The sequence below is a fragment of the Mycobacterium persicum genome (assembly GCF_002086915.1).
GTDB lineage: Bacteria > Actinomycetota > Actinomycetes > Mycobacteriales > Mycobacteriaceae > Mycobacterium > Mycobacterium persicum.
This window is the reverse complement of record NZ_MWQA01000001.1, coordinates 6,142,930-6,200,600: the sequence shown is the minus strand read 5'-3', so window position 1 is coordinate 6,200,600 and position 57,671 is coordinate 6,142,930. Positions and strand designations below refer to the sequence as shown.

The 57,671-nt window shown below is 65.8% G+C and carries 52 protein-coding genes, 1 tRNA gene and 1 pseudogene; 13 read left to right on the top strand and 41 right to left on the bottom strand.

Annotated elements, in window-relative coordinates; translation table 11 throughout:
- Window positions 1-372 precede the first annotated feature (372 nt).
- The 11 genes from B4U45_RS28025 to B4U45_RS27975 form a co-directional block, all read right to left on the bottom strand.
- Window positions 373-1,188 carry a sensor domain-containing protein gene (locus B4U45_RS28025; protein ID WP_075549503.1) on the bottom strand — a complete coding sequence of 272 codons (816 nt, stop codon included), beginning with the start codon at window positions 1,186-1,188 and terminating at the stop codon, window positions 373-375.
- Between the two features lie 344 nt (window positions 1,189-1,532).
- The gene (locus B4U45_RS28020; protein WP_075549505.1) at window positions 1,533-2,696 is read right to left on the bottom strand and encodes a hypothetical protein; all 1,164 of its coding nucleotides are present in this window, start codon (window positions 2,694-2,696) and stop codon (window positions 1,533-1,535) included.
- Window positions 2,693-3,619, bottom strand: a complete 927-nt coding sequence (locus B4U45_RS28015) for a hypothetical protein (protein WP_075549575.1) — start codon at window positions 3,617-3,619, stop codon at window positions 2,693-2,695. Before B4U45_RS28015 ends, B4U45_RS28020 begins: the two co-directional genes overlap by 4 nt.
- Entirely contained in the window at window positions 3,619-6,075 is a 2,457-nt protein-coding gene (locus tag B4U45_RS28010; RefSeq protein WP_075549506.1) for a GAP1-N2 domain-containing protein, read from the bottom strand. The genes B4U45_RS28015 and B4U45_RS28010 overlap by 1 nt, the downstream gene beginning before the upstream one ends.
- Window positions 6,072-8,099, bottom strand: a complete 2,028-nt coding sequence (locus B4U45_RS28005; RefSeq protein ID WP_075549507.1) for a SaeA-related protein — start codon at window positions 8,097-8,099, stop codon at window positions 6,072-6,074. The genes B4U45_RS28010 and B4U45_RS28005 overlap by 4 nt, the downstream gene beginning before the upstream one ends.
- A 2-nt stretch (window positions 8,100-8,101) precedes the next feature.
- Entirely contained in the window at window positions 8,102-10,720 is a 2,619-nt protein-coding gene (locus B4U45_RS28000; RefSeq protein WP_075549508.1) for a hypothetical protein, read from the bottom strand.
- 2 nt (window positions 10,721-10,722) lie between these two features.
- Window positions 10,723-14,265: a tubulin-like doman-containing protein gene (locus tag B4U45_RS27995; RefSeq protein WP_075549509.1), complete on the bottom strand. Its 3,543-nt coding sequence runs from the start codon at window positions 14,263-14,265 to the stop codon at window positions 10,723-10,725.
- Window positions 14,250-17,012 (bottom strand): vWA domain-containing protein, encoded by a 2,763-nt coding sequence (locus B4U45_RS27990; protein WP_241780350.1) that lies wholly within the window; start codon window positions 17,010-17,012, stop codon window positions 14,250-14,252. The genes B4U45_RS27995 and B4U45_RS27990 overlap by 16 nt, the downstream gene beginning before the upstream one ends.
- An 8-nt stretch (window positions 17,013-17,020) precedes the next feature.
- A complete protein-coding gene (locus B4U45_RS27985; protein ID WP_075549510.1) occupies window positions 17,021-17,548 on the bottom strand; it encodes a hypothetical protein in 528 nt (175 codons plus the stop codon).
- 94 nt (window positions 17,549-17,642) lie between these two features.
- A complete protein-coding gene (locus B4U45_RS27980) occupies window positions 17,643-18,326 on the bottom strand; it encodes a DUF4190 domain-containing protein (RefSeq protein WP_075549511.1) in 684 nt (227 codons plus the stop codon).
- Window positions 18,327-18,438: 112 nt separating this feature from the next.
- Window positions 18,439-19,119, bottom strand: a complete 681-nt coding sequence (locus B4U45_RS27975) for a DUF4190 domain-containing protein (RefSeq protein WP_082275662.1) — start codon at window positions 19,117-19,119, stop codon at window positions 18,439-18,441.
- Between the two features lie 350 nt (window positions 19,120-19,469).
- Between B4U45_RS27975 and B4U45_RS27970 the strand changes: the two genes are divergently transcribed.
- On the top strand, window positions 19,470-20,240 hold the full coding sequence (locus B4U45_RS27970) for an Rv2253/PknI dimerization domain-containing protein (RefSeq protein WP_075549512.1): 771 nt from the start codon (window positions 19,470-19,472) through the stop codon (window positions 20,238-20,240).
- Window positions 20,241-20,625: 385 nt separating this feature from the next.
- Here the strand turns inward: B4U45_RS27970 and B4U45_RS27965 are convergent, their stop codons facing one another.
- The 3 genes from B4U45_RS27965 to B4U45_RS27955 all read right to left on the bottom strand — a co-directional run bounded on the left by B4U45_RS27965 (window position 20,626) and on the right by B4U45_RS27955 (window position 26,916).
- Window positions 20,626-21,750 (bottom strand): RDD family protein, encoded by a 1,125-nt coding sequence (locus B4U45_RS27965; RefSeq protein ID WP_082275663.1) that lies wholly within the window; start codon window positions 21,748-21,750, stop codon window positions 20,626-20,628.
- Between the two features lie 214 nt (window positions 21,751-21,964).
- Window positions 21,965-24,592, bottom strand: a complete 2,628-nt coding sequence (locus tag B4U45_RS27960) for a WD40 repeat domain-containing protein (protein WP_075549513.1) — start codon at window positions 24,590-24,592, stop codon at window positions 21,965-21,967.
- 5 nt (window positions 24,593-24,597) lie between these two features.
- Window positions 24,598-26,916: a WD40 repeat domain-containing protein gene (locus B4U45_RS27955; protein ID WP_075549514.1), complete on the bottom strand. Its 2,319-nt coding sequence runs from the start codon at window positions 26,914-26,916 to the stop codon at window positions 24,598-24,600.
- Window positions 26,917-27,990: 1,074 nt separating this feature from the next.
- On the opposite strand from B4U45_RS27955, the gene B4U45_RS27950 reads away from it, so the two are divergent.
- Window positions 27,991-28,191 carry a hypothetical protein gene (locus B4U45_RS27950; RefSeq protein WP_240316645.1) on the top strand — a complete coding sequence of 67 codons (201 nt, stop codon included), beginning with the start codon at window positions 27,991-27,993 and terminating at the stop codon, window positions 28,189-28,191.
- A gap of 75 nt (window positions 28,192-28,266) precedes the next feature.
- Here B4U45_RS27950 and B4U45_RS30000 read toward each other — a convergent pair whose 3' ends face one another.
- Both B4U45_RS30000 and B4U45_RS29680 read right to left on the bottom strand, forming a co-directional pair.
- On the bottom strand, window positions 28,267-28,389 hold the full coding sequence (locus tag B4U45_RS30000; RefSeq protein WP_255246028.1) for a hypothetical protein: 123 nt from the start codon (window positions 28,387-28,389) through the stop codon (window positions 28,267-28,269).
- Window positions 28,390-28,464: 75 nt separating this feature from the next.
- Complete coding sequence (locus tag B4U45_RS29680) at window positions 28,465-28,845, bottom strand: hypothetical protein (RefSeq protein ID WP_075549516.1); 381 nt, start codon at window positions 28,843-28,845, stop codon at window positions 28,465-28,467.
- On the opposite strand from B4U45_RS29680, the gene B4U45_RS29675 reads away from it, so the two are divergent.
- On the top strand, window positions 28,726-28,980 hold the full coding sequence (locus B4U45_RS29675) for a plasmid pRiA4b ORF-3 family protein (protein ID WP_244899427.1): 255 nt from the start codon (window positions 28,726-28,728) through the stop codon (window positions 28,978-28,980). The genes B4U45_RS29680 and B4U45_RS29675 overlap by 120 nt on opposite strands.
- A 232-nt stretch (window positions 28,981-29,212) precedes the next feature.
- On the opposite strand, the gene B4U45_RS27940 is transcribed toward B4U45_RS29675, so the two are convergent.
- Together B4U45_RS27940 and B4U45_RS27935 are read right to left on the bottom strand one after the other, a co-directional pair.
- Window positions 29,213-29,623: a PIN domain-containing protein gene (locus B4U45_RS27940; RefSeq protein ID WP_075549517.1), complete on the bottom strand. Its 411-nt coding sequence runs from the start codon at window positions 29,621-29,623 to the stop codon at window positions 29,213-29,215.
- Between the two features lies 1 nt (window position 29,624).
- Window positions 29,625-29,873 carry an AbrB/MazE/SpoVT family DNA-binding domain-containing protein gene (locus B4U45_RS27935; protein ID WP_075549518.1) on the bottom strand — a complete coding sequence of 83 codons (249 nt, stop codon included), beginning with the start codon at window positions 29,871-29,873 and terminating at the stop codon, window positions 29,625-29,627.
- Window positions 29,874-30,057: 184 nt separating this feature from the next.
- On the opposite strand from B4U45_RS27935, the gene B4U45_RS30635 reads away from it, so the two are divergent.
- Complete coding sequence (locus B4U45_RS30635; RefSeq protein WP_131808369.1) at window positions 30,058-30,522, top strand: hypothetical protein; 465 nt, start codon at window positions 30,058-30,060, stop codon at window positions 30,520-30,522.
- Here B4U45_RS30635 and B4U45_RS27925 read toward each other — a convergent pair.
- Entirely contained in the window at window positions 30,480-31,214 is a 735-nt protein-coding gene (locus B4U45_RS27925; protein ID WP_082275666.1) for a site-specific integrase, read from the bottom strand. The two genes, B4U45_RS30635 and B4U45_RS27925, sit on opposite strands and share 43 nt — an antisense overlap.
- Before the next feature lie 8 nt (window positions 31,215-31,222).
- Between B4U45_RS27925 and B4U45_RS27920 the strand changes: the two are divergent.
- From B4U45_RS27920 to B4U45_RS27905, 4 genes and pseudogenes are all read left to right on the top strand, one after another.
- Window positions 31,223-31,882, top strand: a pseudogene (locus B4U45_RS27920) (transposase); the annotation flags it as partial.
- A gap of 323 nt (window positions 31,883-32,205) precedes the next feature.
- Window positions 32,206-32,391 carry a type II toxin-antitoxin system TacA family antitoxin gene (locus tag B4U45_RS30630; protein ID WP_198929556.1) on the top strand — a complete coding sequence of 62 codons (186 nt, stop codon included), beginning with the start codon at window positions 32,206-32,208 and terminating at the stop codon, window positions 32,389-32,391.
- Between the two features lies 1 nt (window position 32,392).
- Window positions 32,393-32,908: a GNAT family N-acetyltransferase gene (locus B4U45_RS27910; protein ID WP_075549521.1), complete on the top strand. Its 516-nt coding sequence runs from the start codon at window positions 32,393-32,395 to the stop codon at window positions 32,906-32,908.
- 10 nt (window positions 32,909-32,918) lie between these two features.
- Window positions 32,919-33,803, top strand: coding sequence for an HNH endonuclease (locus B4U45_RS27905; protein WP_075549522.1), 885 nt, complete (start codon window positions 32,919-32,921; stop codon window positions 33,801-33,803).
- A 1,228-nt stretch (window positions 33,804-35,031) separates the two neighbouring features.
- On the opposite strand, the gene B4U45_RS27900 is transcribed toward B4U45_RS27905, so the two are convergent.
- The 8 genes from B4U45_RS27900 to B4U45_RS27865 all read right to left on the bottom strand — a co-directional run bounded on the left by B4U45_RS27900 (window position 35,032) and on the right by B4U45_RS27865 (window position 40,993).
- On the bottom strand, window positions 35,032-36,498 hold the full coding sequence (locus B4U45_RS27900) for a phage major capsid protein (RefSeq protein WP_075549524.1): 1,467 nt from the start codon (window positions 36,496-36,498) through the stop codon (window positions 35,032-35,034).
- 4 nt (window positions 36,499-36,502) lie between these two features.
- Entirely contained in the window at window positions 36,503-37,033 is a 531-nt protein-coding gene (locus B4U45_RS27895; RefSeq protein ID WP_075549525.1) for an HK97 family phage prohead protease, read from the bottom strand.
- 462 nt (window positions 37,034-37,495) lie between these two features.
- On the bottom strand, window positions 37,496-37,714 hold the full coding sequence (locus tag B4U45_RS27890; protein WP_131808370.1) for a hypothetical protein: 219 nt from the start codon (window positions 37,712-37,714) through the stop codon (window positions 37,496-37,498).
- Window positions 37,714-38,004 (bottom strand): hypothetical protein, encoded by a 291-nt coding sequence (locus B4U45_RS27885; RefSeq protein WP_075549527.1) that lies wholly within the window; start codon window positions 38,002-38,004, stop codon window positions 37,714-37,716. The genes B4U45_RS27890 and B4U45_RS27885 overlap by 1 nt, the downstream gene beginning before the upstream one ends.
- Window positions 38,005-38,230: 226 nt before the next feature.
- Complete coding sequence (locus B4U45_RS27880; RefSeq protein WP_075549528.1) at window positions 38,231-38,632, bottom strand: hypothetical protein; 402 nt, start codon at window positions 38,630-38,632, stop codon at window positions 38,231-38,233.
- The gene (locus B4U45_RS27875; RefSeq protein ID WP_089025265.1) at window positions 38,629-40,383 is read right to left on the bottom strand and encodes a DUF3631 domain-containing protein; all 1,755 of its coding nucleotides are present in this window, start codon (window positions 40,381-40,383) and stop codon (window positions 38,629-38,631) included. Before B4U45_RS27875 ends, B4U45_RS27880 begins: the two co-directional genes overlap by 4 nt.
- The gene (locus B4U45_RS27870; RefSeq protein WP_075549529.1) at window positions 40,383-40,802 is read right to left on the bottom strand and encodes a DUF2742 domain-containing protein; all 420 of its coding nucleotides are present in this window, start codon (window positions 40,800-40,802) and stop codon (window positions 40,383-40,385) included. The genes B4U45_RS27875 and B4U45_RS27870 overlap by 1 nt, the downstream gene beginning before the upstream one ends.
- Window positions 40,799-40,993, bottom strand: a complete 195-nt coding sequence (locus B4U45_RS27865) for a helix-turn-helix transcriptional regulator (RefSeq protein WP_075549530.1) — start codon at window positions 40,991-40,993, stop codon at window positions 40,799-40,801. The genes B4U45_RS27870 and B4U45_RS27865 overlap by 4 nt, the downstream gene beginning before the upstream one ends.
- Window positions 40,994-41,122: 129 nt before the next feature.
- Here B4U45_RS27865 and B4U45_RS27860 point away from each other — a divergent pair, with 129 nt between their 5' ends.
- A complete protein-coding gene (locus tag B4U45_RS27860; protein ID WP_131808371.1) occupies window positions 41,123-41,710 on the top strand; it encodes a DUF6214 family protein in 588 nt (195 codons plus the stop codon).
- A gap of 2 nt (window positions 41,711-41,712) precedes the next feature.
- A complete protein-coding gene (locus B4U45_RS27855) occupies window positions 41,713-42,906 on the top strand; it encodes a tyrosine-type recombinase/integrase (RefSeq protein ID WP_075549532.1) in 1,194 nt (397 codons plus the stop codon).
- A 119-nt stretch (window positions 42,907-43,025) separates the two neighbouring features.
- Here the strand turns inward: B4U45_RS27855 and B4U45_RS27850 are convergent.
- The 14 genes from B4U45_RS27850 to B4U45_RS27785 all read right to left on the bottom strand — a co-directional run bounded on the left by B4U45_RS27850 (window position 43,026) and on the right by B4U45_RS27785 (window position 53,746).
- Window positions 43,026-43,099 (bottom strand) — tRNA-Pro (locus B4U45_RS27850).
- A gap of 69 nt (window positions 43,100-43,168) precedes the next feature.
- Entirely contained in the window at window positions 43,169-43,636 is a 468-nt protein-coding gene (locus B4U45_RS27845) for a lipocalin-like domain-containing protein (protein ID WP_075549579.1), read from the bottom strand.
- 51 nt (window positions 43,637-43,687) lie between these two features.
- On the bottom strand, window positions 43,688-44,461 hold the full coding sequence (locus tag B4U45_RS27840; protein WP_075549533.1) for an IclR family transcriptional regulator: 774 nt from the start codon (window positions 44,459-44,461) through the stop codon (window positions 43,688-43,690).
- A complete protein-coding gene (locus tag B4U45_RS27835) occupies window positions 44,458-45,279 on the bottom strand; it encodes a beta-keto acid cleavage family enzyme (protein WP_075549534.1) in 822 nt (273 codons plus the stop codon). Before B4U45_RS27835 ends, B4U45_RS27840 begins: the two co-directional genes overlap by 4 nt.
- A complete protein-coding gene (locus B4U45_RS27830) occupies window positions 45,276-45,626 on the bottom strand; it encodes a beta-D-galactosidase (RefSeq protein WP_075549535.1) in 351 nt (116 codons plus the stop codon). Before B4U45_RS27830 ends, B4U45_RS27835 begins: the two co-directional genes overlap by 4 nt.
- On the bottom strand, window positions 45,626-46,450 hold the full coding sequence (locus B4U45_RS27825; RefSeq protein ID WP_075549536.1) for a cyclase family protein: 825 nt from the start codon (window positions 46,448-46,450) through the stop codon (window positions 45,626-45,628). Before B4U45_RS27825 ends, B4U45_RS27830 begins: the two co-directional genes overlap by 1 nt.
- 2 nt (window positions 46,451-46,452) lie before the next feature.
- A complete protein-coding gene (locus B4U45_RS27820; protein ID WP_075549537.1) occupies window positions 46,453-47,370 on the bottom strand; it encodes a 3-hydroxyacyl-CoA dehydrogenase family protein in 918 nt (305 codons plus the stop codon).
- Window positions 47,364-48,170, bottom strand: a complete 807-nt coding sequence (locus tag B4U45_RS27815) for an SDR family NAD(P)-dependent oxidoreductase (RefSeq protein ID WP_089025160.1) — start codon at window positions 48,168-48,170, stop codon at window positions 47,364-47,366. The genes B4U45_RS27820 and B4U45_RS27815 overlap by 7 nt, the downstream gene beginning before the upstream one ends.
- Before the next feature lie 248 nt (window positions 48,171-48,418).
- Complete coding sequence (gene der, locus B4U45_RS27810) at window positions 48,419-49,819, bottom strand: ribosome biogenesis GTPase Der (protein ID WP_083154607.1); 1,401 nt, start codon at window positions 49,817-49,819, stop codon at window positions 48,419-48,421.
- Entirely contained in the window at window positions 49,816-50,499 is a 684-nt protein-coding gene (cmk, locus tag B4U45_RS27805; RefSeq protein ID WP_075549539.1) for a (d)CMP kinase, read from the bottom strand. The genes der and cmk overlap by 4 nt, the downstream gene beginning before the upstream one ends.
- Window positions 50,500-50,528: 29 nt before the next feature.
- Window positions 50,529-51,284: a pseudouridine synthase gene (locus B4U45_RS27800; RefSeq protein ID WP_089025161.1), complete on the bottom strand. Its 756-nt coding sequence runs from the start codon at window positions 51,282-51,284 to the stop codon at window positions 50,529-50,531.
- Entirely contained in the window at window positions 51,281-51,949 is a 669-nt protein-coding gene (scpB, locus tag B4U45_RS27795; protein ID WP_089025162.1) for an SMC-Scp complex subunit ScpB, read from the bottom strand. Before scpB ends, B4U45_RS27800 begins: the two co-directional genes overlap by 4 nt.
- Window positions 51,950-52,043: 94 nt before the next feature.
- On the bottom strand, window positions 52,044-52,886 hold the full coding sequence (locus tag B4U45_RS27790; protein WP_075549542.1) for a segregation/condensation protein A: 843 nt from the start codon (window positions 52,884-52,886) through the stop codon (window positions 52,044-52,046).
- Window positions 52,883-53,746: a ParA family protein gene (locus tag B4U45_RS27785; RefSeq protein ID WP_075549543.1), complete on the bottom strand. Its 864-nt coding sequence runs from the start codon at window positions 53,744-53,746 to the stop codon at window positions 52,883-52,885. Before B4U45_RS27785 ends, B4U45_RS27790 begins: the two co-directional genes overlap by 4 nt.
- 179 nt (window positions 53,747-53,925) lie before the next feature.
- On the opposite strand from B4U45_RS27785, the gene B4U45_RS27780 reads away from it, so the two are divergent.
- The 3 genes from B4U45_RS27780 to B4U45_RS29665 form a co-directional block, all read left to right on the top strand.
- Window positions 53,926-55,485 (top strand): DHA2 family efflux MFS transporter permease subunit, encoded by a 1,560-nt coding sequence (locus B4U45_RS27780; protein ID WP_075549544.1) that lies wholly within the window; start codon window positions 53,926-53,928, stop codon window positions 55,483-55,485.
- Between the two features lie 29 nt (window positions 55,486-55,514).
- The gene (locus B4U45_RS27775) at window positions 55,515-56,531 is read left to right on the top strand and encodes a hypothetical protein (RefSeq protein WP_075549545.1); all 1,017 of its coding nucleotides are present in this window, start codon (window positions 55,515-55,517) and stop codon (window positions 56,529-56,531) included.
- Between the two features lie 475 nt (window positions 56,532-57,006).
- A partial coding sequence (locus B4U45_RS29665) for a PPE family protein (RefSeq protein WP_244899426.1) occupies window positions 57,007-57,671 on the top strand: 665 nt, incomplete at its 3' end.

Here is a 57,671-nt window from a genome sequence, read left to right as displayed (position 1 = left end):
GCGCGGTGGGAGCCGAACAACCTTGCGGGCCAAACGATCTCGGTATCCGAGTACGCGCTGATCCCGGTGGGCTATGACGCCTTCTGATGCCAGATGGGCTATCGCCGAGCGATGGAGCGCCGGGGCCTACCTTCAGCCAGCGGTTGCGGAGTCGAACGCAGGTCAGGTCGAGCATGACCGCCAATTCCGTGCGCCGGCATTCGGTCGCCCGGGCCGAAGCTGAGGGGCCACCGGCGCGCCGCAGCGAATTCTCAATTCTGCTCACGTGCATTGAGCAATCAACGCCTCTGACGCCGACACTAGCGGCGGCGGCACCGCACCCTGCACATTGCCCGGTGCCCGCCGGCCGCCGGCCGCCGACGGCCTATCGTGCTATTGCCCCTTAACTTTGGCGGCCATTTTGTCGGCTATCTGGCCGCCTTCATTAGTGATGAACCATTTGCAGGCGTCGACGTCGATAACCACATTGGACACCGCGCTCAGCGCATGCTGGCAGCCCCTGTTGTTACTTGCCCCCACCTGGACGCGGTTCAGCGTGATCGTCGGTGGCTTGCCGTTGAGGCTCGCAAAAGTCCACTTGGAGGGCTGACCGCTGACGAATGTTTCGGTGACCGTCTGGTTGGCGCAGTTCTTCCACTTGTCGGCCGAATTCTGCACGAACCGGCTGGCCTCGGCGACGGACGGAAAGGTCACCGCGGCCTGGTTGACATGGTAACTGAGACCATTACGGTCGTCGCCGGACACGAATTGACTTCGCACTGCGGTCTGGCCGCTTCCCGCATACAGCTCGTTCAGCACGACAAAAAACGCCCCAAGGCAGTCCGGGTGCGATAGCGTTACGCCTCCTGAGAGTTGCAGCTCCTTCAATATCCAGTTCGTTTCGTCGTGCATGGTTGAATCGCCCATCACGGCGCTGATGTCAGCCACGCTGAGCAGAATGCCGTCCAGTTGCTCGGGCGTCGTTAAGGTCGGCGGCGTTACCGGTGGCGCGGCCGGTGCGCCAGGATTCGGCGCGCGCCGGTGCGTGAGTAGCACGGTGATCACCGCCACCACCAGGATCACGGCAATGCCGGCCACGCCAATGCCCACTCCGACCGGCCATCGGATCACCCGCGAGCCGACAACCGTCGTGCCGACCTTCCGCGGCGGCTGCTGCCCACCCCGAGAGCCAGGAAACGCTTCGATCACTGGGGGCAGGGACGGGCCGTTCGCCGCCGAAAAGTCTTCCGGCAGGGGCTCTGCGGGTTGTGGGCCTATGGCGGCGTCGCCGAAGCTCCCGGACCCGGCGGACCTTACATTCTCGAAAGGATTAGGCTGCGGCCCCGGCGATTGCGGATCCCCATCTCCTCCCACGCAGCGCACAGCCGGATCATATCGACGCGAACCCGGCCGGCATGGGGAAACCCACTAATGCCGACACGAACCGCCAAGGCCGACATGTCGGGCTTGACCGAAACTACGGGGACGGTTTGTGCGCCCCCGTCGATAGCCACTGGATAAGGCGAGTCATTGCAGCAAGACCGCCGGGACCGTTACAACACCCCAAAGCTGGAGGTGACCCAGCGCAGCGGATCCGTGCAGCGGAACGGGGCAATGCCGCGCACGTTCAGGCGGTTGCCGTCCGGGGGTTGGCCCAGCGCCGATACCGCGAAGTAGCGATGCGGCAACGGCTCTCCGGTGGCAGGGTGTTCGACCGCGGTGACAACCGAGCCGCCTTGCAGCCGCAGCAATAGGCTGCGGACTTCCTCGTGGAGAAGTTGTCCGTCGGCATCGTCGTACTGTCTGTTTGCGGAGCTGTCACGCAGGTACGACGCGCCGGAGTTGGACATGACGTAGCTCCAGTCCGAGCCCTCGACGTCGCGTAGCGCCCGCAACGCGTCGAACTTCGACACGATGACCGCCAGTTTGGGCCGTCCCGCGCCGACCGCCAGCATCACGTTGCTCAGTACGGACCGCGGATCTCCGCCGGTCGACGACGGCGCCGGCAGCAAATCCTGCAGTTGATCACGAACTCCCTTGACTCGCAACGGGTCGAACATGAAAAACACGGCGTCCGCGTCGGCGAAGAATCGGAAATGCGGAGCGTAGGTATTGCCGGCCTCCAGGTCCTCGCCGGCCACGTCCCGCAACACCACGAAGCTCGGCACCCCAAGCCACGCCCCGACGCTGAAAATGAGTGGTTCGCGTTGAGGCGAAGCCTGTGTTCGCACTGTGGGGGTTGGTGGGATGAGCCCTCGCTGAACATACAGCGGCTGCTCGTAATTGACGGCGTACGCCTGGGCCGAGGCCTGGGTGGTGGGGCTCATCGACACGCTCAAGGTTTCGCAGAGCAGCTCCATCTGCTTGATCAAGACGGCGATATAGATGCTCTTACCCGTTGCCCGGGCCCCGGCCATCGCAATGCACACCGCCTGACCCTGACGCCATCCCCCGGGAAGTTCGAAGTGGCAGACAGGGCAGATCTCGACGACGGGCAGTCCGTTCATCGCGGCGCTGGCGTCTGCCGCCGTGTGCAGCCGACCCCGGTAGCCCGGCGGTCGCTTGGCGTCGTACACCGGCGGCGACGTGACGGCCGCGCCGTAGTAGGCCGATGCGGCCGCATCCGCATAACGGGGGACCCCGGCGACACGCGGGTCCACTATCCACGCGTAATGGTCATCGCCCAGGACCGAGAAGCAGCGCGGGCACTTCGTCACATCAGGCCCCGCACCAGTGAGATCGCGATGCGTTCCAGCACCGCCGGCTGGCTGAGCACCTCAGCGGCGGCGTCGGCACCCGGGCGGGGCGGACGCAGCACCGCGCAGTCGGTTTCCAGCCGCGGATCGTTCGAAATGGCAATGACCGGAAACCGTTGCCGCAGTGTCTGTGTCGGAAAGTCGGTGCACACCACGGTGCGCGCGCCGTTGCCGGCGATTGTCGACCATCGGGCACCGGCGGACCATCGGGGCTCCACGTTGCGAAGGGAATCCGCCAAGGTGCCGGCCGGTTCGGTCGGGACCGGTACGGGTTTCTCCGCGACCAACACGGCTGACACGTCGGTGATGCCGACCGCGTCGGCAACGCCAACCACGATGTCAGCCGCGGCCGAGACGCTTCCGTTGCTGAATGCCGAGCGCATTGAGGCAGAAGCATCCACCGCGATGACGACCGCGTGGCTCGACAGCTCGGATCGCCGCCCGACGACCTTCCGGGCGGCCGCGCGGGCGGCGGTCCCGAGCGGGTTAAGCGGCCGGTCGGCCACCGCGCTGACCGCGATCTCGATGCGGGTCCCGGTCGGTGTCAGCGTGGCTAGTTCGACGTCGCTGTCTCCGGAGACGTCGACCGGTTCGAAGACCACCTGAACGGGATCCACGCCGTCGGCGGTATCGGGTCCGATTGCCAGCTGGACCACGGTGTCCGGCCCGAAAAAGTCGCCCCGGGCCGGTCGCACGCTGACAACAAGCGGGCCGATGACGATCGGCAGGACCGAACGCTGCGACGAGGACCGCACCACGGGTTGATCGGCCGCGGCGTGGACATTCAACACCGCCTCGGCTACCGATCCGGTGATCGACAGGGCCAGTGCCTGACTGGGGATCGTCACGCTTCGGGTGCGTTCACTCATCAGATAGATGGGCATCAGTGCCTCCACTGCGCGGATGCCGCCATGGGATCCAGGTCGCTGGACTGACCGTGGAGCGCGTCGAGCACCATCTCGCGAAAACGTCGCAGCGACGCGGCGTCCGTGGCTGCGCTGATCTGGCCCATCACGTGCACGACGTCGTTGACCTCGTCGGCGTCCCAGGGGAACGTTGCCGCGATGCGGGCGGCCAACCGCCGCAACAGCGGCGCTATCGGATCGGTCCCGGCCGGATGCAGCAGGCTGACCGCGAGAGCCGCGTTGGCGGAGATCACGCGGGTCTCCGCCAAGGCGAATACCTGCTCGGTCACCTCGGTTTGCAGGCTCGGATCGGTCAGCAGGGCGGCGCACACCCGGGGACACGGCGTGCCGACAATGGCACCGACGACCGCCAGCACAAGCAGCCGGCGCGCGAAGTCGTGGTGAACGCGCTCCGGTCCGACCGCGTCAACCGCTTCGTCCCACCTGGGGGTATAGGCGCGCTGATATGTCATGACGTAGCCGCGCGCGACCCAGTCTTGCGGTTCATAAAGCCGTACCACCGCGCATGCGACACCTAGTTCATCTTTGTTGTCGGCAACGACCCGGGAGGCGAGCTCAAACATTTCCGGTGAGTCGGCCGCCCCAACCAGGCCGAGAATGAGTTCCCGAGTCGGCAGGCGCTCCACGACCCGGTCTTCGATCCGATCGAGTTGCGCCGACGGCAAACCGTGGACACGCCGCCACCACGCGTCCGCCTGCCGATCCTGTTCGGTTTCGGGGCCCAGTCGGTGCGCCCGGGCGGCGCGCAGCACAGCCCGGGTCCAATCCTGACTTCCCGGCCGGACCTCGGTCAGCTGCTCCGGCGACGGCGCCGTCACCCCGTCACTGAGCCACTCCAGCACCGAATCGTCGAGTTGCCCCCCGGGCTGATCCGGCGGCTCGCCCTGCCGCATCATCACCGACGCCACAGCCAAGCGACAATCAACGCCGATCCGCCCGCCGAGTTCGAGAATCAGGCGCCGAACCTGCCGTGGGTCCCGCAGCGCCGGCAGGACGTGTTCTTCGAACACCCTGGACAGGTCGTAGTCGATTCCCAACCGGACGAGGATGTCGACGACGAGGAGCACTCGGCCCGGACCCCGATCACCTGCCGCCCGCAGCGCTGCCGGAATCGTCCCCAACAGTTCGGCGGGAACCGCCCGGCCGTGATAGCGAGTCCGGCCCAGCGGGATCGGGCCTGGCCGATCTAGCCACCGGTCGTCGCAGATGGCGCGCGACAGGTACACGGCGTCGGCGACCTGCGCCGTCAGGCCGTCGGGCATCCGCCGTGCCGCTTCCAGCGCATCGGCGGTGCCCGTCCCGGCCGCGGAACGCACTACGTCGCTGATCGTTTGCACGATGGCCGGATCGATGACCGGGCCGGGCGGCGAATGTTGCGTGATCACCGACCGAGCCTCGTCTGCCGCGTCGACGAATCGCTCCCGGGTAGCGATGGACATCGCCATCGGCCACGCCGGGTGCAGGCCGCAATCGTTCACCCCGGCGGAGAACATGTCAATGTCGTTGAGCACCAGCCGCATTGAGTCGGGGTCCAACATGGCTACCTGCGCCATGGCCGACCAAGCGGTGACCTCGATCGGCTGTGCGGCCGCGGTCCGGTGCGGTTGGCCGCCGAATTCTCCCAGCGAAAGTGTGTCGGTCTCGTCGATTGTCACCGCCGCCGCCGGGGCCATCGGGAGGTCATCGCGCGGGATCGCGGTGAGATGTTGACCGATCCGCACGGCGTGCTCGAGCTGATCGGCGCGATCAAAGGTGGAGAAGTTCAGCGACCGCGCAGTTCCCGGCGACATCAGGAAGCTGATCAAACCGATCCATTGTGCGGCGGTTTCGTCCGACTCCGCACCCAGCACGACTGGCGGGCCGCCCTCGATCGCGGCTGCGACGGCATCCATCAGCCCGAACAATGTTGTGAGTCGCCAGGTGGTGGTGTCGTAAGCGAAATTGACCACGCTGCGGCGTGTCACAGTGTCGCCGGGCCCCGGTGGTTGTGCGGGCAGCGCTGCCCCAGCCACGGCCGCACCACCGTAGGGACAAAGCCAGCGCTGCGAACGCCACAGCTCGATAGGCCGATAAGAGTCCTGCGCTGTGCCGGCTTGCCGGTCCAGCATCGCGTGCACGAACACGTTGCCGGGCCGGCCGGTGTGGTCGCTTCCTGCCGGCACCGTGTGCCAATAGCAGGCAGTGTTTCGATTGATGCGGCGATACGCCAGCCGGTGCGGAATACGTTGCAGCTGCGCGGCTGCGGGGAAGGCCGGTATCGGATCGACCGGATTCAGCACAGTCCGGACGCCGGACACCAGCAGCGCTTCTTCTGCGTCGTCGAGGTCGCCGCTGGTTTGCTTCACCCGCCAGCCGCCGGCCGATCCGATGGCGTCGAACGACGTGTAGCTCAGTTGTCCATACCGGGCCGTCATGACGATGTCCGGGTGAGACGAAGCGCATCGACCGGCGGATCCAGCAGCGCCAGCCGCTGCAACCGCTTCGGGTCGCCCACGTCGGCGAAGAGCCGTATCCAGCCCTGCCGCCCTCTGACGTCGCCAACAAATACCTGGGAGGCGCCGTCGCTTCGCAGCGCCGGCCATTTGAATTGCTTTGCGGGCCGCGCGGCCACCGCACCCTGGTCGCCCAGCGGCGCCACGTCGAGCGGGTCACCGTCGGTGATGCTCAACGGGATTCGTTGAGCATTGTTAACCAGGACGAACGGCGGCGAACCGATGACGTCGTCGGTCTCGGCGCGAATCATGAGCGCGGCCGTGAGTGGGTTGCCGGCGCGGTCACGCGAGATCTTCACCAAGTACCACAGCCGTAACAGACCGACGTATTGCACGCTGGTGATCGGGCCCTGGATGCGGCGACCAGCCGAGAATGCCACCGGCGCCAGGTGCAGTGAACAGCCACCCGGGGGTAGCTCGTTCTTGGGAAACTGGTGTCCCCCGAATTTGTGGTAATCCTCGAACGAGACCTCGTAGTGCCGCCCACTGAGTCCCAATTGCGGGTCGTAGTCCTTGGGGGCGAGGTGGACCGACACCGCTGCCGCACCGGCCGGCCAGGCGAAGGTCAGCACCTGCTTGCTGCAGTACTCGGTGAGCTGGACGTCGGTGATCGACCCGGTGCGGACCGTTGAAATGGTCTTGCCCAACCGCGCCCTGCCGTCGAGGACGGTCACCGGGGTGAAGTAGGCACGACTCCACTCGCTGGGCCAGGGCACGCCGGCCATCACCGACCGCGGGCGGCCGTCGCTGTCACGGCGCTCGGATATCGGATAGTTCAGCCGCGATGCCAGGTGCAGCCCGGCGAGCTCGAGTGCGCTTTCAGGCAGCTCGGCTGATTCGGCTGCCTCGGGCAGGTCCTGGGTCCGGAAGATCAAGACCCGGCCTGCCGGCGGCGGGGTCCAGCTGAGGTCGAGCACCGCGCCGTCGTCGTGGGGGCTGAGCGACACGTCGTCTACCGGCGCCGGCATCGCGGAGACCTGCACCTCCGCCTGCACGGGGTCTGAGAGGCGCTCCACACCGTCGACGCTCACCTTGCAGCGCGCCCGGTATATATACCGCCGCCCGGGTTGCGCGTCGGTATCGACAAACCCGTCGAGGTTGTCGCTGTCGGCGAGGATCTGGTACGGCATCTCGTCGGCCGCGCTTTCCTCCGCCGGGATCCGGTAAAGGTGCACGGCGCTCACCCGCGGAAACACCGTCCACTGGCCGATCACACGGCCGGAATCCTGGCTTAGAACGACATTGTCGACCGGGCTGGGCCGTGCGCCTGCGGCATACAAAACCGGTTGAGCGGCAAGCGCTTCCGCGCGTGATGCACCGGTGTTCACCCACACCTGGAAGCGGCGCACGGCGCTGGTCGGCGGTCGGCTGTCACGTGTCGACGTGGTCGTGGTCACCGCGACCAGTTCCGCCCGATCCGGAGAATACGGCTCGTTCTCCTCGCTACTGACCACCCGGTACACCGTGCAGGAGTCCGATTCCGCGTTGCCGGATTGATAGGGCGGCCACGTTATTTCGAGGATCTGCTGACCGCTGGCAGGGTCGGAGACGGGGCGGACCACTATCTCGTGCGGCTCGACAGTCTGCTTGCGAAAGATGAACGGCGCGAAGCTATCTGGCGTGGTTTCGCGGGACAGCGCTGAATCGTCTTCTGGCACCGGCTGACTCGTCGCAACCCGGCCGGTATCGGCGGCGTGCGCCGGCCCGGTCGTCTCGGCGGCCAGTTCGTCGAGCACGCGTGCCATGTCCTCGGCATACTCGGCCACCGAGCCGGGCAACATCGCGCGGATTTCGTCGACGTCGCGGCGCCCGGACCGCAGCACCATCCGCACATGCGCTTCCTTGAAGCTGTGCGGGGACACCGCGCCCGAGGAGATGAGCTGCTGGCGCCACCGCAACAGAGCCGGTAGGCGCGGATCGCTGTCGAGTGCGTTCGGATTAGGCATCGTCAGAAGACCAGTTTTCCAGAACCGGGCGGTTCATCGTGGTCGGTCGTCGCGTCGGGGCTGGTGGCCATGCTGGTTCGCGGCGCGAAGACCGCGAAATCGTAGGGCAGCAGGCCGTCGCTGGCTTGCACCACGACAGCGCGGTAGCCCAATCCACGGCGCGTCATGACGGATTCGTCCAGCACCGCTGCGGAACGGCCGGCGGTGATGGCGGCGTCCGTGAACAGCGATCCGGCGAAAGGTGCGGCGCGCTCCGGGCGGTGGTCGGTGACTCCGGTGCTGAACTCAGCCTCGGGAACGGTCCGCCCGGACACCGGGACAAACACGGCACGGGTAATAGTGTCACCGACAGGGCCCGGCGATTCGGTGAGCATGTGCTTCACCCGCTGCCACAGCGCATCGGCACCCTTGGCCCGTATCTGGCCGGAGGCGACCGCGGCGGACCACTTGTCCAGCGCCGATCCCGTCCCGACGCCGGGCATGACGAACAGGGCCGCGGGAGCTTCGCGCAGCTGTTTTCCCGCGTCGGCCAGCATGTCCTCCCACGGCCGGGTGAGCCAGCCCACCGAGTACAAACCGTGCTCGATCCAGTCGATAGCAGTCTGCATATCGTCGGAACTCGGCATCGCGATGCCCAGGTGGGTCGACGTGGGCAGCCCGTCGACCAGCTGCCCGGACGGAGGGCTCGGCGCGGCAGCGGAACCGAACGGTGCCCGCAGCACCGCTCCCAACACCCGGCTCCAGGCCAGCAGTTGCCCATATGCGCCCGACAGCCGGCTGAGATCCTGCACCGCTGAGCGCAGATTGGAATGCATCGCGTTCAACCGAGCGGCTTGCGACTGGCGCAGATTCATCTCGGCAAACAGGTCCCGCTGGGTGAGCAGGAACAACGCCAGCGTGATCACCAGGTACAACGCCAGCAGTACCCCGCCGGTGACAAGCGCGAACTTCCACCCGCCCCAGCCCAGCGCGGCCGCCCCGGCCAGCAATGCCAGCACACCGAAAACGCTCCAGCCAAAAGTCTTGAGGATCATTCCGGTGGTGTGCTGGCGCTGGCTCAGCCGCTGCTCTACGGCGTCCCGGTTGCCCGTCGAGCGGATCTGTTGCACCAGGCCGGCCACCTCGCTGCGGGCCCGCTGCAAATAGTCGACCAGGATCGAGCCGACTTGCCAGGCATAGCTTTTCGACACCGTCTGCTGCCAGCCGTCCAGGGCCGCGGCGGCGCGGCGGGCTTCGACTCCGGCGGCCGGGTCACCGTAGGTGCGCTGCAACCGGTCTCGCAGCGCGGCCACCCCCAGCAAATCGGTTGCCTCCACCGCGCTAACCCCGGTGACAGCGGCCAATGACCCGGGGATGGCGGCGAACCGGTCGTCGGCGCTCGGTACGACATCTGAGCAGTTACGGACCACTCCGACGGCGGCACCCACCCGCACCGGTTCCAGGCTTTCCGATCGGCGGCCGCCGTCGGCCAGGCTCAGGGCGACATTGACGAAATCAGTCCACAGCCGGCTGAGGTCCTGCTGCGCGAGGTGTTGGCCACCCGAAGGTTCGGCCAGCGCATTGCCGAGGGTGTCGGCGCTACGGCCAAGATCTTGCCAGCTGGCCGGTTCTGCACCGGCGACCACGTCGTAGGCCGATCCGGAGCGGCCGAACACCGCAGTCTGCACCGTGGTGGCCACCACCGATGACACCGAGCCCAGCGCCGAGGACATCCACGCCGACGGCGCCCGCCACAGTGCCGAGGCGAGGAATGACAGAAACATCTTGAGAGCAGTTCCCATCGAAATCCGTTGGGCCCCTTCGCCGCCGAGGGACATTCGCGGACCGCGCAGCACGTCGCGGTGCTTGGTCCACAGCGCCCGCGCCATCGACTGTGTCGCGGTCGGCACGTCATCGATGAAGACGACCGGGACACGGTCGGCGCGGGGCAACGGCAGGCGACCGGTTGGATCGAACAGCTGCGCCCGCAGGCGCGCCTCAACGTCTGCGGTGTCGAGCTCACGGTAGAAGGCGCGCACCGTCCGGATGGTGAGCCCCGGCAGGACCGCAAGCGCGTCGAAAGGCGTCTTGTCGATGTCCACCCATAGGCCGGTGACACCGGCGACGACCGGTGCGACATAGCGTGCAACGTCGAGCGGATCGGTAAGCCGGTCCAGCGCGACGGCAGCCAATTCCGGACCCGACGGGTCCTCGGGCGCGATGAACAGGTTGTGCCACCCTTCCAGCACGAGTGCGGCGTCGGCCGTCAAGGCCGCGGCTGCGCCGGGGGTATAGAGCAGTCGCAGCAGGGTGATCGGCGCACCTATCGCGCTGGACCGCACCACCTGTTCCATGAACTGCTCCACGGCTAGCGGGATCCGGGATTGCAGGGGTGCTTCCACCGCCACCAGAACCGCGAGCCGAACCCGGTCGTATTTCCTTGCAGTCAGGACTTGTTGCAGCACAACCGGACTCATCTGGCCATCGGTCACCATGGTGGCGGGCAGCGCGGTCGCCGTGCCGGCGGCCGCATCCACCCAGGCGAAGCTGCGCAGCAATCCGACCGCGGAGTAGTCCGCGAGCACCGCGAGGATGTCTTCGGACTGCGCGTGCGGAGCCAGCACCACGGTAAGTGCGGTCATCGCTAAAAGGTTCCGCCGTCCGGTATCACAATCTGCTCGCCCTCGTCGCGAGTCATTGCCGCACTTGCGGATCGGCCGTCGACGGCCGTCGCCTTGATCTGGCCGACCAACTTGATCAGCATCTCGGCGGCCCAGAAGACGTCAGGCGCCAGGTCGCGGAAAATCGGCGTCTTCGAGGCCTTCGACCGGGTCGCGATCCTGGCGAAGGCGCCGGCACTCCCGGCCCTGGGCACACCCGGCGGTAGATACTCGGCGCTGGTGTCCCGGACGGTCGACAGCCACTCCTGCGCGGCCACGGCCCGATCGGTTGGTGTCTGGGCGGCCGCGACGCCCTCGATCCGCGACACTACGTCCGGGTTCGACCACCCGTTGAGGATGAAATCGCGTAGCAGGCCGACCCCGGAAAGCTGCACGATCCCGCCGGCCGGGTCTTGCGAATTGGCGTCATAGAGCGCACGCAGCACCTGATACGGGCGCAGGGAACGCATCACCGGCGGGTCTTGCGATTGCGCGATCGCCAGCAGTACCCCCTCCAGCACCGCTGGTAGCCAGTCGTAGGAGGCAGTGAAATTCGACGGCGGGGTCAACAGCGGACTGGGGAAACTCAGCCACTGCTCGGCGTCGCCGTCATAAATTCGGACCGGCTCGATGTAGGGGGATTCGGGTATCTGGATCCGCCCGATGATCTGGCCGAGCAGCCAGCCGGCGGTCATGGTGCGCCGTTCGGCGTCACCCATCGGCAGCGACGCCGACAACGGCCGCGAACGGCGATACCGCCAGAACTGGGTGCGGGCCGGGCCGGCGATCTCGGCCCACTGCTGGGCGGGGGGCCGCAGCACCGAGTCGAAGGCCAGCGGTGAGTAGTTCGGGTAGGAGCCGAAGATGTCGATGTGGGTGACGCCGTCATCGTCGGTGAGCGCTCGCGCGAAGTTGTCCTTGGTGGCCTGGTCGATGCGCGGGTTCGAGCGCAACGTGTCGGCCAGCGCCAGCCCCACCGGCTGGCCGGCGAATGGTATCTCGGAAAACTTGTAGCGGTATTCGACCTGCTGGCCAGGATGCACCCGGGTGAGTGCCTGGTCGTTCACGCTGGCCAACGGCCGCGCCAGCGACAAGGCCTCGGCGAACTTGGTGGCGATGTCGTGGCGGCGTGCGGTCAGTTCGGATTCCGGGGCTCCGGCCCCCTGGACATAGTCGCGCAGCGAAACACTGCAGAACTCGTCGAACGCCTCCCCGGGCCGCTCCACGTACAGCCGGGCCCGCGCGAGCAGCTCGGCGGGGCGGGTGTGAATATCGAATTGGGCGACCGACGGCACCCGTGAGCGACCGGTGTCCGGATCGGTACCCAGCGCCCGGGTGACCCAATTCGCGCTGCGTTCCACCAGACCGCCAGGCGCAACCATGCCACCGGTGGTTTGCCACACACCGAGGATCACCCGGGTGGTGGCCTCCCCGATCGCGGCCCGAAACGGCACCAGTGTCCGGCCGGCCGCGACCACCTTGACCAGATCGCCCTCGTAGCGCTGCTTGAAGGCCGACGAACTGATCAGCAGGACCTCGTTGTTGGCCTCGGCGAACCGGGCCGGGACGAACTCGTCGGCGTCGGCCGGCCACGCGGCGTACTGGTCGGTGGCCAGGCGGGCCAAACCGACATCGGACGGCGGCTCGGCCTGCGCATTCTCCAGCAGGATCAGCGCTTCGGAGAGCGCGTCGCGCAGCGGGACGAGCAGCTCGCCGCCGATTACGGCGAACAGATCCGCCAGCCGCGCCGCGGCGGTGGCATAGACCTGACGGCGCACGGCGCCGCGGAACCCGTCCAATGTCGTGGCCAGCACCTGGTCGGCGTTGCTGATCACGCCGCGCAGCGAGGTGAGCGCCGTGTCCACGTTGGGCGGCAGCGCGACAACGTCGGGTGGCCCCATCGAACCGAGCTGGCCCATCGGCGCGGTGAGCACGTCGTCAATGTGACGGCGAAGCTGGTCGACCAGTGCCCGGGCATACGGCAGTCCGAAGTCGGCGATCGCATTGCCGACGACGTCGTCGAGCCGGTCGGCGAAGGCCCGCTGCCACCCGAAGGCCAGCCGGTAGCCGGCGTCCGAACAAGCCTGTGTCAGCGCGTCACGACGGTTGGCGATCGCCTGCCGGAAGACCGGCACCCACTGGGCGGCGGTCATTCCTTCCGGGCTGGGCAGGTGGCTGCGGAGTTGCCGATCGATGATGGCGTTGACGGTGGGAGCCACCACGTGGGGTGGAAACGCGGCGTTGGCCACCCAGTTTCCGAGTGCGTTGATGTCCTCGCCACCGGCGGCGGCCAGCAATCCGAGCTCGCTGCAGATGGCTGCCCATTGGCTGGTCAACAACGACTCCAGCTGTTCGTTGCTGGACGCCGGATTGCCCGGCTGCATGTGACCGGAAACCAGCTTGTCGGCGCAGCTGCGAGCCAACCGCTGCGCGGCGTATTCGGCGTAGCGGTCTCGACCCATTCTGAGGCTGGAAAATCCGTATGTCCCCCACGGCAGCGGATCCCACACCGAGTTGCCCCATCCCAACAGGTCCCGGTCGCCGGCCGGGGAGGCGGTGTTGCCCAGATCGTAGGAGACGAACTGGTCGCTGGCCGTGCCGCTCATCACCAAACCGGCCAGGCCGCGGGCCAGTCCCCGGTATACCGCAAACGGCGAGCCGTCCCCGAAGAGGGTGCGGTCGGCGCCGACATAGCGTCCGACCGGGAAGACCCGGGCGAACGGGATCGGCTCACCCTCGCCGTGTTGCTGTCCAAGCGCCCGCAAAATCCGTACGTCGTGCTCCCTTGCGGCACCAGACTGGCTGGCGACGATCTCGCCGAGCATGGCCAGCGAGTTGGCCCGAACACCGGTCCGCGCGCTCTCCGGCAGCGAATCGAAAATGTCTGGCGTGACCAGGAATAGGCCCATCAATCTCGGGTCCAGCCCGGAGACCAGCGTCAACAACCGGCACACATCCAGGGCCATCGACGCGCCGGCCCCGCCGGCCATCGACGACACCACCAGCACCAGCGGCGGCTGATGCGGGTCGAACGGGCCGATGCCCGGCACCCGCGCCGTCGACATCGCGGAGATGGTCTCCACCCGAAACAGCTGATCCCAGGCGGCTTGGAGCTTCGACCGGATCTCGCCGGCCTTGCTCAGGATGATCATCCGCCCGATCGCGCGGTACTGTCCGGCGCCGGTCGAGATCGGGTTGGTCACTTCCTCCGGGTGGCGCGGTGCCCAGGTGGCGATGGTATCCAGCGCGGCATTGGCGGCCAGCCGCTGCGAAAGCGCCGCGTCCAGGATCGCGTAGCTGCTGCCCTGCGGCCCGCAGCCGATGTAGGTGCCGCCCTGCGCTGGAACGTTGCTCAGCCCTTCCGGTCCGTCCTCGGCTCCGCTGGGCACATCGATGAGGACGAATTGCCATCCGGGCAGCAGCCTTTCGATACCGGCCGCATGCAGTTCCGAGCGGAGTTGGTCCATCATGTAGGCCAACGTCGCGCCGCCCGAGCCGCCGCAACCAACAATCAGGAATCGTCGCATGAGGCTCCTTCGTCGAATGGGTCGAAAGGCCGGGAATCGAAACCGCCCGGCCGCGCGGTGTGTTCTGCCGTGGTGAATGGGTCCGACGCGGGTGTGGTCGCCTCAGGCTGGCCGTAGGGTGATTCGGGCTCGGATTCGGTGGGCCCCGCCAATCCCGCGTTGGCCGCCCGGTTCCGCAGTGCAGCCAGCAACTCGGGCAGCCGTCGACCGATGTCCTCGTAGATCCGCTGACGCGCCGCGTTGTCGGTTCGGCCCCCCGCGAGCAACAGCACGTCGGCCTTATTCGGTGGACCGCCGGGATCGTGCAACACCACCCACTTGTTGTGCACGGCAAGGGGAAGCACCGCCTTCAGACCGGTGCGATCCGTGCCGGGAAGTGCCGAGCCCACGCTGACCCTGCCGTCGACGTCGACGACGACGTGGCCGGTGCCGAAGGGGCTTCGTCCAACAGTCGCGGTCAAGGTAACCCCCAGCACAACCAGGCTTCGGGCGCCGCCGGCCAGGCCCGGCACCAACCTGAGCAGGTCGGTGTCGGCCATCGCGAACGGCGAGCCGTTACGGATCACGGTGTCGGAGTCGGGGTCCACCTCGAGGGGTATCCGCTCGGCAAGCATCGGCTCGCCGGGAATCTTGGCCGCATACCACTTGCCGGCATACAACAGCGCCAGCGGAATGCCCGGACCCAGCAGCAACGCGGCCAGGAACACCAGCACGAAGTTGGTCTTGCTGAGCGGTTTGGTCAACGACGCGGCGAACGGGACGTCGATGACCTGAGCGTCGCTCGGATTGGCCAATGGCGAAAGATGAACCGGCACAGTGCCACTCAGGCCGCCGCGGCCGTCGCGGTCGGTGCGCAACGTGACCGGCAGACCGGCGGTCTGACCCGCCGGCACCTTCAGGCAGGTTTCCGGCCCACTGGCCGGCGATGTGATGCGGGTGTTTCCGATGCCGTCAGGGGCGGCGATGACGTTGTCCTTGTCGTCTGCGGCGATCCACACGCATCCCGGCCCAGTGATGGCGAGTGAGCCGTTCGCGCCTTTGGCCGCCTGCACGGTGCCGAAGTCGATGCGGCTTGCCGGGGTGGGCAGTCCCAATTTGGGCAGAATCTGGATCGACATCTCGACGTCTTGGGGCGACAGCGTGGTTCCCGGGGCAATCTGGGCGCCGTTGCGATCGGTCGCCGGAGCGGTGGTGATGGTCAACGACATCCGCAGGATCGCATGTCCGGGCTTGACGGCGGTCAGGTCGGCGTCAACGGGTTTGCCGATGGCGGTTTTGGGCACCGACACGAGCAACGGAATCTTCGGAGCGCCATCGGGTTCCAGCGTCGCCGACATGGTCGCGCTGCCCGCCAGCTCGGCAGGCTTGACCGGATGGCCCTGCCCGTCGGCCAGACCGAAGATCAGACCCTTGAGCGCTTGTCCGCTATGCCAGGCGAGATTCGCGGCGTCGATGAGGACCGGAAATATGTCGGTGATGATGTGAATGCTGACCCGCGACACCGCATCGGGGTGCTGCCCGGTGGTGTCGACGTAGACGATCGCCCACTTGCCCGCCCAGTCGGTGCTGCCGCTGTTGCGGATCGTGATGGTTTGCGAGGAGTCCGAAAGCCACTCGTATTGGACTGGTGTGCCGGTGATTTCGGTGCTGATCTGGCCCGGCCTGTTCGGCAGTTCGACCTTCTGCCCGGACGGCGAGATCAGGTACGGGACGATGCCGGGCGTGCCACCGGAGCCCAGGATCTTGACCGACTTGATCGAGCGGTCCAGCACGAAGTCGTGGCGCGCCTCCGGGCAAACCTGCAACTCGCAAACCGGGCCTTTGCGCTGCGGCACACCGGGGTCGGGATACAGCGAATCGAAGGCGAACAGCATGTCGTCGATAGTGGTCACCCGGTAGAAATCGCCGGGGGTGGGTTCGGTGATATTGCCGCAGGGCATTCCGTTGAGTCCACGCCCGGTGCTGATCGCCGACATGACATCGAACTGGGACGCGCTGGCGGCATCACCCAGGCCCACCCCCAACATCACGATGCCGCGGGCGCGTAGTTGGTCGGCAAGCCCACCCGGCCGGCAGATCGATTCGGTGGCCTGCCGAACCGTTTCGGCCACGCCGTTCGGACTATCCAGGCGGACCCCATCGGCATACGGCTTGGTCAGCGGCCGCGCGGTGAAATCGATCTTGCCGTCGGAGAACCACGCGATCGCCTGGCAGCGGTCGGCGCCGCCGACACCGCTTCCGCGCGAGGCCAGCGCCTGGCGGGCGCCGTCGAGAGCGAGCCAGTAATCGGTGTCGATGCCAGCGTTTTTCGACGCCAGGGTCGACAGCTGATCGCCCACATGCTGGGAGGTGGCATCGGTCAGCGGTGTCCAGTTGTGTTCGGAGACATAGTTTTCGGCAAACCCGGCGATGGCGACGTCGAGCTTGGCCTGGATGCGGTCGGCATACCGACCCAAGGTGTGCACCAGGTACTTTGCCGCCTGCACCCGCGCCGCTTTGCTGTCGGTGTTCTGCAGGCTGCTTGACTCGTCAACCAGGATGAGTAAGTCTCCCTGTTTCTGCGCGGCCAGGCACGCGCCGTAGCGTGCTACCCCATTGTCGGGCTGGGCCTGGCTTGTCGGCATGGAATACCCCCACAACATCAGGGCACCGACCAGCGCCGCAACCGCTGTGATACGGCCTGAGATACCGACCAGCGCGCTTCTCGGGGCTTTGGGGTGTCGGCCTAGCTGGTAGCGGAACATCATCGGTGGTCCTACAGCCCGCCCGCCCAGATCGCGATGTGCCAGGCGCCGACGGCGATACCGAGCAGACACACGCCCAGGACCGCCCAGTACAGGATTGTGACCCAGCGTGGCGCCGAATACACCGCGTTGGCCCGGCGTTGGGTGTCCACCCGGGTGAACTCGGCGAGCACCCCGATCGCCACCGGACCAGCCAGCAGCCACCCGGCGAACGCGGCCGGCAACGAAGGCCCCCACAGCACTCCGATCACCACCCCCGCCACCGCCAGCCCGAGCGCGAGCGCGAAAAGCGCCACGGGAGGACGGGCGACCACCAGCGCGCCTCCGCCAAGCCCAGGATCAGACACGCCGAAGGCGTCGCCGGCGACTGGACGGGCCTGGTCGAAGGCCTGGTCGGCGAATGGATCAAAACCGGTGTCGAATGGACGGTTGGTTTCCCGCCCTGCGGATCGACTCGCCGCGGGAGCGCCAGGCTGCTGCGGCTGGCGGGCCGAGGGGGCGCCGAAATCGCTGAAATCGAACGGATCCGACGGCGCCATGTCAGCCAGAACCCCCAGGTGCGGATACGGTGCCCATAGCTTGCCTGCCGTCGGTCTCCATCGTCTCCATCCCCTCTCGGTCCGCGAACACCGCTCAGTACAGGTTCAAGCACACGGCGAACCCTCGATCCGGAGGCGCGGCGATGTATGTCGACTTGCACTCGTACTGGTTGCTTACCCGAGCGGTGACCACGTACACGCCTTCGCGGTGCTCGCAGTCAACCTTGAACAGATCAAGCTCATCCGCCTCGGTTCCTCGGCGCTGAATTTCCACGCAGGTGCCCACCGCGGCCTGGCTGAGATCGAGCTTCACGCGTGGCCGGATGGACGGCGGCACCGTCACTATCGACGTCGACGTTGACGTCGACGCCGGAAGCGACGGTGCGCTCGTGGTCGGCGTGGCCGCGTTCCGACTCGACGGTGAGTGAGCCGTCGATGCCACCCAGATTGCCCCGGCCACCAGCACCGCACACATCAGGTAACCGATTACCAGCCCCACGATGGCCGCTAATCGGCCGCGCTCACCCGTGCGGCGGATTCGGGGCAACGCCAGATGCCCCAGCACAACGGCCGCCGGGGGCATCGGGACGGCCAGGATCGATGACAGCACCGCATACGTGTCTAAGCTCGCCTTTTGGGCGGGCGGCGTGGGGAATGCACTTCCACCCACCTGCCATGGATCGCCGCCCGGCTGCGGGTAACTGAACGTGGGCGGCCCGGTGGTCGTACCGAACTGATCGGCACGATCCTGCTGAAACGGATCCCCAGCCTGCGTCACCGATGCAGTCTACCGTTCTGGTGTCACCCGTCGGCCCCGGTGAACAGATTCCGTCAACGACGTTGAGCAGCGACACCATTCGAGCTTCTCTTAGCCAGATGCTCTCGTCGGGTTATCCACGGAATTCGGAGACGCATGCGACGAGGGTCTCATCGGCGTTGACCAGTGCGTAGCCGGGGCACTGGTTCCGTTGGGTGGCGATCTTATCGACCCTAAACACCCCATCGCGGGCCTCGCATGGCACGGAGTAGAACAGGCTTATTTGGGTTTGATCGGGGTTCGTCGGGTCGGGGTATAGGTGTTGTATCTCCACGCAATCGCCAACCCGCATATCCTCAACCGGGAACGTTGGCCGCGTCGTAGACGGCGCAGTGACGACGCTGGTGACGATGCTCGTCGACGGGGTGGCTGTGGTCGGCGGTGTGGTCGAGGTGGTTGTCCCTCCTGGCGAAGGGCCCCTGCCAGCGCCCATGACCAGCCACACCACCAGGGCGACCACCGCGAAGAGGATGAACACATACGACAGCGTCAGGCCGATCAGCGCGCGGTCGCGACCCCGTTCTCCGGTACGGGAGATCCGTGCCAAGGCAACATGGCCCAGCACAACGCCGGCCGGGGCGAAGAAAAACGCGAACACCAGCGACAGGGTGGCCAGCGTATTGATCTCGCCCTGGGGGCGACTGGGCGGTTCGGGCGCCCCGGGGACCGAGCCGTCACCACCGAATGGGCCGGCGTCAAAGGAGCCGGCGCCGAACGGGTCTCCCGAGCCCCCGCCGTATCCGCCCGAGGTCATTTGCACCGTCCCGGTCCGACCGTAAGCACCGCTCTAGATTGCACCATCTTGCGGCTCCGAATCACCAATACTGCTTACCACCGGTCGGTGCGAGGCTGCATCGAACGGCGACACGACCAGAGACCTCTTGTCAGGTCGTGACCGTGGTCGTCAACAGCTGCCTCGGATGAGGGCCTTGTCAAGCCTCGGGTCTCGTTGGGCCCCATGGCTTCTCATGAGGACCGGCGAATCCCGGGTTTTTCTCTGCCGACCACGTTCGCACCACTACGATCCGAGATAGCGGCATGTGAAAGGAAAGGCAAGTGTCCAACGATGTCGATCCGCACAGGCCGGGAGACCAGCCTCAGCCGGTGAACGAGGTGATATCCGGCGGGGCGCCGATGCACCGTCAGGGTACAACCGGCGTCGATGCCGGCGACGCAGCCGCAGCAACGGGGAGTTTCGACGAAGTCGACTCCCGTTCACCACAAGCAGAGCCCCCGGTGTGGCAGGCTCCGCTGGTGGCGGTGCGGACAGGTGAGCTACCGCCCACCGTTACTGTGGCCGATCCGGTGACCATTACCGCCGCGCCGCTGACCAGCAGCCCGGTTCCACCGGTTGCGGGTGTGACTCCGCTACTCGACGGCACCTTCAGCGTGGAGTACGACTGGTCGAAGCAGACGGTGAACGGCAAGCGGACGGTTGGTGATATGTCGTCCAGCGTCGACTGGTGGGCCTTACGTTCGTTGTGCACATCGGCTGGATGCGTCGGCACGGGTGCCCAACTGGCCCAGGAAAACCACCAAGCGCCGGTAGGCGGCGGTATGGTGCTCCGCTTTGTCGATGGTCACTGGGCGCAGACACCTCACCTTGGGCCCGGACAGGGCTGCCCCGGAGGAACGAACCCGCAAATCGCCACCAGTGAGACCTTCGTGTGGTCATTAGAGCCGCAGCCTGACGGCACACTTCGAGGCATCCAGACCGACACCGCTATGAGCGACGAATGCGGCAATCGCGGATATGTGTATCGAACCCCGCTGTTGGTGACACGCAAAGGCGATGTGCCCACGGCAGTGGTCCTCGCCGATCCATCACTGTTCGAGCTGCCATCCGAGCCACCCAGCACCAGCCCCCACCCGTAGAAAATTGATCGGACCAACCCGATCGAGTCGATCATCGCGACGCCGGCGGGTCACCAAAGGCCCGGGCTCCCCCGCGGCCGGGATGGCGTTCAAACTCATCGGGTCCGCCTCACGCCGATATGTGTTGGCGCCGAAGACCATTCGTTGCTTCTCGTCGTAGGTAGCGGTCATGAGGCGCTCCTCGTGTGCGGTTGAAGGCGTGTCGGGGATACAGATTGGAACCCATGGCGAGACTGATCGCCCTTGTGCTTCCGGAGTCCGGCCGCCCGCTTCGACCCGGCGGGCGGAAATGAGAGCGTGTCACGCCGATCCGCAGATCTTGCCTATTGCGCACGGCAGAAGTGACGCATCAGATTTCGCCGACGCCGGTCACCGGTCACCGGGGTCAATACTTGACCACGTGGGTTCCGCCGGCGAACTCGTCATGTTTGCCTTGTTTGGTGGGACTCGACTGGATGGTCGCCGCGATCACGATGCCGCAGACGAGCACGAGCACTTCGCCCATGAAGGGGATGATCGCGAGCAGTGTGAAGAGGTTACGGACGGCGGACTGCCGCACGGTCGGTTTCTCGGCGCCGGCCGGTCCGCGCACCCGCATACCCAGCAGCTTCTTGCCCAGGGTCCAGCCCTGACTCACCTCGAACGCCACGAAGTAGCTGAAGGCAAGCAACCCGGAAAACAAGCCGGGGAATAAGCCGGTAGCCCCGATGTGAGTTTCCGCCAGCACGGCCAGCGGCACCGCGACAATGACGACCAGCAGGCCGTCGATCAGCCGGGCGAGAAACCGCAAACCCAACGGACCGGGCTGCACACCGGACGGCAGCGGCCCGGGTGACGGCTGAGCACCAGAACGGCGTCGGTCGACGACCGCAATTACGGACAGCAACGTCGTGATTCCACCGGCGAGTGCGAACAGAGCGCCAGTACCGAGAAAGGTGAGCGGGGTCGCCATATCGGTTCCGTTACCGACAGACAAGACCCCAAGTACGCAGCCGGCTAACCCGACGATGATTACCGCTGCCGCTTCGATAACGCTGAACATCGGGTGACTTGCGGGTCTTGTCAGCGAAAGGATGCCCAGCACCAACGCCCCGACACAGAGCGTCAGGATTGCCAGAAAGTAAGTGCGCCAGATGGTGTCGGCCCCCGCGGTGGCATATTCGTTCCAATGTGTAGGGCCTTCGGGTAAGGACGCCGAAGCAATGGACCCGAATAAGAGCGCCAGCAAGATCAGCGAGATTCCCCTGGTGACCGTCAGGCCGGAAGCTTCTCCACCTCGAGGGGTTCGATCGGATCTATCGGGTGGACGGTTTTCCACGACCATCATCGCGGCCATCGCGGCCTGATCCCGGGACGCAGGGGTGTATGGCGATGCGTCCCACACCGCGCCGTCCCAGTACCGGCGCCGGCTGGTGTCTACCGGATCCGGGTACCAACCCGGCGGCAACGGCGGCCCGGGGGGCGATCCGCCGAGTTCCGGGTACCACCAGGGTGATTGCGGTTTTTTCATCAGCGCCTTCTCCTGCGGGTCGAGGCATCAACTGTCGAGCCTGGGTGCGCGACGCGTCACCGATTTGTTCGGTAGGCAAAAGCTCACAGGTGCAGCGGTGCGTAAGTTGGCCGCTGCGTTCGGAATTGGGCGCGCCACCGCGTATCACTACCTCTCGGGGGAAGCTCTCTCCGATTTCTGCCGCAAATGTTGAGGCCGGTCGGCTCCTTGGGCGCTAGGGGACGGGCAGGTTCGGGCAGAGCCTGATGTAGGCGATGTCGGCGGACACCCAGTCGTGCCACTGTTTGTGGCTCATATTCGCGACGAGCTTGTCGCACAACAGATCAGGCCAGGCCGCGGGCCCCGGCCATAACCGCAGTGTCTTGTCGAGGCCGCCGGAGACGATGCGCCGCCCGTCGGAGCTGAACGCCACACTGAACACCGTGCCGGTGTGGCCGCTCAGTGCTGGTCCGATCTGCTCGCCGGTGCCCGCGTCCCACAACCGCACCGTGCCGTCGGCGATGCTGCCGCCGGAGACGATGCGCCGCCCATCGGGGCTGAACGCCACACTGGTCACCGAGTCGGTGTGGCCGGTCAGCGGGTCACCGATCGGCGCACCGGTGGCGGCGTCCCACAACCGCAGTGTGGTGTCGGTGCTGCCGGAGACGATGCGCTGCCCGTCGGGGCTGAACGCCACACTGGTCACCGGGTCGGTGTGACCGGTCAGCGGGGCGCCGATCGGCGCACCGGTGGCAGCGTCCCATAACCGCAGGGTCTTGTCGTAGCTGCCGGAGACGATGCGCTGCCCGTCGGGGCTAAACGCCACACTGGACACCGAGGCGGTGTGGCCGGTCAATGGGGCGCCGATCGGTTGGCCGGTGCCGGCGTCCCACAACCGCAGCGTGTCGTCGGCGCTGCCGGAGACGATGCGCCGCCCGTCGGGACTGAACGCCACACTGGACACCCACAGCGTGTGTCCGGTCAGCGGGGCGCCGATAGGTTGGCCGGTGCCGGCGTCCCACAACCGCACCGTGTCGGCGCTGGCGGAGACGACGCGCCGCCCGTCGGGACTGAACGCCACGCTGGCCACCGAGGCGGTGTTGCCGGTCAGCGGGGCACCGATGGGCTGAGCGGTGGCGGCGTCCCACAGCCGCAGTGTCTTATCGTCGCTGCCGGAGACGATGCGCCGCCCGTCGGGGCTAAACGCCACACTGGCCACCGCGCCGGTGTGGCCGGTCAGCGGGGCGCCGATCTGCTGGCCGGTGCCGGCGTCCCACAACTGCAGCGTGCCCTCGACTGGGCCGGGGGGTGTGCGTCGCCCGTCCGGGCTGCCGGAGACGATGCGCCGCCCGTCGGGGCTAAACGCCACACTGGCCACCGGGCCGGTGTGGCCGGTCAGCGGAGCGCCGATCGGCTGACCGGTGCCGGCGTCCCACAACCGCACCGTGCTGTCGGCGCTGCCGGAGACGATGCGCCGCCCGTCGGGGCTAAACGCCACACTGGCCACCGGGCCGGTGTGGCCGGTCAGCGGAGCGCCAACCGGCTGACCGGTGCCGGCGTCCCACAACCGCACCGTGCTGTCGGCGCTGCCGGAGACGATGCGCCGCCCGTCGGGGCTAAAGGCCACACTGAACACCGGCCCGGTGTGGCCGGTCAGCGGTTGCCCGACCGGTTGGCCGGTGTCGGCGTCCCACACCTGCACCGTGCCGGGCCCGACGTTGCCGACGGGGCCGCTGCCGGAGACGATGCGCCGCCCGTCGGGGCTGAACGCCACACTGTCCCACGGGCCGCTGTAGCCGGTCAGCAGGGCGCCGATCTGCTGGCCGGTGCCGGCGTCCCACAACCGCACCGTGCCGTCGGCGATGGTGCCGCCGGCGGAGACGATGCGCCGCCCGTCGGGGCTGAAGCCCACACTTTCCACCGGGCCGGTGTGGCCGGTCAGCGGGGCGCCGATAGGCGCACCGGTGGCGGCATCCCACAACCGCAGCGTTTTGTCGTCGCTGCCGGAGACGATGCGCCGCCCGTCGGGGCCGAACGCCACACTGAGCACCGGGGCGGTGTGGCCAGTCAGCGGGGCGCCGACGGGAGTGCCGGTGGCGGCGTCCCACAGCCGCAGCGTGTTATCGGCGCCGCCGGAGACGATGCGGCGGCCGTCGGGGCTGAACGCCACGGTGTTGACGGCGTCGGGCGCCGGGATGATCTTGATCGTGGATTGTCGCTCAACCACCGCGGTGAGCAGCGCGCTGATGTCGGTGCTGGGCGCGATGGCCGGTGCGGCGAGGATCTGCTGGATCCCCCGCATATCGCCTCCGGCGCGAACACCCGCGAGGATGGCCTGTCCCTGCGAGCTCAATTTCAAGGCGATCGCTTCCCTATTCCAGGTGTCCGCCAAGTGTTTGGCGTCGACGGCTCGAATGAACCCGACCACGGCCACGATCGCCCCGACAAGGGCGATCACGACGGTGCCGGCCAGGACGGCGCGCTGGATGCGGACGCGTCTGCGCAGGTCGGCGGCGTGGGCTTCGGCTGTTGTGAGGTTTCGCCGTTCGGCACGTAGCCAGCCGGCCAGCTCATCCCATTGATACAGCGGGCTTTCCGGCGCCACCTGCACGACCACCTGCCCGTCGCGTTCGTCGCGCACCAGCAGCCCCTTGTCCACCAGCGCGTCAATCAGTGGGCGGCTTGCCTCGGGCAGATCGGCCTGGCGCGCCGCCCGCCGCATCGGTTGATCGTCGTCGGGATTGATGGTGACCAACCAGGGAATGAACGCCGAACGCAATAGCTCCAATGCGGTCTGGCGCTGCTGGGGGTCGCGCGGGAGAATCTGCTCGATCTCGTTGTTGACCGCCTCGTTGCCGCTCATGGGACCTACCACTCGTATTCTTTCTTGATCTGAAGTCCGGGGCAGGCTTCGACGTAGTCGATGTCGGGCGACACCCAGGCCTGCCACAGCCTGCGGCTCATGTTGCTGGAGAGCTTGGCGCACAGTCCCGACGTCGCGTCGGGATAGTTGAGCCACAACCGGACGGTCCCGTCCTCACTTCCGGACACGAGGAAGTTTCCGTCCGGGCTGAATGCCACGCTCGTTACGTCCGCGGTGGGGCCCCGAAGCGGAGCGCCGACGGGTTCTCCGGTGGCGACATCCCACAGTCGCACGGTGCGATCCCACATATTGGAAGCGATCCGCTTGCCGTCGGGGCTGAACGCCATGCTCATGTCGGGTTTGAGCAGGCCCGGATCACTCATCACCGTTTTCGCCGTCATCGGCCGGCCGACGGGTTTGCCGGTGGCCGAGTCCCATAACCGAATCCTGTTGCCCCAGACGAGAACCTCGTCGGAGGCGATGCGCGTGCCGTCGGGGCTGAAGGCGACGCTCTCGACGCCTCTGGTCTCCGTGCCGGTGCTCACCATCGGGCTACCGATTTGCCGGCAGGTCGTGACATCCCACAACCGCACACCGTCGAGGCTGCCCGATGCGATGCGCGTGCCGTCCGGGCTGAATGCGACGCTTTTCACATCGGAACTGTGGCCGGTCATAGGGTCTCCGATTTGTCGGCCGGTAGCCACGTCCCACAGCCGGACGGTCTTGTCGTCCCCGGCGGAGACGATCCTGGTGCCGTCCGGGCTAAACGCGACACTTCGCACGTCCCAGTTCTCCACCGGGGCGCCCAAGGGTCGGCCGGTGCTCACGTCCAACACATGGACCTTCCCGTCACCGATCGCGGCGATCCGCTTGCCGTCGCGGCTCAACGCCACGAATTCTCCGTATCCGGTGATCGGGGTGCCGATGGCTTGGCCGGTGGTGGGGTCCCACAGCGCGATGCCGTTACCACCGGAGGCGATCCACCTGCCGTCGGGACTGACCGCCACTTTGACGTTCGCTAGCCAGCCGGGTGGCTGTGGGCTCCAGCCGGGCGGGGTCAGCGACTGGCCCACGAGTGGGCTAGGTTCGGCACTCCACAGTCGGACTGTCCGATCCCCGCCGCCGGAGGCGACTCGTTTGCCGTCGGGACTGAACGCCACGGTCGCGACCGTCCATCGGTGGCCTACCAGTGGCGGGCCGGCGGGCTCTGCGGTGTCGGCATTCCATAGCCGCACAGTCTTGTCCTGACCGCCGGAGACGATCCGCGTGCCGTCGGGGCTGAATGCCAGGCTGTACACGTTCCCCGTGTGGCCGGTCATCGGTGGGCCGACTGCCTGGCTCACGTCGGCGTTCCACAGCTGTATGGTGCCCTCGTCGTTGCCGGAGGCAATCCGGGTGCCATCGGGGCTGAACGTCACGCTGAGCACCGAGCCACCGGTCATCTGCTGACCGACGGGTTGACCGGTGGCCGCATTCCACACCCGCACCGTCTTGTCCCGGCTGCCGGAGACGATCCGGCCACCGTCGGGGCTGAACGCGACTGCGAGGACCGTATCCTGGTGCCCCGCAAGAAAATTACCGACGGTTCGGCCGGTGTTGAGATCCCAGATCTGAATGGTGCCGTCCTTCCTGCCGCAGGCGAGCCGTGCATTGTCCGGGCTGATCGCCATGCTGTACGCGACGCCGATGAGCTTCACTGGGTCGCCGATCGGATGGCCGGTTTCGGCATCCAATACCTGCGCTTTGTCCCGCAAGAGGGCGACGGCCCGCGTGCCGTCCGGGCTGACCACCACGTCTGGGGCACCGCGGAGGTGCTCCCGCTCGCCGACTGGCTGGCCGGTTTCGGCGTTCCAGGCAGCTACCCCCGAGTCATCGCCTGCGATGATGCGCCGCCCGTCGCGGCTGAACGCGACGGCGGTGACGCTATTGGGTGGCTGGAAGGATGTCTCGATGATTTTCAATGCCCGGTAGTTGTCTTCCAGCACGCTGCGTAACGGACCGTCATCAGGGCTTGGCGCAAGTCGCTGCGCCGCGACCAGTCCTTGAAAGGCGGTGATGTCCGTCCCGGGACGGGTACGGGCCAGGATCGCCTGAGCTTCGGCGACCACGCGAAGGCTGGTCGCCTGGCGAAGATTGCGATTCGCCTCTCGCTTTGCGTGAAACGCCATGACGAAGCCGACCACCGCGGCGACCAGGACGATGACGACGGTCACCGCGAGTCCGGCGATGAGCGCGCGCGGGCGCCTAGGCTCAGCGACCGTAGTCGGGTGTTCGGCGGCCTGCCGCTCTTCACCGGTGACCTGGCGTTCGGTCGTGTCTTCCACCGAGATCTCCTTTGCAGTGTCGAAGACATCACCCGGGGCCGGCTCTTGCCCTGTGAACCTCCGGCGCTATCGGCCGGGATCGACAACCGATGCCAACGTCGCGATCCCGACTACTCAGTCTCAGCGGTCGAGAGTTCTCCAAACAGAGCCTTTTGATTCTCCAAACAGAGCCTTTTGACCTCTTATCGGCCCAATTCGGATAGCACCGGCAATGTGCCTCCGTGGTAACGCGTGAGCGCCGGGTGGGCATGCTGAACTTGGCTGGCTCGCAAGGTCGCTGTCAGCGGCCGGCTGCGTCGCCACGTGAGCGGTTCGTCCCCGGCGGCCAGAGTCCCCTAATGCGGCTAAGCGGCGGGCGAATCAGCCGGGTAATACCGAACTGGACCACCATTGCCACAGGGCGTCGACGCCGCGCCCCGGCAGGCTATTGGTCTCGGATCCCCCTTGGGCCAAGGCGATGAGCGGACCGGAGTCGTTCGTCCACAGCAAGGCAGCGACGTCGCCTTCAACGATGCCGCAAGCGATCGAGCCACCGGGCCGGCCGTCCGGTCGAGTCCAAGAGGCCGGCGTGGCGCCCGATCCAGGGCAGTGGGCGGGCCTGAAGTGGTGTGAGTGGTACATGCTCGTGAAGGTTTTCTAGCGCGCTGGTATCGCGGAGCAGTGTGTAGCGCGCGCTTGTTGGGCCGCCCGGCAACGAATTACCGGAACATTCCACCATGGCTATCGCTCCCGGGTCCGCCATCGGCCCGTCCACAGAATGGCACGAACTTTCGCTGTAGCCCGGCGGCAGCCTGTCCATCAGGTCGACGACCGGGTCGGCACCGGCTGCCGGAGGCGCGACGACGGCGGCTGCCGCGCTGGCTGCTGCGCCGGCTACCGCGACGAGCACTGCGCGGTTTGATCTGAATGTAAGCCATTGTCCTGCAGGGAGTTTGGTTAGCGCACTCAACAACGCACCGGACGTTTCGTTCGCAAATCCGTTGGCGCTCAGTCGATGTCTGGTCGGTAAGGCAGCGTCGCGCCGCACCGCCGCACCTCGCCATTGTCGAGGTCGGCTCCGACGGGGGGCTGACGATGCGTGCGCGAACCGCGGCCGCCGCAGATCGTCCGGCATCGCGCAAGACATGTGGACCCGTTGTGGTGGATGCCATCGACGGCGAAGCGCAGTCCTTTTACGAGCACTACCACTTCACTGCGGTCAGGGATCGCGAACGTCGACTGGTAATGAAGGTGTCCACAGCGGCGAAAGCGCTCAGCGAGCGCTGTCATGAGTAAGTGTGGCGCAATTACGCCAACAATGGGGTCGACGCAGCCGTACTTTTCACACCCCGGCCCAGCGAGTGACGGCGCTCAGAGCCCCTTCGCTTCGAGCGCCTTCATCAGCGAGGGGCGCCTGCCGTATTCTTGCCGGACCTTGGCGATGTACGACGCGAAATCAGCGCTGCGACCGCCGGTTTCATACAGCTTCGCCATCGTCGCCAGCTTTGCGGCAATGCCCGGGTAGAGCTTGGTGTTGGGATGCCGCAGGTCGTTCTCGAGCTACGGTCGCTACAGATCCGCGGCGGCTACCGGCCGAGCCTCGGCGCCTTGGGTAGCGAGTTCCTGCCATGCCCATCCGGGACCGTAGCGGTCGGCGGCCTCCCACGCGGCGTCAACGTCTCCCTCACTCAGCGAGAGCCGGACCAGCACCCCACGAGCCAGTTCTCGCGGGTGGTCGAGCGCCCAGGCGCGTTCGGTGTCGGCGCGATGGATCGTGGCGGCAAAGTCCAGCAGCGACCGATAGGCGTGGACCGTAGGTTGCCGGACGAAATCGGCACGCAGACCGGCGATCGCATTCGTCTCGAAGAAGTTCTTCACGACGAGAGTAACTGTCCCGCAGCGGTTGTCGTCGACGGTGACCGCGCCGCGCCGCCTGAAGACTGCGGGCATTTGGTCGACGCCGAAAGCCTCGCCGAGGTGCTCCCTGACCCCGCGCAGGCCGAGCCGGAACGGGTCAACAAGGGGTTCAGCGACTCGCACTTCGTGCCGCATGAGGAAGGCATCGACGTGCGCGTTAAACGCTGACAACCTCACTATGGCTTCCTGCCGGGCACGACGCGGTAGGACTTGAGTTGCCACCCACCGCGCATAATGTGTGGTCCCAAACCGGTCCCCGCCTGGACGAAGTGTCTTGTCCGGCCGCGGACACGTGACCAGCCAACAGAATTCCCGGTGACACGGCATCATGGGTCAGCCTGGATATCCAACCCGGCATCTATCCAGCACTCACGGCAATCGGAGTTCGAGGGTGCATGTCTTAAATCGGCACCAGTCGGGTCGACTGGGCCTGGCCGGCCAATTTCCTATCGAAGGTCCACAATGGTGTCGCGTTCGACAATTCCGCATGCGTGGCCAGGCAGCAATCTTCGAACGACAGCTTCGGATGATCGGTGAAAAACGGCAGTGCGAGCTTGAACAGGACACGGTTGCAATCGATCTGGGTCAACGACATCAGGCCCTCGATCGCCTCGGCTGCCGCGGCACGGCTGAACTCGTAGTGGCGGCACAGAGCGAAGACCACCTCGATGATGGCGAAGTCCGACACGACGAATGGCGCATCGGCACGTTCAAGTAGTGCGACTGCCGCCGCGTGCTGGTCCGGAACATCGTTAAGCAGCAGGCGGAGAACGACATTGGCGTCAAGTGAACCGCCAAATGTGGGCGTCACACTACGACCCGCGCTCGGACTGGTAAAAGTCATCGACATCCAGCAGCGCGGGGGTGCCCGGCTTGATATGGCGACTAACGCGTTCGCTCAACTCGTTGACACTCGGCGGTTTGGTGATGATGAGTTCCCCGGTCTCCTCGTTCAGGTGTGCGCGCAACACTCCGCCCGAATCGGCCAAACCGAGCTTGCGACGAACGGCGACCGGAAGCGTCGTCTGCCCCTTGCGGGTCACGGTAATGGTTATGTCCATAGCTATTACTCTACCGTTCTGCATTACGTACACGCTGAGGTAATGGCTGTCTAGACATCCCAGCTCCGAAGGCAGCTCCGATGGCGTTTGATGCAGTCCCTCTCTGCCAACCTGGGTTGAGGCGCCCGCCCCCTGACTATTAGCTATTAGTGACCCGAGGGCGGGGATGGAGAGACTCCCCGAGATGACAAGCAAGGTAACGACGTTGGTTCCAGCGACCGGGATGGAACATCCTGGTCGGATCGCCGACGATGGAACGCCACGTCCCGATCCCGAGGTGCCCGAACGTGCCCGGCGCCGGACGTTCACTGCGAAGTACAAGCCGGAGGTACTGGCCGCCTACGAGGCGGCACCCGATGGCGAAAAAGGCTCGGCGCTACGCCGCGAGGGGCTGTATTCCAGCCACATCGTGGAGTGGCGACGAGCCCGCGACGCCGGAGCGTTGGCGGGGCTGGCTGCCCCACGCGGACGCAAGCGACGCGACCCGCAGGCCGAGCGGATCGCCGAGCTGGAAGCCGACAAACAGCGACTGGAGCAGGAGCTGGCCAAGTCCCGCTTCGTGGTGGATGTGCAGGCAAAACTACACGCTTATGCGGGTGATCACTGTCAAGTGCCGGCTGGATCGAGCCGGTTGAGCAGTTGGAGGTAGACGGTTCGGCGCGGTTCGTCGCGCTCGGTGGCGTTGGCGAGCTGATTGGTCAGGGTGTGACGGTGCTCCTCGGTGGTGGCGAAGTGAGTACAGGTTTCGCAGATGGTTTCGTAGCGGCAGTCCAGGGCAGCGGGTCGGGTGCAGTGTCCGTTGCCGAGCAGGCGGGTGGTCTCTCCTCGCAGGCGTCGCATGTTGGGGCCTTCGGCTTCGGCGGGCAGGGTGGCTGCTGTTTCGGTGTAGAGGTTTTCGACGTGTGTTGCGACGGCGAAGTATTCGTCGGCGACGGTGCGCTCGGAGATGCGGGCATAGGTCATTGTCATCGACATGGAGGCGTGTCCGAGCAGTGCTGCGATCGCTTCCAGGCTCATCCCGTTGTTGATGGCCTGGGTAGCCAGGGTGTGACGAAGTTGGTGTGGAGTGACGTGGCCGATTCCGGCCCCGCGGGCAGCGGCTTGCACGGCATTGTCGACACGGCGACCGGGGATCGGCCGGCCGCGGTCGGTGAACATCAAACTGCTGCCGGGCTGCGGGGGGTGGGTGGAAAGCCATTGCGCCAGAAGCTCGTCCACGCGGGGGTGCAATGGGATGTAGCGGTCGGTGTGGAGCTTGCCGACCGGAGTGCGAAGCCACCGAGCCTGGCCGATGACAGTGATCGCATCGCGGGTCAGGCCGAGAAATTCACCCTTACGCAGGTGGCCACAAACCGGAACTGGTTGCTTGCCAACCGAATTCGGTCTGGTCGTGGGACATCACCAAGCTGCACGGCCCGGCGAAATGGAACTACTACTATCTGCATGTCATCTTGGATATCTTCTCGCGCTATGTCGTTGGGTGGATGGTGGCCAGCCGCGAATCGGCCGCGCTGGCCGAGGTCCTGATTCGACAGACCTGCGCCAAGCAGGCGATTGAGCGCGACCAGTTGACAATCCACGCCGATCGCGGCAGCTCAATGACATCCAAGCCGGTAGCGTTCCTACTGGCCGACCTCGGCATCACCCAGTCACACAGCCGACCACACGTCAGCAATGACAACCCCTTCAGCGAGGCCCAGTTCAAGACGCTGAAGTACCGACCCGACTTCCCCGGCCGGTTCGACTCGATCGAGGCCGCCCGCACGCACTGCCACATCTTCTTCGGTTGGTATAACGACGAACATCGTCACACCGGACTGGGCCTGCATACCGCCGCTGACATCCACTACGGTCTGGCCGAGACAATCCGTGACAAGCGCGCCACCGTCCTGGCCAGCGCCTACGCCGCACATCCCGAACGATTCGTCCACAAACCACCCGAACCGCCCAAGATCCCCAACACCTCATGGATCAACCGACCCGACCAACCACAGGAGGAAACTCAGTAAATACCGCGCAACGGCACCTCACTCAGGTTGACAGGTTCCGCTGCCGCGCACCAAGCCTGGCCGCAGCGCTGTCACTTTCGCGCGCCACGACGGGGCGTCGTCGTATACCGGTCCGGATGCTCCGGATGCACCTCGATTACAGCGATCCAACGATCTGTCTACGGCTGGACCTACAGTCGAATTGCTCGCGTGTCCTTGACGGAAAGCCGAATGTACTGCCATTGTGAGTACATGACTTCGATGAAGGACGACCGTTTGCAGTTGCGGGTCGACGCCGCCGCCAAACGGCGACTAGAAGAGGCGGCAAGCGAGCCCACCTCAGTGTGACGGCGTTTGTGCTCCAAGCCGCTAGCCGTGCAGCCGACGACGTGCTCGCCGAACGACAAACCATCCACCTCTCCCCCCATGCTGCGGCCGCTTTTGCCGAAGCGCTCAACCGTCCCGCACAGGTCAACGAGAGGCTCGCAGCAGCATTGCAACGGCCGGCGAAGTTCACCTGGCTTGACTGAGGTGCAGTTCCACCGGCCAACATTACTCGACCTGGACAAACACCACCGAAACGAATTCACCTCGGGCGAAACAACATTAGACGAGTGGTTGCGTCGCTACGCCGGCCAGAATCGACGCGGCAACACCGCCGCGGTGTGGGTGATCACCGACGCCAACCACAACGTCGTCTGCTACGCGAGCTTGTCGATGACCTCCGTCGATCGCTCCACCAGTCCCAAAACTCTGAGCAAGGGCGCACCGCGGCAGATTCTCGCGCTGCTGATCGGCCGCCTGGCCACCGCAACCCGCGTGGCCGGACTCGGACTCGGGACCCAGATGGTCAAGCACATCCTCGCCACCGCGGCCGAACTGAATATCAAGGCTGCCTGTCGTGCGGTCGTGGTCACTGCTCTCAACGTCGAGGCGTTCCGCTGGTGGCAACGGTTCGGATTCGAACCACTCGATGCCGACGATCCAGCCAACCTGGACCTCTACCTGCTAACCAAAGACATCGCCGAAACCCTGGCCACCCTGTAAGACTCCAGCCATGGACAGCGCGGTTGAGCTGCATCTTCGCCAACTGATCTTCGAAAGACTCGCCGACATCGTGGCCGAGAACGGCGTAGTCAGTCGGGCCGAACTCGAACGACTTCAAGTCGGAGACCAACACTGGCGAGTCATTGACCGCAGCCGCGGCATCCGGAACCCCAATAAACTCCTAGCCACGTTGTCGGTGATCTCTAACCCAAAAGGACCGTACGCAGATACGCATGTAGGCGACTCGCTCTACGCATACGACTACCGGGCAGGCAGCACCGACGGCGATAACCGGAAGATGCGGCGCGCAATGGAACTCGGCCTGCCAATCATCTTGCTCCGCACCATCCGCCCGGGCATCTTTGTGCCGATATTCCCTGTCTATGTGGTCGCAGACGACACTGACAATCGACGATTCATCCTCGCCCTCGACGAAAGCCTTCGCTTCGTCTCCAACCCGCTGCAACTCAAACCCGCCGAACGCGAATACGCCGAACGAATCGTCAAACAGCGTCTCCATCAACCCGAATTCCGAGGACGCATCCTCCTCGCGTACCAAACACAGTGCACCATCTGCACACTCCGGCACGGCAAGCTCCTCGATGCTGCCCACATCATCGGCGACAACAAACAGCACGGCCTTCCGATAGTCCAGAATGGTCTGAGCCTCTGCAAAATCCACCACGCTGCTTTCGACGCAAACCTGCTCGGCATCTCGCCGGATTACGTCGTCCACATCAACCGCGCCCTCATGGATGAAATCGATGGGCCGATGCTCCGGCACGGCCTCCAAGAAATGGACGGCCGACTCCTCACCTTGCCAGCGCGAGCGTCCGACCGGCCCGGAGCCGATCGGCTGGCCGAACGATTCGACGAATTCCGCGCCGCTGGCTGACAGACCAGCGAACAACAATCCCCTACTTGCCAGCGGTCTAGTTGGGTAGCGCAGAGTTGATGGCGACCTGGTGCTTTCCACCGCGGAGTTGGCCGTTGCGCGGGCTCGACAACCCATTTTGGTCCCAAATCGACCCCAAATCGCCCCACGCATGGATGACTGGAGGTTTGCAGAAAAGAGCATAATTGCAAGTAAACCGATGTTTCAATGTTGTCGGGCTGACAGGATTTGAACCTGCGACCACTTGACCCCCAGACTCAAAATCTGTGTTTGCTGGCGTTCGCTAACGTCCGCTATCGCAGGTCAACGCCGCTTGTCGGTACAGGCGCGGACAGCCACGAACACCCGAGAACCAGACGCCGTTGCGCTACCCGTTGCGCTACCCCGTGCCCGGTGGCCGGGCCGGTGTCGCCGTCATCTGCTGAATCACGGCCAGCCGTGCCCGATTCGTCGGCAGATACGCAAGCTGCGCCGACACGAACTCCGACTGCGCCACCTCGTCGCTCGATGCCGGCCAGTCCGCCCGCCGGAACGCGCGCAGGCGCTCAGGCCAAGAATCGTCCGGCGGCCAGCTCGGGCCTGCGTCGATCTCGCCACGCAAACGCACCCTTAAACACCCCGAATCGCGGTCACAGAGCCCGTTTTCGGGCCATTCCAGCGCCGTTTAGCCGCCTTCCGCTGATGCCCAGACGGCCTACCGCTGCCCGCAGCGTCTGGCATAGACACCCCCAGCGATACCGCCAGCCGATCCGCCAGCTTCTGATGCTCCCGCAACGCACCCAGCAACGGATGCACCCGCGGCTGACCCGCAGACCCCGAAACGGTGAGCGGCTGACCAGTAAGTTCAGCCTCAATACCGTCGATCCGGTCCACACAGCGACACAACTCCGCAAGCACCGTTGACTCAACCGGATCGAGTTCGAACGACTCATGCACCGCACGCCACAGTGCCCGACCGCGGGCCTGTAGTCCCGCTGGGCAACGCGGAAACGTCGTCATAGAACACATCCTCCCAAAAAAACAGATCGAGCATCAGGTTGCGAAACTCCATCACCCGTGGCGGTCTTGGTACGACGGTGGGTACAACGATGCCGACCCACCCCCCTGGGTCCGCGCGGGCGTGCCGGTCAACGCCTCCCCAGGAACTCCGGCCCGCCCGCGCGGTTTCCCCTGACGTGGCCGGTCGACGGGGAAGGAGGACCCACACCTGGGCCACGTCAGGGAAGACTTAGGCCGTGGTGCTCACGCGCAGGACACGGAAGGCGTTGTCTACCAACACTCCTGAGCCGACCCTCAGCCACAACCATGCGCCACGTTCACCCCTTGGCCGGCGGTTGGCTCCAACCAGATGCGGTATCAGCTCAAGGGACGACCCGGTGCGCAGAGTGATTGCGAACTGACTGAAGTCCCCATACAGCAACACATGGTTGCTCTCGGTGGCTGCCGCGTTGATGGTGCCGTCCATGTTCGAGTTTTCGTAAACGTTGCGGCCCAACAACATTGGCGGATTAGCCGCCAGCTCGGGGAACTTCAACGCACCGTTGGTTGTCTCGAATTGGCGGATTAAGTTCAGTATGGCCAGATTGGCGGTCCATGATGCTCGCGGCTGGAACCGTGGCGGCAGCGCATTCTGAACCTTGTAGATGTCGCTTGCGGCAAGGACTTCGGAGCCGTCACCGCTGACCACCGACGCCGGGACATCGGCCAGCGTGGAGACGATGCCGCTGGGCTGGCTGATTCCGCTACCCGTAGTGAAGGCCGTGGCAAGCAACTGGTCGGCGCCGTCCTGCAACAGCCGCCCTAGTTCCTGCATGAGCGTGGTTGCATCCCCTTGCAGCTCAACGGAAAACGGCACGAAGACGCTCGCTTTGTAGGACGGGATGGCGGGCTGCGTCAGGGTCGGGCTGGCGTCGGCGGCCTCCGAGGCTTCCGGAAGCCATTCCGCCGTAACACCTTCCGATGTGACGCCGTGCCAGGTATCGGAAACCGTTGTTATGACACGGGATATCCGCATTAACGGGTTATTGGAGCCGTCGCTACTGAGCAGCACGGATGCGTCCAACTCGAAGGGCACCAAAAATCCGCCGCCGACGTCGGTCAGCGACATCGCCCGTTGTTCGTGTTGCAGTGCGGTCACCCGCTGCCAGCTCTCCTGTTCCCTGGCATCCCATTGCAGGTGTCCGCGGGTGGGGTCGGCCAGCATCTTGCAGAACGCGTTGCGGTAATGCTGCGAGCCCGTTTCAGTGACCCAGCGGGCCGCCCAGGAGCGCGCCGGGGCCGGACCGGACCCAACCAGCCGCTCGACCACCTCAGCGCCGCCAGCGGTCAGCAGGCCGTCTTTGTGGCTGCGGTCCACGGTGCGTAAGGCGGTGTCCCGCTGGCGGTCGACGGGCGGCCGGTCCTCGTCCCCGTAGTGCGACGGCGCGGCGTATCCGGGTAGCGGCGTGCCGTCGATGCGGCGCATGCCGCCAGGCCCTTCGAGGGCGAACCCAGGATCGCCGTCACGGAGCCGACGCACCATGTCCCCGGCCTCGGCGGCCCGCTGCGCCTGACGCTGCCGCAGCAGCTCGGCGCGGCGGGTCAACGCTTGGAAGCGCTCGGCGGCCGGGCCGGCCAAGTCGCCATCGGTGGAGTCGAGCAACCCTTGCGCCTCAGCGCGGCACTGCTCCACGGTCATATCTTGAATTTCAGTCATTGGTCTACCAATCGAGAAGGGATAGCCGGGCTTCGGCTATCGAACGGGGAATGACAAGAGATTGCGCTCGCACACCAGCGATTTCCGCACCGGGATAGGCCGGGATACCGGTCAAGCTGACCTCGAGCAACGCGGCTTCGACCCGGACCACCACGTCGCCTTCGCGGCGATCCCGGATAGGCCGGAACCCCACCGAGAAGGAGTCGACGACACCGGCGTTGACGTTGGCCAGGGCCTCGTCTCCGTCGCGGGTGTTGGCGATCTCGAACGCCGCGAACAGGCCGAACCGTTCCTCGCGGAGTTCCACAGCCCGACCAACCGGATAGCGAGTCCTCGCGTCGTGGGACACCAGCAGCTTCAGCTTGTGGCCCCGCTCGGTGATGCTGCGCTGGAAGGCGCCGGGTGCGAACCGCTCCCGGTATTCTCCATCGAAGTCACGGACGGTGATTTCCTCGCCGTAAGGGACAACGGTCCCGAAGACCTGACGGCCCGAACCTGGTTTCAGTTCAGCATTGCGAAAGAGGATGTTATTCAACGGCGTTCACCTTGGCAGACGTGCGGAATCGCTTTGTCGTCGTGCATGGTGACCCGTGTCCGGGCTGGCCGCCCTCTGGCGGCTCCCGGCGCTCCGAGATACCGAGCTGCACCAATTCTAGCAGCGGACAACCATATTCCGAAGCTATCCAGCGAACGGATCATCATCGTCGCCGGAATCGACTGGAAGCGACGCCAACCGGGCTTCGGCCGCCGGATGAAAAGGGTGGTGAAAACCTCGCGGACCTCGCGGACCTCGCGGACCTCGCGGATTCCGAGGAAACAAGTGGCTCCTGCACCTCGTCGCGATTCTTCCCGCGCTGAAACCGAACTCGCGCGCGAATTGCAAGACCGGCCGCTACCAGGACCACCCATGGTCAACCTCCTGATTTTTGGATCGGCTTTTCTGACTGCACACACAGAGGGACACCGTGGCGGTGTCCCGTGGAGCAGAATCCCAGAGTCACGATTCACCCCCGGTGGTCACGGCGGTCACGGTCGGCATGGTCAACAACACGCCCAACAAGGTGATCACTTCGACCAGCTCGTCTCGCGTGAGGGCGGCGGTCCAGTGCTGGGCGGCGACTGCGTAGTTGTCGCTCATGTGGCGCGCTGCGGTGACGACGCCGCGCACCGCGTCAATCGTCGCGCTGTCGATCGGGAGATCGATCTGGTCGCGCATCAGCGTGTCCATTCATCTGGGACGGTGTCGGGCGTCGGCTGGTCGTTGACAAGCCCGAATTGCATGGGGCGGTCGTTGTTGAGGGTGTCGGCGTGCACCATCGCGAGTCGTCGGCCGCCCCAGCGGAACTCGATCAGGCCATCGTCACCGGGGTGCATGCGGATGCCTGGGCAGTTGTTGTCCCGGCAATAGGTGACGCGGGCGGCGTAGTCCTCCGGAGTCAGGGCGGACATAGCGTGTTCGAGGACTGCGCGGACGCGCTGGGCGTACTGGTCGTCGGTGATGGTCATGACGGTCTCCTCTCTTTGGTTTTGGCTTGCCGGCGGTGTCCCCGGCCGCGAATGTCTATCGCCCCAGTCCGCCACAGACGCCACAGCGCGCGTTCGACTAATTCCGGCGGTGCGCCGGTGTATTGGCTGACTACGCCGACGATGGTCGGCCAGGGTTCCCATGTTCCCGTCGCGAGCAGGGTCAACACGGCCTCGCGGATGCGGGAGCGGGCCACGACGCCGGTGTTCATGCGCGCGGCTCTAACTCGGCTCGTGCATCGTTTAATTGGCGTTGCAGCAGCGGACAGCCGATGTCGGCGTTGTCGGGGTGCAACACACGGCTCAGCGCGCGATGCACGGCCGGTGCGCGTTGTGGTCCGACCGCGCGGAACAGATGGTGTGCCCAGGTGTCAGTTCCGCTCGCGTGGGCGTCCGATGGCCTGGTGACGCTATGGCCGTGCCCGACCAGCTCGACCGCCAACACCGCAGTCCAGTCGGGGTCGATGTACCAGCAGCGGGCCTGCGCACTCCATGAGCGGGCGTAGCGGGGCACGGTCGCCTTTATCAGCGCCACCACTGCGCGGTCGTAGCGGAAACGGACGCTGGCGCGGCAGCCACCGGCCGCGAGGGCGATCACGACGGCGGTCATGCGGCACCGCCCGAGTTAGCTGCGCGAGTCAAATGGCAGCGCTCGCAGTGGCCGCGAGCCACCGACGCCGGCGCGTACATGTCCTGCCCACATCGGGAGCACGGCGACGTGACCAGAGATGGTCCGTATCTGTGACCCGCATGACCCGCAGACCCGCGGAGATACCCCGCAGGCGGGTCTGACCCGCGCTCTGGCCCGCGCTCTGACCCGCGCCCGTCTATGTCGTCTGAGCTGCGGTGATGATGCTCGGTGCGGGTCTGCGGGTCATGCGGGTCAGATATCCGGGCCGTCTCTGGTGGCGCGATGGTCCACCGGGTCACCTTCGCGGTGCATCGCGTGCACACACCCCGGATGCGGGCTGAACGCATGTGCTCCGGGATAGGGTCGCGGCACTCGCGGCAATGCCCATCCATACCGTTGCTGCACATCCCATCACTGTGCGCGACATCCGCGACAACCGCGACATCTTCGAATAACTGCTGTTCAGGGGATGTTTCGGGTGTCGCGGACGTGTCGCGGATGTCGCGCTCACGGTTTATCCGCGACACATCCGCGACGGATTGACCTGCAATGTCGCCCTTGTCGCGCTTGTCGCGCATACCGGCGTGAGACAAGTACCGGTGCCAGGCTTGGCCGAGCCCATCGTCCTCGGCCACGGTGTAGCCCTTGGCGTTGCGCGTGCCGATGCGGACCTCTTTTGACCGCACCCCGTAGCGCTTCAATTCCGTTGCTAGACGACGTTGGTCGAGGGGCTTACCCCACAGGTCGCACCACTCCGATTCGGTGTCGCGGGTCAACTCGGCCACTATGTCGGCAGAGAACATCCGGTCCAGTTCACCGAAGACCGTCTTGATGTCTCTCAGCAGCCGGATACCAAGCGACAGCCTGTCCTCGGCCCCACTGTCGAGCACGAAGAATCTGCACGCCTCCCGCGCACGTTGGGACCAGTTCCCACCCGCCAGCTCTGCGATGGCAAGCAGCGCTTCCCAGACCTCAGCGGGGCGGTCGCGCACACCATCGGGCATCATCGGCCGCGCGGCCGACAGGATGTCCAGATTGCTGGTCGCCCATTGCTCCAGCCGCACCTTGAGCGCTGCGGCCTCGATAGCGGCGTCGCGTTCGCGGAACTCGGCGACATGCTCTTCGGGTGCCCGTCGCCTCATGTGCAGGGTGACGGCCCGGTCGGTGATAGTGGCCGGCATCTTGCCCGCCAACCCCGCCAGGGCCACCGGGGCGAACACCGGGAACTCCACCACCCGCATGTTCTTGGAGTCGCCTTCGCACCGGTCAACGGTGGCGCCGCGCTTGTATCCGGCGTTGAACAGCGCACGCAGGTCCTCGGCCTGTGGGTTGTTCGTCCGGCCGAACACCGCGTCCGCTTCGTCCTGCAGTACCGTCGGTGGCTGCTCGCCAGCGGCCGCGATGCGTCGATACAACGCGGCGGTGGTGGTCGACAGCGTGAGCTTGGCGTTGCGGCACAGCAGCGCAAGCACTTCCAGCACCCTCGTCTTGCCGCTGCCCGGCTCGGGTGAGTCGAGGACCAGCCGCGGCGTCACGTAAAACGCATTCACCGCCCATGTGTGCACAATCCACAACACGACGACCACCAGATGGTGCGCCGTCGGGAATGCCAGGAATTGCCCGGCGAAGCGGTGCACATCAGCGAGCAGCTCGGTGTCGCGAATCGGCTCACCGTCACGGTCTATCCACTCCGCGTCGGGATAGTCAGTGCCATAGGGGATGTCGGGCATCACGACACCCCCTGACGCGGGATGTGGGCGCCGTCACTGATGGCCCGCTGGCGCTGGCGGATATCCCGGCTGGCCTCAGCCCAATTGAGGGCACCCGAGACGGCGCGACCGGCGTCGGCCATAGTGGTCTGGCATGTTTCCAGCCGCAGCGCCCAGTGTTGAGCGCCGTCGTAGACGGCTGCCTTTTTGCGCGGGTCGTCGGGGTCGAGCGAGCACCATTCTGGACTGCCGAGCAGCGGCCAGGCGCCGACTGATTGGAGCAGCGGCAAGACGTACTGCCGCACCGACCACCAGGCCGTCTGCTGCGCGGCTACAATCTTCGTATCGACTTGCCCAGTCGTAGGTGCCGGTTCCCCTTGTGGGGCCGGCACTTCACTTGAGGGCGGTCCCGCTCCCCTCGCGCTAGTTACGCGGCTCATGCGGTAGCGGCCTCGCTGAGCTTGTCCACATATGCCGCAAGCGATTCCGCGGTGATGAACCCGCGGCGGCCAATGTTCACCTTGACGAGCTTGCGACTTTTGACCAGTTCGTAGACGGTCGTGCGGCTGACGCCACCGAGCTTTGTGCATACGGCTGGCACTGGTACGAGCAGCGGCCCCTGTTCAGCCATTTCGATACTCCCTGCCTTTGTTAGCGAGTGACCGCCTGCGTTTAAGCGGTCGTGGACAGCATCCCAAACAGATGCCATACTGTCCTCGTCAGCGGCTAGGTTTTAGATGACTAGGCTAGGAGGCATCCGGTGCCAGAGCTAGAGGAAGTTCCTTTGTTCGGCGGCCACGGCAGGGCCTTCTATGACGAGGGCGCGATGACCACCGTCGGCGACCGGCAAGTCCCACAGCAGATTTACGTAGAGGTACGCGGCGGTACGTCTGAACCCGACCTTGGCCTGAAAATCGAAGTACGCCAAGGTGTTCCGGTGTATACCGAATTGGTATTACGTGCACGGCCCGACGGCCCCGAGATACGAGACAAAGACCTCAGCTATGTGTACTTGAGCGACTGGCTTGAGGAAATCGTCGCCGCCTGCACATGGGCACAGGACCAGACAGGGCACTGGATGGTCCAGACCATCGGCGGAGAGAAAGGCAAAGGCGAGCGGGCCGCTGCTGTCGCCAATGTGAGGCGCGTCCGAACCGGCCGCTCCCGGATGTCACAGGAGCAATTGCAGAAGGTTGCCGAGGTCTACCGCGAACACATCGACACTCGACCCACCCAAGCCGTCGCGGCAGCGTTCGGCAAGTCCGACAGGATGGCGGCCCGCTACGTCGACCTGGCGCGCAAGGCGGGCCTACTACCCCCCACCAGCCCCGGCAAAAAGAAGGCATGACGATGGCACGAAACGCGAACGGCGAAGGCAGCATCTACCCGTGGAAAAAGAACGGCAAGCCTGCCGGATACAAGGGTGCTCTGTCGTACAGAGACGAGAACGGGCAGACGAAACGCTATGTCGCGTATGGCCGTACGCGGAAAATCGTCAAGGACAAGCTGGACAAGGCGCGGGAACGGCTGGACGCTGGCGCCCCGGTGCGCGACTCCAAGCAAACCATTGGTGAGTGGTTGGCGTACTGGCGGGCAACGGGCCTAGCCGCGTCCGACCGCAAGGAATCGACCCGCGAGCTGTACGCGCGCCTGTCCCAGAAGCACCTAGAAGCAGCACCATTCGGCGCTATCCGACTCGACCAGCTCAAGGCCAGCCATATCGACGCGATGGTGTTGGCGATGAAAGCTGAGACTAAGCCCGCCGCGACTGAGGGCGGCGAACCGCGACGGGCGTTCGCCGACTCGACTGTCCGGCAGGTGTACACGGTGTTGCGGGCCGGGCTTGACGGTGCGGTGCGTGACGGGTTGATAGCGCGCAATCCCGCGACACTGGTCGCGCGCCCAGGGGTCGAGCGCCACGAGGCTAGGCACTTGGCCGCGGGCGATGTCGCCGCAGTGCTCAAGGCCGCTGAGGGGTCGCGCTACTACGCGGCGCTGGCGCTCATCGCGGCCACCGGCTTGCGTCGTGGCGAGGCGTTGGCGCTGTCGTGGGACCGCGGCGTCGTGAACCTTGACGAAGGCTGGTTGAAGGTCCGCAAGACGCTCGGCCGGGTCGGCAAACGGCTGGACAGCTCCGAACCGAAAACGGAGCGCTCGCGGCGCACAGTGCCGCTCTCCCCCGCCCTGGTGGCGATGCTGCGGAAACACAAGGCCGCCCAGGCCGCCGAGAAGCTGCGGGCGGGGAACCAATGGCGGGACAGCGGCCTGGTGTTCACCAATGAGTTCGGCGGGCCGGTCGAACCCCGGAACCTGCTGCGGGTCGTCGAGGCTGCGGCTAAGGCTGCCGGCGTCGAGGGTGTCGGGGTGCATACCCTGCGTCACAGCGTTGCGGTTGCATGGCTTGAGTGCGGCGTTCACATCAGGGCTGTAGCCGACCTGCTCGGCCATTCCTCCATCGCAATCACAGGCGACATATACGGGCACACGTCCGAGCAAGCGGCCCGTAGTGCAGTCGACGGTTGGAGCGGAGCGCTCGGGCTGTGAACACTCTTTCGAGCCCGTTGCGCTACCCGTTGCGCTACTGGTCCCCAAATGGTCCCCAGCGGCCCGCGTCGCGTTCTGTCGACCGCGGCATCGCAGCAGGTCACCGCACTTTCCTCTTGTCGGGCTGACAGGATTTGAACCTGCGACCACTTGACCCCCAGTCAAGTGCGCTACCAAACTGCGCCACAGCCCGCTGCCGCCGAAACGACGCGGCGGCAGGTCGAAAGCCTACCGCAACCGAGCCCCAACCCCAGCCACCCCCTTAGGCCACCTGCGACCCGGCCCGCTCGGCACGCTTCCACACCAGAGACGAGTACACCGTCCGCCCGTCGGGCAAGGTCAATTCCGATGACAGGGTCAGCTTGTCGCCGTCGAGGTCGCTGTGCCGCAGATGAAACTGGCCCAGGTAGTTGGGAACCAGGGACAGCTTCGCCTCGTGACGGATATCGCCCGTGGCCTCGTCGACGAAGTACCGTCCGCTGTAGGCCAGATACCCCAGCGCCGCGGCCGCCGCCTGCTCGGTGGTGCCGCCGCCGGCCACGGGCCGGTCGTAGTCGGGTCGCCCGGATGACTGGATCTGCGCCGACATGTACCCGTCCGGGGTGTAGATGATCAAACCCTGCGCATCCGCGCCGTGGGGGTATCGCACCGGGCCGTCGAGACTGTCCCGCTCGACGTAGGACACCAGCTCCCAGGCTCCAACCAGCTTGTCACGCAATGCTTTTACCATTTCCAACCATTTCCAACCATTTCCAACCATTTCCAACCATTCCAATGCTCCTCATGATGCTTCGAACCAGCTGTTCACTTTCGCCACCCACGCCCGTAATGCCTGGGCCAGCTCTTCCTCGCGGCCGTAGAACCGCTGCGCCGGCACCGGCACGCTGACGGCCACCACCTGATCGGTCACGCCATGCAGCACCGTGCCGACCGCGCAAATGCCATCGGTCTGCTCCTCCCGGTCATAGGCGATGCCGTCGCGGCTGATCTGGGCGAGCTCCTCGCGCAGCGCTGCCCGATCGGTGATGGTGTTGGCAGTCAACGGCAGCAGCCGACTGGGCAGCGCCTGTGCCTGCCGTTCCGGCGGCAGTGTCGCCAGCAGCGCCTTGCCGTTGGCGCAGCAGTACAGCGGAAAGGACTCGCCCACCGCGCTCACCGCGCGCAACCGCCGCGGCGGAACCACCTGGTCGATGAAATCGGCGCGATCCCCGTCCAGAATCGACAAGTCCACCGTCTCGTCGAGTTCCCGCGACAACTGCGTCAGGAACGGGTGCAAGTCGGCCACCACGCTGAGCCGCACGGTGCTGGCCATGCGCGCAATCTCGGGCCCCAGCCGGTAGGGTCCCCGCGCCCCGCGCGAGGCCACCAGACCCTCGTCCTCCAATGCGTTGAGGATCCGGCTCACGGTGGACCGGGCCATTGCGACCCGCTCCCCGATCTCGACTTGGCTGAGCCCGCCGGGGTGAGCTTGCAGCACCCGCAATATCTCCGCCGCGCGGGCAATCACCTGGATGCCACCGCTGCGGACGTCGCTGTCTTCGGCCTTGGCGCTCATCGCCGAACTCCGGGCAGGCGCAGCAACGCCTCGGCTTCTTCAACGGAGGCGACGGGCAAATCCAGAGCCTGGACCAGACGCATGGTGCGCGTCACCAGCGCCAGGTTGCTTGGCGCCAGCTCACCCTTACGCAAGTACAAGGTGTCCTCCAGGCCCACTCGCGCATTACCGCCCAGGGCCAGGCCCATCGCGGTCAATTCCAGGTTGGCCCGGCCGATCGCGATGACTTGCCAGATCGCATCGGGAGGAAGCCGGCGCACCATCGTCAGCAGGTTATCGGCGGTGGCGACCATTCCGCCGCGCACCCCGAGGACGATGCTGAACTGCAAAGGTTCGGCCAGCAGGCCTTCTTCCCGCAATCGCAGGCAGGCCTCCAGATGCCCGGTGTCATAGATTTCCAGTTCCGGTTTGATGTCCAACTCGCGCATCCGTGCCGCCAATCGACGGACGGCATCCGGCGGGTTACGGAATTCGCTAGCACCGAAACTCATCGAGCACGGGTTGAGGGTGGCCATCCGCGGCCGCAATTCCACCAGCTTTTCCCGCTCCTCGAACGGCACCGACAGTCCGACTCCGGTCGACAGCTGGATCAGGATCGGGCAACGCTCGCCGATCAGGTCCATGGCCCGCCGCGCGATAGCGAGATCTGCTGTGGGTCTTTCGTTTTCGTCGCGCAGATGGATGTGCGCCACAGCGGCTCCGGCGTGATAGGCCTGGTCGACCGCGGTCGCGATTTCCTCCGGGGTGGTCGGCAGCGCGGCGTTGTCGGCCTTGGTTGCGATGGGCCCGGTGGGTGCGACGGTGATGACGACGCTCACGCCGCTACCTCCTGCGGATGAGCGATGGCCACCAGCAGCACCGCCGCACGCCCGGAACGGTTTTCCAGCGACCGCACCTCACCTTTGGCGAAATGCACACTGTCGAACCGGCCCAAGACCGTTTCGGTTCCGTCGGCGGTGACGACCAGCTCGCCGTCGATCACCACGTAGACGGTTTCCTCTCGGGCTGCGGCCTTTTCGGCGATCCCGCCCGGCTGGTAGGTGGACAGCCCCACCCAGAACCGGTCGGTGTGTCCGGCTTCGTGGCCCTGCAGCCGCACCGTGAGCACGTCACGGTGCAGCGCGGCAGTGTATTCCGGCGCTTGCGACACCCGGGTCACGTTCATCAGGCCCCCGTCTCGATGCGGTAGCTCCCGGTGGGGTCGACGATCGCGACCAGCCGAACGATGCAGCCGTCGCCACCCACCCAGCGCCAGGGGAAGGCGGCGAAGGTGACACGCTTGCCGGTGACCTTGTCCAGGTCGCCGCCGACGTTTTCGAAACCGTAGATGCCCTTCGACAGGATCGCACGGTGGCAGGGCTCCCACTCCGGGAAGTCGTCGAGTACCTTGCGACCGGTCTGCTGTTCGTATTCGCTTACCGCCCAAGGTAATAGGCCGCCTTGGGCTTCCGCGGGGCCATGCGGTGCGATCGCTGTGGCCAGCGGATGGTCCAGCGCCTGGGTGTCGGTGCCGACCGCCTTGACGCCCTTGGCCGCAAACCACTCCCCCGCTTCCTTGTAGAAGCCCGGCGAGTAGGCGTAGTACTCGGCGCTGTCGGCGTATTTGTGGTGCCAGCCGGTGTTGACGATGACGATGTCACCGCGCCGGATTTCCGGGCTGGCCCGCTCCAGATCCTCCGCGGTAACCACACCCCACTTGGTCTTGGGGATCGACACCACCACCCCGGTGCCGAAGAAGGCACTCAACGGGATCTCGTCCAAGAACGGCGTTCCCTCCACCACATGGGCCGGCGCGTCGATGTGGGTGCCGGAATGCATGACGGTGGTGATCTTTTGGGTCAGCACCCGGCTTTTGGCCATGCCGTGCAGCCGTTCGATCTTGACGTCTTCGAAATACGGCCAGGCCGGCACCCCGTGTCCCCACGGGTGTGACAGGTCGTAGAGCTCCAGCTTGGACTCGGCCTCACCGAGGGGCCACGTGAAAGTCATGGCTATTTACTTCCTTTCCGATGTGGGTCTTGGTCAAGTTGGGCACTGATGTGCTGGGAAAGTCGTGCCGCGGTGCGCTCGCGGGCGCCCGCGGGCCAGTCGAGGAACCCGTGTCCGGTGCGCGCCCCGAGTTGTCCCTCGGCGACCAGTTGGCGCAGCAGCGGACTGGGATGCGGGTCACTGTTGAGGCTGGGGATAACCGCGTCGTGGATGGCCAGGGTGAGGTCGAGGCCGATGTAGTCGGCATTTTCCAGCGGGCCCAGGGTGGCCAGCCGCAGCCCAATGGTGTTGCGCACCACTAGATCTACCGTCTCGGCGTCGCAGACGCCCTCAGCGACCAGCGCCATCGCCTCACGCCACAACGCATGCTGAAGCCGGTTGCCGATGAATCCGGGGACGTCGCGTCCGACCCGCACCGGCATCTTGCCGGCCTCGGTCAGCAGCGCCGCGATGCGTTCCACCGTGTCCGGCGCGGTTCGATCGCTGGGCACCACCTCGACGACGGGAATGAGGTCGGGCGGATTCCAGAAGTGCGTACCGATTACTCGGCTGCCGTCGTCGACCCGCTCGGTGACCGCCCCGATCGGCAGGACGGACGTGTTGGTGGCCAGCACCGCATGTGGGGCCAGGCCCGCCAGGCGTTGGAAGAGTTCCTGTTTGACGGCCAGGTTCTCGACGATCGCCTCGACCACCAGGTCGGTGTGGTGCACCGCCGCGGCCAGATCACCGGTGGGGGTAACCGATCCGCGTTCCGCGCCGGTCACTTCGGCGGCTTCCGCCGCTGCGGCATCGAGGATTTCGGCGTTGGTGTCGGTGATGGCGACCTCGAGCCCCGCCGAGGCTAGCACGCCGGCGATGCGCCGGCCCATCAAACCGGCGCCGACGACGGTGGCCCGAGAGAACCCGTGAGACGTCAGCATGCGGTATATCCGCCGTCCAGATACATCACCTGGCCGGTGTAGAAGCTTGACGCGTCGCTGAGCAGATAGATCAGCGCGCCGACGAAGTCTTCGGGTTCGGCGAAGCGGCGCAATGGGATCCGGGCGAACATCGCCTCGCGGGTGGCGCGTCCCCTCTCGTCGTCGGCGTACATCCACTCGGTCAGCTCGGACCGAAAAACCGTTGGCGCAAGGGCGTTTACCCGGATTCCGTCAGCACCCCATTCGGCCGCCAGGGATTTGGCCAGCAGATCGGTGCCCGCTTTCGACGGGCAGTAGGCGCTGTAGCCGGCGGGGTGACCCAGCGCTCCGCGGACCGATGAGACCAGCACGATGCTGCCGCCGTCGCCCTGCTCGAGCAGCACCCGCCCGGCCGCTTGGCAGACCAGCCAAGCGCCCCGCAGATTCGCATCCATCACCTTGTCGAAGTCCTCGACGGCCATCTCGGTGATCGGCGCGACATGGTTCATGCCCGACGCCACCAGAACGCCGTCGAGGCGGCCATGGTGGGCAATGGCCGCAGCCACCATGGCCTGGGCGTCGGCCGGAGTCTGGGGCCGACGCTCGACCACCAACGCGTCGTCGATGCCGGCGTCGTCGACCAACTCGGCCAGCCCGGCGGCGTTGCCGCCGGTCAGGGTCAGCCGAGCGCCCGCGTCCGCTAATGCACGGGCGGCGACGCGGCCCAGCGAACCGGTGGCGCCCGTGATCAGTATGGACTTGTCTTGCACGCTGAACCGCGTCAAGCCCGGATTTGGCGCTTGCTGTGCCATCGTCACCATCTCTCACCTTTTCCTGCAATGCGGGTTTATTAACCCGTTATGCGAGAGATCGTATGGGGTTGCCGCGAGGGCGTCAAACAGGTACTCCTGTGATGTAGGCCGCTGTGTCCGTATTGCGGGATTTAGCGTCAGCGTCGACCGGATGGGTTGCGGCGGTCCGTGGATCGCACGGCACCCTAGCGACGGCTCGTCAAAGACGCCGGTTAGCGAACTCAGCTGCCGCGATGGGGATACGCTGGTTGTTTCGCTCAGCGGCGCTTGACGCCCCGCTTTTCGCGCACTCGCACGTTGATCCGGATCGGACTGCCCTCGAAGCCGAATGTCTCGCGCAGCCGCCGCTCCAGGAACCGCCGGTAGCCGGCCTCCAGAAAACCGGTGGTGAACAGCACGAACGTCGGCGGCCGCGCGGTGGCCTGGGTGGCGAACAGGATGCGGGGTTGTCGGCCGCCGCGCACCGGGGGCGGCGTCGCGGCCACCACTTCCTTTAGCCAGGCGTTCAGCGGGCCGGTCGCTATCCTCGTGTCCCACGACGCCAGCGCGCTCTGAAGCGCCGGCACCAGCTTCTGCACCGCCCGACCCGTCTTGGCCGAGATGTTGACTCGCTGCGCCCAGCGCACCTGCACCAGTTCGCGGTCGATCTCCCGCTCCAGCAGCTCGCGCCGGTCCTCATCGACCAGATCCCACTTGTTGAAGGCCAACACCAGCGCCCGTCCGGCCTCGATGACCATCGACAGCACCCGCTGATCCTGTTCGGTCAGCGGCTGTGACGCGTCGACCAGCACGATCGCCACCTCGGCGGAATCGATGGCCGCGTGGGTGCGCACCGACGCATAGAACTCGTGTCCGCTGGCCTGGCCGACCTTGCGGCGCAGGCCCGCGGTGTCGACGAAACGCCACACCTTGCCGCCCATCTCGATCAGCGAATCCACCGGATCGACCGTCGTCCCCGCGACCTCGTGCACCACCGACCGCTGATCGCCGGCCAGCTTGTTCAGCAAGGAACTCTTGCCGACGTTGGGTTTGCCGACGAGGGCCACCCGCCGCGGGCCGCCGCCGGCCGAGGCCGATTCCCCCACTTCGGGCAGCGCGGCCAACACCTGGTCGAGCAGATCGGCCACACCCCGACCGTGCATCGCGCTGACCGCATGCGGCTCGCCAAGTCCCAGCGACCACAGCGCGGCCGCGTCGGCTTCGCCCTTCTCATTGTCAACCTTGTTGGCGGCCAGGAAGACTGGCTTACCCGAGCGGAGCAGGCTGCGAGCGGCGTCCTGGTCGGCAGTGGTGGCGCCGACACTGGCATCGACCACCAGAATCACCGCATCGGCGGTGCGCATCGCCACCGACGCCTGCTCGGCCACCAGTTGCTGCAGCCCTTTGGCGTCCGGCTCCCATCCCCCGGTGTCTTGGACCACGAACCGCCGTCCACTCCACAGCGCGTCGTAGGACACGCGGTCACGCGTCACGCCCGGAACGTCTTGTACCACCGCTTCACGCCGGCCCAAGATCCGATTGACCAAGGTCGATTTGCCGACGTTGGGCCGGCCCACGATCGCCACGACCGGCGCGGGCGCCGACTCCGACAGCTCGGTCAGATCCGAATCGTCGAGCTCCCAATCGCTTTCGTCGGACCAGGTGCCGTCGTGGGTCACCGCAGGGCTCCGCTATGCTGCGTCACCAACTCCACGAGATGATCGACGACTTGGGCCTCCGTCATATCGCTGGTGTCGACGACGATCGCATCAGCCGCCGCTCGCAGCGGCGACACCGCGCGGGTGGAGTCCAGATGGTCGCGCCGGCGCACGTCGGCGAGCACCGCGTCGTAGTCGTCTGCCAGCCCGACCGCGACATTTTGGTCGTTGCGGCGCCGGGCGCGGGTTTCGGCCGACGCGGTCAGAAAGATCTTTACCGGCGCATCGGGAAACACCACGGTCCCGATGTCGCGGCCCTCCACAACGATGCGGCCCGGCCCCTCGGCCATGGCACGTTGCAGCTCGACCAGTCGCTCACGCACCGCAGGCACCGCCGACACCGCCGACACCGCCCGGGTGACATCATCTCCCCGGATCTCCGCCGAAACGTCTTCTCCGGAAAGGTAAAAGCTGCTCGCGTGCGGGCTATAGCCAACCGACAACTGCGCGGCCGACGCACAGTCCCCGACCGCCTGCGCGTCTGCCGGATCGATTCCGGCGCGCAGCACCGCCAGCGTCACTATCCGGTACATCGCCCCGGTATCCAGAAAGCGAGCCCTCAGCCTATGAGCCAATCCCCTTGAAACAGAAGACTTTCCAGTCCCGGCCGGACCGTCGATGGCAATGACCGCCGCCGCCACAGGCCGACGACCCGCTTGGCTTGCATCACTCACAGGCCCACCGCTTTGTACAGCTGTCCGACCTCGTCGCGACCCAACGCCCGCACACTGCCCGGGCGCTGCTTGCCCAGTGTCACCGGGCCGATATCGGTGCGCACCAATGCCTCCACCGGAAACCCCGCCGCCGCCAGCAGCCGGCGCACGATTCGATTACGTCCTTCATGCAGCGTCACCCGCACCAACGTCTTGCCCGGGATCGCGTCCACCACCGCGAAACCATCCACCCGGGCGAGCCCGTCGTCCAATTCGATTCCCGCCCTGAGCTTTTTGCCCAGCCCCCGCGGCACCGTCCCGGCCACCGTGGCCAGATAGGTCTTGGGCACCTGGTGTGAGGGATGCATCAACCGGTGCGCCAGCTCGCCGTCGTTGGTCAGCAGAATCAGTCCTTCGGTGTCTGCGTCGAGCCGCCCGACATGAAAAAGATTCTTGTTGCCCCGGACCTTTCGCTCGATCAGGTCGCCGATACACGGCCGGCCGCGGTCGTCGGACATGGTCGAGTGCATCCCCCGCGGCTTGTTCAGCGCCAGGTAGACCAACGACTCGTCGACCACCACCCGGGCCCCGTCGACGCGGATCACCGAGACGTCCGGGTCCACCCGGGTACCCAGCTCGGTCACCAGTTTCCCGTCGACCTCGACACGGCCGTCGATGATCATCTTCTCGGCAGCCCGCCGGGACGCAATTCCGGCCTGGGACAACACCTTTTGCAATCGAATGCCCGGCGACTGCTCCAGCTCAACCATCAGTCGTTGTCCACGTCGAATGTCAGCGTCTGGTCGGATGGCTGGCCGCCGGCGAGTTTGATGAAACGCGGCTCGCTATCCAGAGAGGCACTCAGGTCATCGATCGTGTCGACGTCGGGAAGCAGCGGCGCGAGATCGGGCAGCTCGGACAATGACGTCAAACCCAAACGCTCCAAGAACAAGTCGCTGGTGGCGAATGTCACCGCACCGGTGTCCTCGTCGGTACCGACCTCGGTGATCAGGCCGCGCGCCAGCAAAGTACGCATCACGGCGTCCACGTTGACCCCGCGAACCGCACTCACCCGCGCACGCGTCACCGGTTGACGGTAAGCCACGACCGCAAGGGTTTCCAGCGCGGCGCGGGTGAGCTTGGTCCGCGCTCCGTCCAGAAGCAGCTTCTCGACGTAAGGCGCGAATCGGGCGCGGGTGTACAACCGCCAGCCTTCACCGCTGTGTCGCAAATCGATGCCACTATCGCGTTCGGCGAGTTCGTCGGCCATCAACCGCAGTTTCGCCGCGACCCGATAGACCGGTTGTTCGGTGGCCGTGGCCAGCGCCTCGGCGGTCACCGGGGTGTCGACGACCAGCAGCAGCGCCTCTAACACCCGTCCGAGTTCGTCGGGATCCATCTCGGTGGGCTCAGCGATATCCGGGATGCCCGATGACATGGCATACCCGAGGTAGGGGTCGGGAGCATCGTCAGTCACGCGCCGCTCCTCCGCATCTCATCCCGCCGCATCGTCACATCGTTGCCGGCGCGGGTCATCGTTGGTCTCGCGCTTCCACCACAGCTTCGTCCCCCGCAACCGGGCGGTGCCCCCCGGTCGGCTGTTCCCCGGTCCACGAAACCTGGAGCACCCCTAGGGGCTCTGACTGGTCGAATGCTACCGCCCGGGACCGATACAGTTCGAGCAGCGCCAGGAAGCGCCCCACCACCTCGATCGGCGCCTGACAGTCGGCGACCAGCTCAGAAAATGTGGCCCATTGGCCACCGCCGCGCGCTTGCAGCATCGCGAGTAGGTGTTGGGCCTGCTCGGCGACCGAGACGGTCTGCTCGTGCAGGTGTGCGGTCGCCACCGTGGGAGCCGGCCGGGGAGTCAGGGCGACCGCGGCGATCTCGGCGAAGCGCTCCGCGTCGACACCCAGCATCACTTCGGGCAACAGGCCGGCGAACCGGTCTTCCAATGACACCGCGCGCGGGTAACTGCGCAACGCGGTGGCCTCCAGCTCGGCGAACATCTCCGCGACGTGCTTGAACGCCCGGTATTGCAGCAGCCGGGCGAACAGCAGATCACGCACCTCAAGCAGGGCGAGATCCTCTTCGTCGTCGACCTGCCCGGCCGGCAACAGCCGGGCCGCCTTGAGGTCGAGCAAGGTCGCGGCGACCACCAGAAACGCCGTGGTCTCCTCCAGGTCCAGCTGGGCGCCAATGGCTTTGGTATAGGCGATGAAGTCGTCGGTAACCTGATGCAGGGCCACTTCGGTGACATCGAGCCGGTGGGCGAAAATCAGCTGCAGCAGCAGATCGAACGGACCCTCGAAGTTGGTCAGCCGGACCTGAAAGCCGTTCTGAGGTACGGTGTCTGGATTCGCGGTGTCGTTCACACGCCGAATCGGTCGATGAACTCGCGAGCCAGGGCACGATAGGCCACGGCACCGCCGGACTTGGGGGCCCAGGTCGTGATGGGTTCGCCCGCGACGGTGGTCTCGGGGAAACGAACCGTGCGGGTGATCACGGTATCGAACACTAGGTCACCGAACCGCTCGACGACGCGGGCCATCACCTCTCGGGCGTTGACGGTGCGCGGGTCATACCGGGTCAGCAGGATGCCGCTGATCTCCAGCTTGGGGTTCAGCCGGTCGCGCACCTTGTCGACAGTGTCGGTCAGCAACGCCAGGCCGCGCAGCGAGAAGAACTCACACTCGGTCGGGATGACCACACCGTCCGCGCAGGCCAGCCCGTTGACGGTGAGCAGACCCAACGATGGCTGGCAGTCGATGAGCACATAGTCGTAGCGGTCCAGCACCGGGTACAGCGCCCGGCCCAGGGTCTGCTCCCGGCCCACCTCGTTGACCAGCTGGATCTCGGCGGCCGACAGGTCGATATTGCTGGGCACCAGATCCATGTCCTTGACCCGGGTGTGAATCAGCACGTCGTCGATCGACACGCGCGGCTCCACCAGCACGTTGTGGATAGTCTTTTCCAGCTCGTAGTGCGGGACACCCAGGCCCGCCGACAACGCCCCCTGCGGGTCCATGTCCACCAGCAGCACCCGCCGGCCGTACTCGGCCAACGCGGCACCCAGGTTGATGGTCGACGTGGTTTTCCCGACGCCGCCCTTCTGGTTGCACATCGCCACCACCTTGGCCGGCCCGTGTGCGGTCCGCGGCACCGGGTCAGGAACCGCCCGCGGCGGCCGTCCGGTCAGGCCGACTTCGATGCCGCTGTCGGGGTGGTCGGTCATACCCGGTCGCGGCTGAGGGTGACGGGCGTCAGGATGGGCATCGCAGGAAAGTCTAACGGCTTCCTCCGCCTGCGCCGGGAGACCCGCGGGCAACTATGGGAGCTATGCCGTCGTCGGCAGCCCCAGGACCGCGGCGCTGTGACATGCTTCTCCGGCAAGCGCATTTCTTGGGAGCTGCTATGGACGACACGAGCACCGGCCGACGAAGCCACGCCGATCAACTCGACGCCCGGCTACTGCGGATCGCCGGGGTGTGTGTCCTGGGTTCGATGATGTCGATCGTGGACACGACGGTGGTCACCGTCGCGCAGCGCACCTTCGTCGCCACGTTCCACACCACTCAAGCCATGGTCGCCTGGACCATGACCGGCTACACCCTTGCTTTGGCAGCGGTGATCCCGCTGGCCGGTTGGGTAGCCGACCGGTTCGGCACCAAGCGGCCCTTCATGGGCTCGTTGCTGGCGTTCACCTTCGGCTCATTGCTGTGCGCGATGGCGCCCAACATCACTCTGCTGGTCGCGTTTCGGGTGGTACAGGGCCTCGGCGGCGGCATGCTGATGCCGCTGGTGCTGACCATCCTCACCCGAGAGGCGGGCCCCCGGCGGCTCGGGCGGGTGCTGGCCATCTTGGGCATTCCGATGCTGCTCGGCCCCGTGTTCGGCCCGGTGCTGGGCGGCTGGCTGATCGACAGCTATGGATGGCAATGGATCTTCTGGATCAACCTGCCGATCGGACTGGTCACATTGCTGCTTGCGGCAATCGTCTTCCCGGGGGATCAGCCGACACCGTCGGAGTCGTTCGACGTTCTCGGCATGCTGCTGCTTTCCCCCGGCCTGGCCACATTCCTGTACGGGGTGTCGGTTATTCCCGCGCGCGGAACGGTGACCGATCGCCATGTGTGGATACCGGCCGCGCTCGGTCTGGCGTTGATCGTCGGGTTCGTCTTACATGCCGGTTACCGCGCCGAGCATCCGCTGATCGATCTGCGGTTGTTCACTAACCGCGTGGTCGCACTTGCCAACTCGGCGATGTTTCTGTTCGCCGTCTCCTTTTTCGGCGCCGGACTGCTATTCCCGAGCTATTTTCAGGAGTTGCTGCACCAGACGCCATTAGGGGCCGGGATGAGCATGGTGCCGAGGGGAATCGGCGCCATGGTGACCATGCCACTGGCCGGATCCATGATGGACAAACGCGGCCCGGGCAAGATCCTGCTGGTCGGCGTGACGCTGATCGCGGCGGGCATGGGCATCTTCGCCTACGGGGTGGCCGGACAAGCGGCGTACCTGCCGACGCTGCTCATCGGATTGTCGATCATGGGCCTGGGCATGGGTTTGACGATGATGCCGCTTTCCGCCGCCGCGGTGCAGACCCTGGCCCCGCATCACATCGCGCGGGGTTCGACGCTGGTCAGTGTCAATCAGCAGGTGGGCGCATCGGTGGGAACGGCCTTGATGTCGATGATCCTGACCAGCCAGTTCAATCGCAGCGAAAACGTCGCCGCCGCACGCAAGATCGCGGACCTACAAGAGGATGCGGCCCGGCGCGGGGTACCGGTCGACCCGTCGTCGATTCCGCCGCAGGCACTCAACCCGGACTTCAAAGGCAATGTGCTGCATGACCTTTCGCATGCATACAGCGTGGTGTTCGCGGCAGCGGTGGTGCTGGTGGCGTTGACACTGGTCCCGGTGGCATTTCTGCCGCGCAAGCCCGCGGGTCAGATGTCACAGAGTGTGAAATAACCAGCCGCTCGTCTGGATATGCTTGCACGATGACTTCGCGGGAAGGACCGTCGCACATCGCCAGCGAGAATCCGCAACGGTTGCCGACGAAACGCGACGTGGAAATCAGCATTGCCGCAATGGCCGGTGTTGCCAAGTCCAACGGCCTCTCAGCAATCGATGAGAGCCTCCTGGAAGCCGCAAGCAGGTATCTGGCCGATGACGACATCGACTGGAGAAAGGTTGCCGAGCGCCCGGCCGACGACATATCGGCCAGGCTCGAATCCGACGTCGCTCAACGCTGCGCGTTGTTCCTGATGACCGCTGCGATTTTCGCCCACGGGAGCGTTCAGCTGCCGAGAGTCGAGGCGAGCCTGAAGATCGCGAGGACGCTCGGTTGCCATGAGGGGTTCCTCGATGACCTACTCGATATTGCCCGCGGGCGCGAATTCATCGGGGCCATGCGAATCAGGGCAAAGCTCATGAGCAGCCATGGCACCTCCCGCATTCAGGTGCTGAAGGGCTTCTGGGACAACATGTCGGGTTACCTCGGGCTTTCGACCGATCCGGTGCTGGCTGCGTCCTATCACAAGCTGGGCCTCCTCGAACCGGGCCTGCTCGGACGCGAACTGTGGGCCCACTATGTCCGGAACAACCTGAGGTTTCCGGGAGAGAAAGGCACCACGGGCGAGTTCATTGTTTCGCATGACGTGGCTCACGTTTTGTCCGCGTATTCGACGGAGCCTGCCGGTGAAATTCTTGCCGGAGCGTTCACGGTCGGATATAAGGCCCGCAACCCATTTGCACCGCTGCTGCTGGTGCTCCTGCAGTTTCAGGCCGGCATAAAAATTGACTTTCGGTCCGAGGCGCTGACCGGATCACTGGATCCCGCCGGCTATATGGATGCTTTTCGGCGCGGCCTGGAGTGCAAAGCCGACCTTACCTACGGGAGTTGGGACTGGCGACGCTACGCCGAGGTACCGGTGGTGGAGCTTCGCGAGCGGTTGGCGATTCCACCGCAAGCGGCGCCGGCCGTTGCGGGCGGCACCTATCAAGAAGTCTTATGAAGTTTTGTCAAGTCTGAGAGGTCGCTACCAGCGCTAATTGCCGGGAACCGACACGCGGGTCAGACATTAGACGAGCGGTGATTTTAATCTTCGTTAACTACTCCTACCGGGGGATTTAACAAAGCCGTAATTTCACTTCGGCCTGCGCGTCACAGGGACTGCGGATACAAACTAATGCACTGATTGCCGACATCTTGCCGACATCGTCGTCGCGACCGGCCGCGTCAGTCCCAAGCGCTAGGTGGTGTCGATGACCGTCAATTTCTCTGCCAACGACGTTGATTGCTCTCGTCGCGTCGCTTCCGCACGCTCAGGCGGGGTCGGCGGTCGGGCATCGGCCGTCGCGATCGGACGGTAGGCCGTGCCCGGCGTACAGATTTTGCCTGTTGCCGCAAGTCCGCCGGTGGTCGGCGGCATCGGCCCCGGGCTGCTGTCCGATTTCGCGGCGTTGCCGCCCGAGATCAATTCCGGGCGGATGTACAGCGGCCCCGGCTCGGGGCCACTGATGGCCGCCGCGGCGGCGTGGAACCGCCTTGCGGATGATCTGGAGACCGCGGCTACTGCTTACAGTTCGCTGATCCTGGAGCTGACCGCCCTGCCGTGGCGCGGTACGGCCGCCGATGCCATGGTGGCTTCCGTTCTGCCGTTTGTCAGTTGGCTCGGTTCCACAGCGGCACTTGCCGAACAGGCCGCAATTCAGGCCGGCGCGGCCGCAGCCGCATTTGAGTTGGCGTTTGCGCTGACGGTGCCGCCGCCGGTGATCACGGCCAACAGGGCGTTATTGACGGCGCTGGTCGCGACCAACTGGTTCGGGCAAAACACCCCGGCGATCGCGACGGCCGAAGCCCACTACGCCGAGATGTGGGTTCAAGACGCCACCGCCATGCACGAATACGCCGCCGCCGCGGCGATCGCCTCGGCATTGACGCCGTTCACCCCGCCACCGAAGGCCGCCAACCCCTACCCGACGTCGATTCCGTGGGACACCCTGCTCGAGTACTGGACCACGATTCTGAACGCCTTGGCCATCACGGAGGCGTTCGTTTACGACGGCGGCGGGCTGACCCTCAATGGCTTGCAGGTCGCCGGAGCGATGTTGTGGTCCAACGCTGCCAACGCCGAAGCGCCGGCCGCCGCGGC

Coding starts and splice junctions, on each gene's coding strand:
- B4U45_RS28015 (WP_075549575.1), bottom strand. CDS start 3,619: ATGCCCATCTATCTGATGAGTGAACGCACCCGAAGCGTGACGATCCCC.
- B4U45_RS28010 (WP_075549506.1), bottom strand. CDS start 6,075: ATGACGGCCCGGTATGGACAACTGAGCTACACGTCGTTCGACGCCATC.
- B4U45_RS28005 (WP_075549507.1), bottom strand. CDS start 8,099: ATGCCTAATCCGAACGCACTCGACAGCGATCCGCGCCTACCGGCTCTG.
- B4U45_RS28000 (WP_075549508.1), bottom strand. CDS start 10,720: ATGACCGCACTTACCGTGGTGCTGGCTCCGCACGCGCAGTCCGAAGAC.
- B4U45_RS27995 (WP_075549509.1), bottom strand. CDS start 14,265: ATGCGACGATTCCTGATTGTTGGTTGCGGCGGCTCGGGCGGCGCGACG.
- B4U45_RS27990 (WP_241780350.1), bottom strand. CDS start 17,012: ATGATGTTCCGCTACCAGCTAGGCCGACACCCCAAAGCCCCGAGAAGC.
- B4U45_RS27985 (WP_075549510.1), bottom strand. CDS start 17,548: ATGGCGCCGTCGGATCCGTTCGATTTCAGCGATTTCGGCGCCCCCTCG.
- B4U45_RS27975 (WP_082275662.1), bottom strand. CDS start 19,119: ATGACCTCGGGCGGATACGGCGGGGGCTCGGGAGACCCGTTCGGCGCC.
- B4U45_RS27965 (WP_082275663.1), bottom strand. CDS start 21,750: ATGAAAAAACCGCAATCACCCTGGTGGTACCCGGAACTCGGCGGATCG.
- B4U45_RS27960 (WP_075549513.1), bottom strand. CDS start 24,592: ATGAGCGGCAACGAGGCGGTCAACAACGAGATCGAGCAGATTCTCCCG.
- B4U45_RS27950 (WP_240316645.1), top strand. CDS start 27,991: ATGCGTGCGCGAACCGCGGCCGCCGCAGATCGTCCGGCATCGCGCAAG.
- B4U45_RS30000 (WP_255246028.1), bottom strand. CDS start 28,389: ATGGCGAAGCTGTATGAAACCGGCGGTCGCAGCGCTGATTTCGCGTCG.
- B4U45_RS29680 (WP_075549516.1), bottom strand. CDS start 28,845: ATGCCCGCAGTCTTCAGGCGGCGCGGCGCGGTCACCGTCGACGACAAC.
- B4U45_RS27935 (WP_075549518.1), bottom strand. CDS start 29,873: ATGGACATAACCATTACCGTGACCCGCAAGGGGCAGACGACGCTTCCG.
- B4U45_RS30635 (WP_131808369.1), top strand. CDS start 30,058: ATGACAAGCAAGGTAACGACGTTGGTTCCAGCGACCGGGATGGAACAT.
- B4U45_RS27905 (WP_075549522.1), top strand. CDS start 32,919: ATGGACAGCGCGGTTGAGCTGCATCTTCGCCAACTGATCTTCGAAAGA.
- B4U45_RS27900 (WP_075549524.1), bottom strand. CDS start 36,498: ATGACTGAAATTCAAGATATGACCGTGGAGCAGTGCCGCGCTGAGGCG.
- B4U45_RS27890 (WP_131808370.1), bottom strand. CDS start 37,714: ATGCGCGACCAGATCGATCTCCCGATCGACAGCGCGACGATTGACGCG.
- B4U45_RS27885 (WP_075549527.1), bottom strand. CDS start 38,004: ATGACCATCACCGACGACCAGTACGCCCAGCGCGTCCGCGCAGTCCTC.
- B4U45_RS27880 (WP_075549528.1), bottom strand. CDS start 38,632: ATGACCGCCGTCGTGATCGCCCTCGCGGCCGGTGGCTGCCGCGCCAGC.
- B4U45_RS27875 (WP_089025265.1), bottom strand. CDS start 40,383: ATGCCCGACATCCCCTATGGCACTGACTATCCCGACGCGGAGTGGATA.
- B4U45_RS27870 (WP_075549529.1), bottom strand. CDS start 40,802: ATGAGCCGCGTAACTAGCGCGAGGGGAGCGGGACCGCCCTCAAGTGAA.
- B4U45_RS27865 (WP_075549530.1), bottom strand. CDS start 40,993: ATGGCTGAACAGGGGCCGCTGCTCGTACCAGTGCCAGCCGTATGCACA.
- B4U45_RS27855 (WP_075549532.1), top strand. CDS start 41,713: ATGGCACGAAACGCGAACGGCGAAGGCAGCATCTACCCGTGGAAAAAG.
- B4U45_RS27845 (WP_075549579.1), bottom strand. CDS start 43,636: ATGGTAAAAGCATTGCGTGACAAGCTGGTTGGAGCCTGGGAGCTGGTG.
- B4U45_RS27840 (WP_075549533.1), bottom strand. CDS start 44,461: ATGAGCGCCAAGGCCGAAGACAGCGACGTCCGCAGCGGTGGCATCCAG.
- B4U45_RS27830 (WP_075549535.1), bottom strand. CDS start 45,626: ATGAACGTGACCCGGGTGTCGCAAGCGCCGGAATACACTGCCGCGCTG.
- B4U45_RS27825 (WP_075549536.1), bottom strand. CDS start 46,450: ATGACTTTCACGTGGCCCCTCGGTGAGGCCGAGTCCAAGCTGGAGCTC.
- B4U45_RS27820 (WP_075549537.1), bottom strand. CDS start 47,370: ATGCTGACGTCTCACGGGTTCTCTCGGGCCACCGTCGTCGGCGCCGGT.
- B4U45_RS27815 (WP_089025160.1), bottom strand. CDS start 48,170: ATGGTGACGATGGCACAGCAAGCGCCAAATCCGGGCTTGACGCGGTTC.
- scpB (WP_089025162.1), bottom strand. CDS start 51,949: ATGTCATCGGGCATCCCGGATATCGCTGAGCCCACCGAGATGGATCCC.
- B4U45_RS27785 (WP_075549543.1), bottom strand. CDS start 53,746: ATGACCGACCACCCCGACAGCGGCATCGAAGTCGGCCTGACCGGACGG.
- B4U45_RS27780 (WP_075549544.1), top strand. CDS start 53,926: ATGGACGACACGAGCACCGGCCGACGAAGCCACGCCGATCAACTCGAC.
- B4U45_RS27775 (WP_075549545.1), top strand. CDS start 55,515: ATGACTTCGCGGGAAGGACCGTCGCACATCGCCAGCGAGAATCCGCAA.